We start from the raw sequence: 55,990 nt of genomic DNA on the forward strand, positions 1-55,990 counted from the left end.
TGCTCGCTCCTTGGTCCTGCTGTCCCCTCGTAGTGCTCCTTTGGTTTGGAGACAGCCCTTGGCGCCCTAGGGCGCCTTTTTTACTTAGGTTAAAGGACGTATGAAAATGAGTCGGCCACTACACACAAGCGGCCGTGCTGGCAGGCAGTACTACTGGGCGGGATATTCTGCAACGACCTGATCAGAACCCGTCTTGGTCAAGCCAATGACCTGGTAGGCATGCTGTACGCCATCGACTTCCATGCCGGGGGAGCCCGCCGGCATCCCGGGAACAGCGATGCCCAGCAGATCATCGCGCTTGGTGAGTTCGATGACCTGAGCCGCCGGCACATGACCTTCGACGAACTTGCCGTCAATCACCGCGGTGTGGCAAGACGCTAACCGTGGCGCGACGCCCAGTCTTTGCTTCACTGCTGTCATGTTGCTTTCAACATGGTCGACGACTTTGAAGCCATTCGCTTCGAGGTGTGAAATCCACTTCTTGCAACATCCGCAATTGGCATCACGATGGACATCAATCGTCAGGGCATCAGCTGCTTGAACCGCAGACGTGACGGAGAGAGCGGCCAGTAAGGCCAGATATTTAGCTTTCATGTACGTGCTCTTTGCCATCGGCGTGGGTGTGGGTCTTGGGCGAGGCGTTCGGAGCCTGCTCGGCGTGATGATCACCTCCGTTGGACGACGCCTCATCTCCAGCATGGTGGTCATCGCCACTCATATCCGAATGGTGACCTGCCTTAGGTGCGGAGCCACCCTCGCTATCCGTAGCCGCGGCATCGTGATGACCAGGCTCTCCAGCATCACCTGATCCATGATGGTCATCGCCACCGCCACTATTGTCATGATGGCCAGGCTTGTTGTCGCCGTGCTGTCCTTCATGGTTATGCATCTGCGTTTCCCCACCACCGTGCTGATGGCCGCCACTGGATGCGACGAGTGTTTGGTATTGCTTGGCATCCATCGTCGGCAGTTGGTTGAGGAAGGCAACCATGCCCCAGATGTACTCGTCTCCCATGCTCTTGCCCCACGCAGGCATACCCGTTGCCTTGATGCCATGCTTGATCACCCAGAACGCTGCTGACGGATTGCCATCGACACCGATCTTGGCGAGGTTGGGGGGCGCAGGATAAAGCGATTGGCTTAGCTCGGTCTCCGCCACACCTGGCGCCAAATGACAGCCGATACACATGGAGTTGTAGTTGCCCGCACCGGCGCGAATAAGAGCTTGATCATCCAGGTTGGGAACCTCGATGTCCCGCGAACGGACTTCGATAGAGCGGTCACGGGCCATCGTGAGAAACGCATGCACTGCAGGAAAATGGGGATCGTCGGCCCCCACGTTGACCACGCCAAAGTAGGCGCCGGCCAGGACAGCTGTGCTACCCACCACGCCGGCCGCCACCAAAGTTTTAATTGTTCTTTTCATGTCAGGTTCTCAAAACCACATCCGGATACCGGCGACAAAACGCGCCTCGTCTACATCACCGCCATCGTCGCGCACCATGTCTGCCGTGTTGCCATAGGAGCGGCTCCAGGAAACCCCGATATAGGGGGCAAACTGCCTGACAATCTCGTAACGCAGACGCAAGCCGAGCTCGGTATTTGCCAACCCAGACCCCACACCTCGCTCAGGATCGTTCTTGCCGTAGAAGTTCATTTCGGCAGTTGGCTGGAGAATCAGCCGGTTGGTCAGCAGAATGTCGTACTCGCCCTCCAGTCGGGCAGCAGTTTGGCCATTCTCGCCGACGAAGGCCGTGGCTTCGGCCTCAAAGGCGTAAAGCGCCATGCCCTGGATACCGAAGGCGGCCCAAGTCTGCGGCGACTCCGGTTTGAAGTCCTGGCGAACGCCCGCGACGACATCCCACCAAGGGCCGATCGAGCGGCCGTACAGCAGCTGTAATTCAGCATCCTCGGTCACGCCGTTGGTACGCTCGCCTTCGGAGCGGAACCAGACCCGGTTGATATCACCGCCTACCCAGCCCGACGCATCCCAGGCCAGGGTGCTGCCCTCATCTGCGTCCTGGTATTCGAGCTGATCGAGCAGGAAAAAACTGTTGATGGCGCTGTCGTGAACCTTGTGGCCAGGTAATGGCGGGAAAGCCGCTTGGCGATCAGCATCCGTCAGAACGGGAATCGGCGTACGGCTGGTGGTTCTCGGGGCTTCAGCGGAGCCATGGTTCATCTTTGAATGATCCATGCCCTCCATCTGTCCTTGCATGGCGCCATGCCCCATCTTGCTGTGATCCATAGCCTGGGCCTTCTCTTGGCTCTGGCCGTGGCCCATCTGGCTATGATCCATGCTGCCCGAAGCACCCTGCATGGCGCCGTGATCCATCTTGCTGTGGTCCATGGCTGGAGCCTTTTCTTGGCTCTGGCTCTGGCTGTGGCCCATCTGGCTATGATCCATGCTGCCCGAAGCACCCTGCATGGCACCATGGTCCATCTTGCTGTGATCCATGCCCTCCATCGGCGCTTTGGTAGCGCCGTGGCTCATCTGGCTATGGTCCATCGACATGGTGCCGTGCCCCATTGCCGAATGATCCATTTCTTCCGCAGCCAAAGTAACGCCGCCGCTGAACGCACTCAGCGACACAGCCAGCGCCAAGAGAGATGGACGTGAAAACCTAGTGGTCATGGTTCGAACCTGCTTCGGCTTCGGTGCCGCCATGCTTATCCATCATGTTTTCGTGATTCATGCCGTCATGCTTCATGTCTCCGTGATCCATGGCGCCATGATCCATATGCTGGCCAGCCGCCTTATCCTTCGACTGATCTGCGTGATTGCCACTGGCGGTCTTGGGCACAGCCGATTCGGCAGCATGTTGTTCGTGCTCACTGTGCCCCTCACCTGCCAACGAAACCGGTGCGTGCAGGGCAGCCAATAGGCTGAACATGACTGCGCTGCCAGCCAGGGCATTTCGCTTCATAAAAGTGCTCATCAGAAATCTCCTTTACTCATCCACACGAACTTCACGGAACATGCCCATTTCCATGTGGAGCAACAGGTGGCAGTGATAGGCCCAACGACCCAACGCATCGGCGGTCACCCGATAGCTGCGCTTGGAACCTGGCGGCATGTCGATGGTGTGTTTACGCACCAGGAAATTGCCGTTCGCATCCTCCAGATCACTCCACATGCCATGAAGATGGATCGGGTGAGTCATCATGGTGTCGTTGACCAGCGTGATGCGAACACGCTCGCCGTACTTGAGGCGCAGAGGCTCGGCGTCAGAGAACTTGATTCCATCGAAGGACCAGGAGAATTTCTCCATATGCCCGGTGAGGTGCAGCTCGATGGTGCGACTTGGCTCACGCCCGTCCGGATCAGGGAAGGTGCTGCGCAGGTCAGAGTACGTGAGGACGCGTCGGCCGTTGTCTCGCAAACCAATACCTGGGTCGTCCAACTTATGCGTTGGTGTCATGGTTTGCATATCGACCAGCGGGTTGTTGGTCTCTGAGGCTGGGTGTGCCTGCATGGCACCTGCCATGCCTGCCATGCCTGCCATGCCCGAATGATCCATTCCCGCCATCTGGCTGTGATCCATGCCGGCCATGCCACCCTGCATGCTCCCATGATCTATGCCCGACATACTGCCGTGATCCATCCCGGCCATGCTCCCATGATCCATGCCGCCCATGCTGCCGTGGTCCATGCCCATGTCACCCATGGCAATCAGTGGGCGCGGGTCAGGGCTTGGTACCGGTGCACTCAACCCTTCCTGTACCGCAAGGGTGCCGCGCGCATAGCCAGTGCGGTCCATGGATTGGGCAAACACGGTATAGGCCTGTTCGCTGTCTGGTTCGATGATCACGTCGTAGGTCTCGGCCACGGCGATACGGAACTCGTCGACGCTGACCGGTTTGACGTGCAGACCATCGGCCGCAACCACAGTCATCTTCAGGCCTGGGATGCGCACATCGAAATAGGTCATCGCCGAGGCGTTGATGAAGCGCAGGCGGATCTTTTCGCCCGGTTTGAATATGCCGGTCCAGTTGCCATCAGGTGCCTGGCCATTCATCAGGTAGGTGTAGGTGTAGCCACTGACGTCAGCGAGATCCGTCGGGCTCATCTTCATCTCGGCCCACATCTTGCGATCGGCTACCGCAGCGGACCACCCCATCTCGCTCACGTCATTGATGAAATCACCAACGGTGCGCTTGTGGTAGTTGTAGTAGTCCGACTGCTTTTTGAGCTTGGCCAGTACCCGCGCTGGATTTTCATCGGTCCAGTCGCTCAGCAGCACGACATAATCACGGTCGTAACTGAAGGGCTCGGGTTCCTTGGCGTCGATGACCAGCGCGCCGTATACGCCGACTTGCTCCTGGAGCCCCGAGTGGCTGTGATACCAGTAGGTGCCGTTCTGGTTGACCTTGAACTTGTACTCATACATGCCGTCGGGGGCGATGCCATGGAAGCTCAGGCCCGGAACGCCATCCATGTTCGCCGGCAGGATAATGCCGTGCCAGTGAATGGACGTGTCCTCCTTGAGGCGGTTGCGTACGCGCAACGTCACGGTCTCGCCCTCCCGCCAGCGCAGGATTGGGCCTGGCAGCGAGCCATTGATCGTCATGGCGGTACGCGCTGCGCCGGTGATGTTTACCGGAGTCTCTCCGATAAACAGGTCGAAATCGTTACCGCTCAGCACGTTCGGCTGACCTGGGCTGGTTACCGCCCAGACCGGCGTGCGCCACATGCCCATGCCGCCGAGAATACCGGCGGCGGCGAGGCCTTTGACGAAAGTACGTCTTGTGGTTTTGCTTTGCATGCCGTTATGTCCAATCCGTCAGATGAGCCGGTGATGTGCATCCGGTCTCGGGTTCATTGACTGCTCCAGTATTGGGAGATTTGATCTTCAAGCCTTGCGTGCTGCGCAAGTCCCCCCGACACCAAGCAGTATAAAACTGCCATATCTCAACCATCCGGGTGATTACATTTCTGTAAGGTTGAAGGGGCTCAGCAGTTGGCGTGTTCCGCCTGTTTGGCTTGGCTGCCGGCGACGGGAGCTCCATCCTTCTGCTGCTTGGCCAGCTGATACGCTTCCAGCGAGACCTGACGGGCCTGCTCCATGCGTGCAAACGTGCGATCGGCACCGCCTTCGGCCATCGCCAGAGTGGAAGCACTCAGGGCAGCAACTACAAACAGGGTTTTGATCGATTTCATTTCGTGAATCCTCGTAAGTTTAGAAGCCCCCGTAACTAGTGGGGGCGAGCCTTAAGCTCGCTGTTACGTTAACCACGAAGCCCTGTCAGCAACCTGATCTGAACATTACAGTTCTGTCAGGTTGCTATTTCTTTCTTGTAGGCCCTCCTGAAGGCTCGGTACTGTCTTCTTGCCCGAGAAGCCTTGCGGATTCCATGGGCCTGCTCGGCAGCAATGCCTGAGCTAACTCGCTCATTCGCACCGACGGATCGCGACCATCAAACAATCAAGAGAAATAGCCACTATGTCGAACAAATCCAACGTAGCTACCGGTGCCGCCCTGGCTCTGGTAGCCGCCAGCCTGTTCTCCACCCTGCCCGTCCAGGCGGCCCAGGACACCAAAGCAGCAGAAGTGAAATGCTTCGGGGTCAATGGTTGCAAAGGGCAGAACGACTGCATGACCGCGAAAAACGACTGCAAAGGCCAAGGCGAATGCAAAGGCCAGGGGTTCAAGTTGATGACCCAGGCCAAATGTGACGAAGCCGGTGGCAAAACCAGCGAATAAGGCGGTTCAGGGGAGTGCATGCCACTCCCCTGCTGGAGTCTCGAATGAGTAAGCGCAAAACTCTGGGTTTCGGTCTTGGCCTTCGCAACGAGTATTACCGGCAGATCCTGGAGGAACGGCCTGCGGTCGACTGGTTCGAGATCATTTCCGAGAATTACCTGGTGGAGGGCGGCAAGGCTCTCTACTTCCTTGATGCGATCGGCGAGCACTACCCCCTGGTGATGCACGGAGTATCTCTTTCGATTGGCGGCTCACATGCCTTGGACATAGACTACCTACGACAGCTCAAGCAGCTGGCGGATCGGGTGCAGCCTCAGTGGGTGTCTGATCACCTGTGCTGGAGTCGAGGCAACGCCCATCAACTTCACGATCTGCTACCGCTGCCGTTTACCCAGGAGAGCCTGCTGCATGTCGCGGCCCGGGTGCGCTTGGTGCAGGATGTTTTGGAACGTCCCATCGTGCTGGAGAACGTTTCCTCCTACGTGCAGTGGACAACATCCAGCATGAGCGAGTCTCAGTTCCTCTCGGAGCTCAGTTACCTGACCGGGTGCGAGCTGCTTCTCGACGTGAACAACGTCTACGTCAGTTCGCGCAACCAGGGTTTCGACCCTTGGCAGTTCATCATGGAATTGCCGCACGAGCGGATTCGGCAAATTCACCTGGCCGGGCACAGCGATTACGGGCAGTACCTCATCGACACCCATGACCAGCCCATCGCTGATCCGGTTTGGTCTCTCTACAGCAAGACTTTGAGCTACTTGGGCCCGACATCGACCTTGATCGAGCGGGATGACCAGTTTCCGCCGCTGGAAGAGCTGTTGTCCGAATTAGCACATGCCCGTGCTATCGCCAAATCTGTGATATCGGGGGCCACCCCTTGAGCCTGATCGCCCTACAGACTGCATTTGAAACTTACCTGACAGGTGACAGTGCCCTGCCCTCCAACAAGCTTTTGGAGCAGATCCGAGGTAGCACAGCGCTGAGTGCTCTCGAAGGCCTGCAGATCTACCACAACGCTTACCGTTCGCGCCTGCTTGCGGTCTTGCGAGAAGACTTCCCTGCCCTGCTTCACTGGATCGGCAACGAATCATTCGAGCAGCTCGCACTGGCCTACTTGGCCGCCTGGCCACCACGACATTTCAGCATTCGCTGGCTGGGCGAGAAGCTGCCCGAGTTCATTAGCAGCTACGTCGAAGAACCCCAACTATCGCCGATGCGCGAACTCGCGGAACTGGAATGGGCCTTTACACTGGCCTTCGACGCTCAGGATGTCGAAGCGCTTTCGCTGGAGACCATGAGTGATTTTTCGGCTGAAGACTGGATTTCACTCAGGGTTTCCCTGACTGCATCTGCCCGGTGGTTGCAGCTGCAGTACAACACGCTGGAGTTGTGGAAAGCCGCCAAGTCCGGCAGCTTGCTGCCTGATGTTACCCGCCTGCCAACGAACCTAGCCTGTCTTGTTTGGCGTCATGAACTCGTCTGCCAGTACCGGAGCCTGGAGCCAGCGGAGGCTTCGGCATTGCAGTTTCTCATCGAGGGCGGATCGTTCGCTGAACTCTGCGAGTCGTTGAGCGCCACGCATGGCGAGCAAGCTCCCTTGCAAGCCGCGACCTGGTTGAAGTTGTGGGTCAACGACGGTTTGCTAAAGCGCGGCCAGCTATTACACGAATGACCCGGAACCTTTGGGCTAGCGCTCTCTCTTTGGCCACTCCGAGCGCTTCTATGACTCACCACATCATTCATTTCAAACAGCAAGCCTTGCTTGACCCGGAGACCTATCAGGCAATGCTGGCCGACGGCGTTGGTCACTGGGAGCGGCTTGCAGGAGAAGTCGTCGGCATAGAAGACGAAAAAAGCTACGAGTTCGCTGCATTGAAAAGCCTGTTCAAGCGCAAGCGGTACTCCTATGACACGCTGGAAATGCGCGAGCCAGGCGATCACTCAAACTGGCTTCGCGGCCGAGATGGTTCAGAAGGTATGACCAACGAGGTCACCAGTATCCCAGGGCTAAAAGAGCTCTCAGAACTGGAGATTTAGTGGGATAGCAGGTCAGCGCTCAAGCGCTGACCTGGGCCGAATAGCCAAGCTCCTGGATGAGTTCGCGGATCGATTCGGCACTTTCTGTGCTCTCAACGGTGACCTTGCCGGCCGCTCGATCCACTTCTACTCGTGCATCCTGATCCAGAGCTTGAATGGCCTTCGTGATTTTGCTCACGCAACTGCCACAGCCCATCCCCGCAACACTCAGACTAAACATGTCTTTCACCTCATTTCGTCCGCGGCTCAAGTTACCGCACAGACAGTATCGACCTTGACACGATGGCAAGGTCAAGCCCGTAAGCGCTACAAAAGGATCAGCCGTTTACCACGGGCGTAAGGATGGGGGTTGGTGAACACACCACGACATGCCTTGCGCCCCTCGTCAGTGCGACGTATAGATTCTGGGGGGTCATAAGCTCAGGATGCAGGACAACCGAGACATCCGCCTCCAGCCCCTTGAGAAGTAATGTGCTGCCTACAGAGCGTCTTGCGATCGGTCGGGCAAGGTGTCTATTGCGCTCTCGCGCTTGAATGGCTGCACTCAGAAAGTCGGCAGCACCTCCCACCACCGCTTGCATTGCAGACCGGCAGCAGTACAGAACCTCCGGTCGGTATACACGTGCCCCGTGCTGCTCAGCGAGCGTATCGATCACACGGAGCGCTTGCCCCAATGTTGGCGCTGCTACGAAATCGATCGCCGCAGCCTCGGCCGCGGTCGGAGGCGTTCGGGCCCTTCCTGCACGCAGCGACTCCACGCGCGTTCGCAGGTTTGCTGCACCTACCCCCGTCATTACGCTGGAAGCAAACTCCACAAGTTGTGCCAGAGCATTGGCACCCTGCAAGTCAAAGTTCCTGGCGAAGTTGACGAGATCTCTCAGGTCGACGGCTTCTACGGCCATGGCACCGGGTGTCTGGCTCGTGAGCTGATGGCGACCTTGCACGTTGATGGAGTCCCCGATGATGAGGACGCTACCCTGAGCGTTGGGAGCTTCGGTTCTCGCGGCCACCAGTCGCTGCTGAACTTCGGTTCCGGCGTTTAGCTGCACCCAACGCACTTCTGCTGGAGCCGTGCGCAGATCCACCGGCTGACCAGCTTGAAGTTGTTGCCTTATGGCGAGCAGCCACTGCCCGAGGTTCTCAGCTCCAGCCAGCCGCCAGCGCCACGGTATCCTCAACTCTCCCGCTGCGGGAAACAGGGGTTGCACCTCATTCGCCCAATGCACCAGTCGATTGCCACGGAAGCTGAATATGGCTTGCATCGGGTCACCGAGCACGCAGGTCGGAAGCACCTGGGCCAAACCAGACACGATGGCGTGCTGGACGACGTTGCAGTCTTGGTACTCGTCGACAAGCAACCGTGCATAGGTGGCGCGAAGGGGCTGAGCGAGGTGACCGGCCTGCAACAACTGCATGGCGGCCTCCCGAATTGCCGGGTAGTCAGTATTGGGTTGATGCAGCTGTAGGATCTGCGGGTTATGGCCGCTTCGCGCTGGGAACTTAGCGATCAGGCGCATCGAGAATCCGTCAATGGTGGAGACTCGATATGCGGAGTTAGGAACACCGGCTCGTCTCAGGCGCGCCCGTAAGGCCGCAACGCCGGCGTTCGTATGTGTCAAGACGAGGATGGGTTTGCTCTGCGTATGCGCGATGAGCGTCTCGGCAATCAATTGCGTTTTTCCACAACCTGCGGGGGCCGTTATGGAGCCACGCTCGATAGCGAAAAGATCAATCTCAGGGGGCACTTGTAAACGTCCAGAGCTGATTCGTGACTGCCATGAAGCCCGGTTCGGCGTTCTGTAAAGACGGACCGACGATGTCCCTTGCAACCTCCTGATAGGTTGTCAGCGACTTGAACCAGCCGCTGTTGCGGATACGGGATGCGGTTCCCAGCAGCTCTCGTCTCTCAGGTGAGTACCCATCCACGAGTCGCTTGGCTCGGATATCGTTCAGCGTCACGCGGCCTTGGGACTTCGTCTGAATGTGTGCGTTCATCAGCTCTGCACCCACTATTGTTTCGGCTTTCGCCAGAAGTGCATCGAGTGCTTGCTCACTGAGATGGCGGAAGATCTCGTCCTCCAACGTGAGGCCTGGTCGCCATGTAAGAATTTGCCCGCCGGCGGCCAAGAATGCTTCAGCGAGCCCCGCGGTCGAAGGCTTGTCGGCATCTACAAAAACCATCACGCGGTAACCCAAGTTCAGAAGTGCTGTTCCCCGGATAAGACTGTTATCGGGGCTTCCCCCGCCGGCGTCCACATACGCGCCGCCATGGGCCAGGAATGAGGTAGCGCCAAGACTGACCCACCATTGGTCAAGGCCACGCGCGAAGCCAACCTCGCTGGCCCCCTCGCAAACGATGATGGATTTGGCGAGGAATGCTTCGGGGTCCTTCCGAAGGGTACTTTGTACCTCGTTGGCTTCCCCAGCTGGCATAACACTGTGGCGCTGAGGTGCTGACCGAACAACGAATAACTGGCTGCCGGACAGCTCGCGCAGCGCGACCGGCGAGTGCGTCGTCATGAACACTTGCAACGGAGCGGCAGCGTCCTTTGCACCCAGCGAGTCCAGGAATCGCATGAGCCGATGAGGTTCAAGCCCGTATTCCACCTCATCAACCAGGGCAATTGGCGCGGCGCTGGCCGCAGCCCTTTGAAGCCCTGCCACTAGCAAGCGTGACGAGCCCGTGCCAAGGGAGCGCAGCGGAATACCTGTTTCACTGTGCAGCGCGATCGCCCCCTCGCCAATCGACACAGAATGTGCGTCAAGGAGCGCCTGAGGCATAGCCCCGACCGAAACGCCAAGATGCTGTGCTGTGCGTTGCACGACCTCAAGCGTCTGGGTCAGATGTTCGGCTGCTTGATTGCCAAAGTTCGCTCTTGCTTGCCTAGCGGCGCGCGCCAGTTCAGCACCAAGCTCGGCGCGCTCATCGGTAAGTCGATTGAGCACTGAGCCACGACTCCACGACAAGTTCGAACTCGCAAAGCTGCCGATACGGGCGGGTGCTAGTGCCGCTCGTTCCTTCCAGGGAAGAGTGCGTTCGAGTTGCTGCTGCTCCGCACGCTCAGAAAAAAGTGTCCAGGTAGGTTCCAAATCGGCACCAACTTGCAGGAGCAAGGTGATAACGGTCTCCAGCCCCGCTCGCGGTTCGTCTTCGACTTCTCCCGTTCCTGGATTGAATCCACGCAAGAACTCGCCGTAAACATCGATATCCATCAGCGATACCGGCAAATCGCCAAGCGTCACATTGATGGTGATGGGTGTTTCGACGTTCAGAGCGAAGAAGTCCATGTCGCCGAACGTGCCGCCCCGGCGGGCACCGACGCAAAGGTCAATCGCATCTAGAATGCTGGACTTTCCACTATCGCCAGGACCTATGAGGCAGTTAATTCCTGGGGCCGGCACCCAGTCGAGCGCCTGGATAGATCGGAAGTTGCTGATAATCAGTCTGCGAATGCGGGCCACGGAGAGTCCTCATGGGTTAACGACGACCAGTCTCCTACCCGCAGCGGCAACAGTCCATCGAACGTCACCTCGTCACTATGTGTTGCGACAGATAGGTCGGACCGGAAACTACCGTACGGCATTTTCCGGTCAGATGCGCTTCTGAATAATCACCTGGTCGGTGGTATGGAAGCCTATCCGATGTCCGTTGATTTCAACCTCAGAGCATTGAAGACCACCGACGCCGAGCTGACACTCATCGCCAGCGCAGCAATCAAGGGCGACAGAAGATGCCCCGTCAGCGGGTACAGCAGCCCCGCTGCTAGCGGGATTCCCATCGCGTTGTAGAGGAACGCAAAGGCGAGGTTCTGCCTCATGTTTTTCACGGTTGCCACTGACAGGGTGCGCGCTCGCAGGATGCCCATCAGATCTCCCTTGACCAGCGTCACTTGGGCGCTGTTCATCGCCACATCGGTACCGGTGCCCATGGCGATACCTACGTCAGACCTGGCCAGGGCGGGCGCATCGTTGATGCCGTCACCCGCCATGGCGACACGACGGCCATAGCCCTGCAAATCGGCGACCAGTTTCTCCTTATCCTGCGGTTTGACCTCACCATGCACTTCCTCGATTCCGAGCTGCTTCGCCACGGCTCTTGCTGTGGTGAGGCCATCACCAGTGGCCATGATGACCTTTACGTCTTCGCTTTGAAGCTTGGAGACAGCCTGTTGAGAAGTAGGCTTGATCGGATCGGAAACGGCCAGGAGTCCCGCCAGGCGACCATCAACGGCCAAATAGATGATGCTGATGCCTTCCAGACGCAGTTGCTCGGCGCGATTGCGCAGCGGGGTAATATCGACGCCCGCCTCGTCCATCAGTGCGGTGTTGCCGAGCTGCAGCTGATGGTCATCGACCTGGCCGCGCACACCAATACCCGAGCCAGATTCGAAAGTGTCCGGTTTGACCAGTGCAATGCCCTGACCGCGCGCATGATCGACGATGGCATGAGCCAGCGGGTGCTCACTACCCTGGTCGAGACTAGCAGCCAGGCGCAGCACTTCATTGGAGTCGTAACCGCCTGTCCCTTCCGCACTATGAAATACGGGACGCCCCTCAGTCAGGGTTCCAGTCTTGTCGACGATGAGCGTGTCGATCTTGCATAGATTTTCGATGGCGCTGGCATCGCGGAACAACACACCGCTGCTAGCGGCCTTGCCAGTCGCAACCATGACGGACATCGGGGTTGCCAGACCCAGAGCGCAGGGACACGCAATGATTAGCACCGCCACCGCATTGATCAGGCCAAATACCCAGCCTGATTCCGGCCCTAATAGCCCCCAGCCGAAGAAGGTCAGAATCGCGATCAGGATCACCCCGACCACGAAATACCCTGCCACCGCATCAGCCATACGCTGCATGGGGGCCTTGGAACGTTGGGCTCTGGCCACCATCTGAACGATCTGCGACAGCATGGTCTCGGCACCGACCTTCTGCGCCTCCATCACCAGGCTGCCGTGGGTGTTCAGGGTGGCACCGATAAGGGCATCCCCTACCCGCTTGGTCACGGGTAACGGTTCTCCGGTAAGCATCGACTCGTCGACGGCGCTCTCGCCCTCCAGCACGGTGCCATCCACCGGGACTTTTTCGCCCGGCCGGACACGCAAGTGGTCACCCTGATGGACGTGGGTCAGCGGAATATCTTCTTCCTGGCCGTCAGGCCTGATGCGCCGGGCAGTCTTGGGGGCCAATCCCAGCAGTGACTTAATGGCGGCAGAGGTCTGCGAGCGGGCTTTGAGTTCGAGCATCTGGCCCAACAGCGTGAGCGAGATGATCACCGCGGCGGCCTCGAAGTAGACGCCGATGCGTCCATCCTGAACGAAGGCCGCCGGGAACCACTGCGGCACCAGGGTGGCTGCCACGCTGTAGAGGTAGGCGGCTGCAGTTCCTAATCCGATCAGGGTCCACATGTTGGGGCTGCGGTGGCGGATGGAGTCAATGCCGCGGGTGAAGAATACCCAGCCACCCCATAGCGTCACGGGCGTCGCCAGAGCCAGCTCGACCCAGTTCTGGGTCGTGCCATGAAACAGTTGCAAGGAATGGCCGGCCATCGCCAATACGGTCACGATGACGGTCAACGGTAGGGTCCACCAGAACCGCAGCGAGAAGTCCTTCAGCTCTGGATTTTCCTCCTCTTCCAGCTCCGGGATGACAGGTTCCAGCGTCATCCCGCAGATCGGGCAGTTTCCGGGAGCCGGTTGACGGATTTCTGGATGCATCGGGCAGGTGTATTCAGCACCTACAGGTGTCGATGTGGGTGCTGGAGTCGCGTGCTGGTGATGCTCCCCATGAGACTGATGGCTCATGTACTGATGAGGATCTGCTTGGAATTTCTCTAGGCACTTCGCACTGCAGAAATGATAGGCCTTCCCTTCAAAGCTCTCGCGATAAGGGCCATCAGGTTTGACCTCCATGCCACACACCGGGTCGCGCTGGCTCTCGGAGTGGGCGTGCGAGTTATGTGAATGATCCTGGTCATGATGGCAGGAGGTCTTTTGCATGCGATCTATGTCCTTTCTTCGTCCTTGGAAACAGCGGTGCTGCTGGAGTGGGAGTGCCCGCCGTGATTGTGGCCAAACAGATGCATCAGCGGGCATAGCAGCAGGATGAGGTACGGCAGGGCCTGCGAAAGATGACCGTAATGCTCACGCGCTACATAGAAGATGCCGATTACGGCCAGCATGATCAGCGCAATGCCAATCTTGCTCTTCCAAAAAGGCGGCTCAGTGGTACTGGTGTGATGGGTATGGTCCACGACAATAGCCTCGTTTCAATGGCGGCCGGATCAGTATAGGTGTCTCAGACTGGACGGAGTTGGCGAGTATCAATAAACGTCAGCGTACGGTCACCTTACCGACCATTCCCGACTGATAATGTCCTGGAATATTGCAGGCGAACTCCAGTTCGGTGGCGGCGGAGAAGGTCCAGATCAACTCTTCGCGTGCTCCAGGTTCGACAAGAACACTGTTGGGGTCATCGTGTTCCATACCGACCATCTTCATGCCGCCCATGGCATGGCCCATATTGCTCATGTCATGTGCACCTGTAGGGGACAGCGTGCCGTTCTGAAACATCGCGGCCATCTCTTTCTGGTGCGCGGCATGGGATGCCGCTTTGCCAAGATTGAATTCGTGTAGCAGTGCACCGTCATTTTTCAGGACGAAGCGAACTGTCTCGCCTGCTTTGATCTCCATTGCTTTGGGTTCGAAGAAGATGTCCCCCATCCGGACTTCGATGGTGCGATCTACTGCCTGACCGTCTCCCGGTTGCCCAATACTGTCTTTCTTGTGGCCCGGGCTGGCCAGCGCATTGGCAGCACTGAGCAGCAAGCCAAGGGTGGTGATTATGAAAGCGGGTCTGAGTTTCATGGTGTGCCTCTGAGGTGTTGAGGAGGGATGAGTCCCGATGCTAATGAGGTGCAGCTGGCGGTACGCTGACGTGAAAACTACATCGCAGTAAGGTTCGTCAGATCGGTGCTACCCAGCTCGCGGCCAACGGGTAGCACCGATGCCGGACTAACGCAGAGCAAACTCACCGACCATCCCCGCCTGGTAATGCCCAGGCAATGTACAGGCGAAGCTCAAACTGCCCGCCTTAGGGAAGGTCCACACGAACTCTTTGGTTGTGCCGGGCTCGACGAGAACCGCGTTCGGGTCGTCATGCTTGGCTTTGATGACTTCCGGATAGCCTGGAGGGTTGGAGTCTCCCATGCCATAACGCTCATGCCAGACAATGCGCTCGGCCATGCCGGTCGGGGTCAGTGTGCCGTCCTTGAACAAGGACGCCATCTTGCGCTGGTGCTCCAGCTGGGACGCTGCCTGCCCGATGTTGAACTCGTGCATCAACGCGCCCTCGTTCTTCAGAACGAAGCGCACGGTTTCACCTGGCTTCACATCGATCGTTTTCTGGCTGTAGTTGATGTCGTCCATCTTTACCAAGATGGTACGAGTCGCTGGCGTCGCCTGGGCCTGCTGCCCAATGCCATTGCTACTGCCGCCGACCTCGGCAAATGCCGGAAAGGTGGTGCTGATGAACAGAGTGCTGATCAGCAGTTTAAGGGGTAAGCGTTTCATGGTGAGACCTCGAGATGGGTGCTGGAAATCTCATGCTATTCCCCGCTTGCTGCCAGGCCGCTGACCCCAAAACTACAATTGCGTCAGCTGGGAAAAAGCACGGCGCCATAAAGGCGCCGCTAGGCCAAAGGAGCAATCACGGAAGGCCTGGAAGATGGGAAAATCCTTATCGATGGCACTCTTTGTCGGCCATCATTAGCTTGTGCTCGCGGATCATTTGAGCCAGCACGTCGTCTACCAGCTTGTCATGCTTTTCCATCCAGGCCAGATGCTCTTCGGCAGACATGTTTGGCGCGGGATGTTCGTTGTGCAGCTGGCTCATGATGTCTTCGAGCATGTTCATATGCTCCTTCATGTGCACATGCCGCTCGCCGACCGGGGCCTTCTCCGCCTGGATCAGCACGGCTTCTGCTTTGTCGCGCATCTGCTGGATGCGCTCGAATACACGGTCGCTGCCCCCTTCGGCCCAAGCCATGGAAGACAGCAGTAGCGAACCAACCAGAAGCAAAGGTTTCAGCGATTTCATGGGCAGTCTCCATCAGTGCAAACTATGGCCGGCACCTCTGCTTTTGGTCTGTCGAGGGCCGAGAGCACAACCTAGTACTCATGCTTGCACCCTAGACAAGCCACCCTGTCAGTGAGCTGAAGTCAGAATTACATTTTCGTAAGCTTCTGGTTGGGGCCGCGGTTTGCCTGCAAACTCAGGCCACCCGACTTTTGGAGTCTGCACACATGAAACTACTGGTAGCTGAAGACGAACCCAAAACCGGTACGTACCTCCAGCAAGGTCTCACCGAGGCTGGGTTCAATGTCGACCGGGTTATGACCGGTACAGATGCCCTTCAGCATGCACTTAGCGAAGCCTATGACCTGCTAATTCTGGATGTAATGATGCCTGGGCTGGACGGTTGGGAAGTGCTGCGCATGTTGCGCGCAGCAGGAAAAGACGTCCCCGTACTGTTCTTGACGGCACGCGATGGTGTGGAAGACCGCGTTAAAGGGTTGGAGCTGGGTGCGGACGACTACCTGATCAAGCCATTTGCTTTCTCAGAGCTTCTGGCCAGGGTCAGAACGCTGTTGCGCAGAGGTAATGGTTCGCCGACGCAGACCACCATGAAAATTGCCGATCTGGAAGTCGATCTGATGAAGCGGCGTGCGATCCGTGGCGGGAAAAGAATTGACCTGACCGCGAAGGAGTTTTCACTGCTGGAACTGCTACTGCGCCGGCGCGGCGAGGTGCTCCCGAAGTCGCTGATTGCCTCTCAGGTTTGGGACATGAATTTCGACAGCGACACCAATGTCATTGAGGTTGCGGTACGCCGGCTACGCGCAAAAATCGATGACGATTTCGATCTCAAGCTGATTCATACCGCCCGCGGCATGGGATACATGATGGATGCTCCGGAGTGAATATGAAGCACCTTTCGCTGACCGCACGCATGAGCCTGATGTTCATGTCCGCGGCAATTGCAGTCCTGACGGTAGCAGGGCTGAGTTTCAATATGCTCAGCCAGCACCACTTCAAGATGCTGGATCGGCAGGCCCTGGTGGAGAAACTCGAATCCGCCAAACATATCCTCAACAATGCTCGCGGTGAAGCGAGCCTTTCGGAAGAATCACCGCAGTTGCGGGCCTTGCTGGGAGCCCATCAGGATCTGGCCGCCACTATCCTGGCCAGTGACGGTTCTGTACTGTTTTCCGACCCCAGAGCAGTCGAAGTACCTGAGCGTTTCAGACGTGCAAATGAGCAGAGCATGTGGGAGTGGCAGAACGGCCAACACATGTACCGTGGCATGACGGAGCAAATCTCGGTAGCCGATCAGGCTGAGCCGCTCACTGCGTTGCTGATTCTTGACGTCACCAATCACACACACTTTTTCGACACGCTGCAACGATGGTTTTGGATTGGATTGGTCATCAGCGCCCTGTTCAGTGCCGCACTCGGCTGGGTGGTTGCTCGCAGTGGCCTCAAGCCTCTGCGGCAAGTCACTCGCGTGGCCTCCGGGATGTCCGCCCGATCATTGCAGGAGCGAATTCCTCTCGAACCAGTACCGCAAGAACTTCAGCAGTTAGTTCTGTCCTTCAACGCGATGCTGGCTCGACTTGAAGAGGCCTTCATTCGACTCTCCAACTTCTCGGCGGACATCGCACACGAACTACGAACGCCCGTCAGCAACCTCATGACCCATACTGAGGTGGTCTTGAGCCATAAGCGCGACATCACCGCATACGAGGAGAACCTCTACTCCAACTTGGAAGAATTGAAGCGCATGTCTCGAATGATTGATGACATGCTGTTCTTGGCCAAGGCTGATAATGGCTTAATCATCCCAGAGCAGGCCAGGATCGAACTGGCTGACGTAGTCTACAAGCTGTTTGACTACTACCACCTCCTAGCCGAAGAGCGTGGCATTGAGCTATCGCTCACAGGCACAGGCCAAGCGCAGGGGGATCGGCTGATGCTTGATCGCGCGCTATCCAATTTGCTATCTAATGCGCTGCGCTACACGCCGGCGGGAAAGACAATTTCGGTTCTGATCCGCCAGGCAGCGGACTCAACCACATTCAGCATCGAGAACCCAGGGGACACAATCAGCTCAGAGCATCTAGAGAAGCTCTTCGACCGCTTTTACCGGGTCGACCCCGCTCGGCGGGAGGGAAGCCCGAGCAACGCCGGGCTCGGACTTGCCATCACCCGGTCCATCATTGAGGCTCACAAAGGCCGCATCTGGTGCACCTCAGCCGCTGGCCTCACGGGCTTTCACATCGAATTGCCCCATTCCAGATGATGCCGGTCTGGCGGTAAGTAGGCTACAGCTAACCGCTAGCCCAACTTAAAAGGGTGGGTGCAACTCGACTGAGCGCAGATTGCACTCGCCATCCAGATAGGCAACGAGCGGTGAGATGACACCAGAGCACCCCATTCGCTCTCGGGTAGTAGTTTATGAAGTTTGGAAACGGCATCCCCCACGCTTGCTTCGCCAACCCAATCCAATGCTCGAATGGCGTCTCCCGCTCCAGTAGCGCCTAGAGCCATCAACCATCGAGGCGCATACCGAATCGATACGGTGGTCTTGCCAACCTGAAGCTCCCTAGAACGTCCGTCGGTTAGAAAGACATAGCCAACTGGAACCTGTGTACTCAGCCCTAATTTATTCGCGGCACGAGCCCCGTGGTCGACCAGCACCTCACCCAGCGCATTAGCCAGCGAGTGGACAACCTTCTCGGGTGCCGGCGGGCGCACGCCGAACCGAGTTTCGACTGCGGCAACATAAATGCCCCGAGCAACGCGAAACAGCTTTCCACCTTCGATCAGGCGAGAGAGTCCTCGCTGCACAGCATGGCGAGAACCATCGAGAGTCAGATCCGCTGCCAAGCTCAGAGAACTGACCAGAACAGTGCCAACAAGCAATGCCCCATTGAAAAAACCTTTCACCCGTTTACTCCTTTTGTTTGGGCATCAAACGTAATTGAATCTCAGAGAGTAGCTGGACGAGAGGCGATCCTGTAAGTCACCTTGATGGGAAAGAAACTTGATGTGGCATCAAGAAAAAGCCTAGCTGGGGAAGCTAGGCTTTATATGGAGTAGAAACTTAACTATAGATTGTCAGCAGCGACCTTATACCGCTACGAGATATCAATAGTCGTCAGCCAGCTCTTCCTGGGCTGCGAGACGTGCAGAGGTTTCAGCCTGTGGCTTAGACATCAACTTGTCGCGAATCATACCTTCCAGCTTGTCCATAGTGGGTTTGTTTTCCAACAGCCACTTGATGGTATTGGCCTTACCTTGACCAATCTTGTTGCCTTCGAAGGAGTACCAGGCGCCGGATTTCTCAACGAAGCTATTAGAAACTGCTAGGTCAACAATCTCGCCGGCTTTGCTAATACCTTGTCCGTAGAGGATCTGGAACTCGGCCTGTCTGAATGGAGCAGCAACTTTGTTCTTGACAACTTTCACGCGGGTTTCGCTGCCGACCACCTCTTCGCCTTCCTTGACCGCACCGGTACGGCGGATGTCCAGGCGCACCGAGGCGTAGAACTTCAGGGCATTACCACCGGTGGTGGTTTCCGGACTGCCGAACATTACGCCGATTTTCATACGGATCTGGTTAATGAAGATACACATAGTGTTGGAGTTCTTCAGGTTACCAGTGATTTTCCTCATCGCCTGCGACATCATTCGAGCGGCAAGGCCAACATGGGAGTCCCCGATCTCGCCTTCGATTTCAGCCTTCGGAACAAGAGCAGCTACGGAGTCGACAACTATAACGTTGACCGCCCCCGAACGAGTCAGAATATCTACGATCTCAAGAGCCTGTTCACCAGTATCTGGCTGCGAGCAAAGAAGATCATCGATATTCACGCCAAGTTTGGCGGCATAGATTGGATCAAGGGCGTGCTCAGCATCGACGAATGCACAAGTCAAACCTTGCCGCTGAGCTTCAGCAATTACGGAAAGGGTCAGTGTGGTTTTACCAGAAGACTCAGGGCCGTAGATCTCAACGATACGACCACGTGGCAAACCACCCACGCCCAGAGCGATGTCCAGGCCAAGAGAACCGGTCGAAACAACATCGATGTCCATTGTGCGGTCGGAGCCGAGCCGCATAATGGCACCCTTACCAAACTGTTTCTCGATCTGAGAAAGAGCCATTTCCAACGCTTTGTTTTTTGCCTGATCCATTCTCACCGACCACTCAGATTAGGATTAATCGAATATTGCTGATTAGCTTAGGGCGTACCCCTTGTGAAGAAGGGAGACCTCCTAAGTGAACCAAAACTACGCTGCGATTCCGAATACTGCATCCGCAAGGCCAACATGGGAGTCCCCGATCTCGCCTTCGATTTCAGCCTTCGGAACAAGAGCAGCTACGGAGTCGACAACTATAACGTTGACCGCCCCCGAACGAGTCAGAATATCTACGATCTCAAGAGCCTGTTCACCAGTATCTGGCTGCGAGCAAAGAAGATCATCGATATTCACGCCAAGTTTGGCGGCATAGATTGGATCAAGGGCGTGCTCAGCATCGACGAATGCACAAGTCAAACCTTGCCGCTGAGCTTCAGCAATTACGGAAAGGGTCAGTGTGGTTTTACCAGAAGACTCAGGGCCGTAGATCTCAACGATACGACCACGTGGCAAACCACCCACGCCCAGAGCGATGTCCAGGCCAAGAGAACCGGTCGAAACAACATCGATGTCCATTGTGCGGTCGGAGCCGAGCCGCATAATGGCACCCTTACCAAACTGTTTCTCGATCTGAGAAAGAGCCATTTCCAACGCTTTGTTTTTTGCCTGATCCATTCTCACCGACCACTCAGATTAGGATTAATCGAATATTGCTGATTAGCTTAGGGCGTACCCCTTGTGAAGAAGGGAGACCTCCTAAGTGAACCAAAACTACGCTGCGATTCCGAATACTGCATCCTGCAGACCGACGTGCATGTCACCCATTTCGCCTTCGATTTCCGCCTTGGGCACCAGAGCCGCCACGGAGTCGACGATGATCACGTCAATGGCATTGGAGCGCACCAGCATGTCGGTGATTTCCAACGCCTGCTCACCGGTGTCCGGTTGCGATACCAGCAGGTCATCGACGTTGACGCCAAGCTTGCCGGCATAATCCGGATCCAGCGCATGTTCGGCATCGACGAAGGCACAGGTAGCGCCAAGCTTCTGCGCCTCGGCGATAACCGATAGGGTCAGCGTGGTCTTACCAGAGGATTCCGGGCCGTAGATCTCGACGATACGGCCTTTTGGCAAACCGCCGATGCCCAGGGCGATATCCAGCCCCAGCGAACCGGTGGAGATGGCCGGGATGGCCTGGCGCTCATGGTCGCCCATGCGCATGACCGCACCCTTGCCGAACTGCTTCTCGATCTGACCCAGGGCAGCCGCCAAAGCGCGCTTCTTGTTCTCGTCCATTACCATCCTCACGTATTAACAAGGGCCTCGAGGGCCGCCAACAACTGTATAAGTAGCCAGTATTATTCCACAGGGCAAGTCGCCCGCCTACCCCACAAGCGGATTTTCCTCCGCCAGCAGGCGCAGAAGCCCCGCCAGAGCGGCCTCGACCGTTTGTCGGCGCACCTCATCGCGGTTACCAGCGAACTGCTTGCGCACACTGAAAAGACGCTCACCATCGCCCCAGGCCAACCAGACGGTACCGACCGGTTTCTCCACGGAGCCACCGCCCGGCCCGGCCACCCCACTGACAGCCACTGCATAGCGCGCACCGCTATTGGCCTGAGCGCCACGCACCATCGCCTCCACCACCTCCTGGCTAACGGCGCCCACACTGGCGAAAAAGTCGGCACATACAGCCAGCTGCTTGGTTTTCTGGGCGTTGGAATACGTCACATAGCCAGCCTCGAACCAGGCCGAGCTGCCGGGGATACGAGTGATCGCCTCGGCGATACCGCCGCCTGTACAAGACTCTGCTGTGGTGACCTGGGCAGTTTGCGCCTGCAATGCTGCACCCAGTTGTTCGGCCAGTTGGCTGATTCTGTCCATGTCCACTCCTCACTCATCGAACGGCAAACCCTACACAGCTTGCCTGCCAGTGGAAACGGCAAAGTTCGTCTACTGTTATCACGGGTTAGGGTGCAATAGGAGACACTGCGATGTGGCTTTCACGGAACAGGGAACACAAGGACACGCAGGATCAGGGAGCGGCAGAGCTACAGGCCATTCGCCAATCGATGGCGATGATCGAGTTCACCCCGGACGGCATCATCCTCGACGCCAACCCAGCCTTTCTCGGTGTAGTGAATTACCGCTTGGAAGAGATCGTCGGCAAGCACCATCGTCTGTTCTGCTCCCGCAACCTGAGCGAGAGCCTCGCCTATCAACAGTTCTGGCAGCGCCTGCGCCAAGGCGAGCACTTCAGTGATCGCTTTCCAAGGCTGACGCAAGACGGCAAGGAGGTCTGGCTGGAAGCGACCTACATGCCAATCCGGGATGATCAGGGCTCGGTGACCAAGGTAATGAAGATCGCCACCGACATCACCCGCCAGGTAGCGGCCGAACATATGCACGAGAGCTACATCAAGGCCATCGATCGCTCCATGGCGGTGATCGAGTTCAACCTCGAAGGCGAGGTAGTGAATGCCAACCAGAACTTCCTCGATCTGATGGGCTATCGAAGCGACGAGGTGATCGGCCAGCACCACCGACTCTTTTGCCTGGCAGAGGACAGCCGCAGCGATGGTTACCGTCAGTTCTGGACCCGCTTGAACAAAGGCGAGTTCATGTCCGATCGTTTTCGCCGTGTGACCAAACAAGGCCGCCAGGTCTGGCTGCGAGCCACCTACAATCCGCTGTACGACGCCAACGGCCGTGTCTATGGCGTGGTGAAATTCGCCAGCGACATTACCGCTCAGGTCGAGCGCCGTGACTCGGAGGCTGCCGCTGCCCAGTTGGCTCATGACATCGCCAAGGAGACCGACGTTTCCGCTGATCACGGCACGCGCACAGTGGCACAGACCGTTGCAGTGGTCGCCGATATTGCCAGCGAACTCGCTCATGTGGCCGAACAGATAGAAGGCCTCAACAAACAATCCGAGCAGATCACCAGCATCGTTCAGGTCATCCGCAGTATCGCCGACCAAACCAATCTGCTGGCACTCAATGCGGCCATCGAAGCAGCACGTGCGGGCGAACAGGGCCGAGGCTTCGCCGTGGTGGCCGATGAAGTGCGTCAACTGGCCTCGCGCACCAGCCAGGCGACTCAGGAGATCAACGGCGTGGTTCAGCAGAACCAGAACCTCACGCGCGATGCAGTGGCCAGCATGGCTACCACGCGAGAACGCGCACGCACTGGCGTAGACCTGGCCAACCAGGCCGGTGAAGTGATCCGCGAGATACGCAGCGAGTCGCAACGTGTGGTCGAGGCGGTAGCCCAGTTCTCGGTGACCTTCACCGACTGAAGGGGAATTGCGTCAGATTCGCAGCCCACGTGAGGGACGAAGTATGGGAAAATTCCCGGCTTCGTCACACCCATCGCACGTAAGGCCCGGCATGACCGATCTCTCCGCTCACACCCCGATGATGCAACACCAGCGGTTAAATCGGTCATAAACCTCTGATAATTAAGCCATTATCTGATAATCCGTCTAATTAGAAGCATGCCGGCAAGGCGCCCTAAAGACTGATGATTCGCTGCCCTATTTCGTAGTTCTAGACAGTTTTTTCAGCGATCTCAGAGATGCCATCCAGACTCAGAGCGGCCCTTCATAAAGCGCAGACAGCACCCAGCTATGCATCGCTGGATGCTCTGGCAGTGGAATTGGAAAGGGTTCTGAAGGAGCTTGGGCGTCCTACAGGCAAAGCACTTTCCCACCTGATAGGTGACGGTCAATCTTTGCCGGTTGATAGCCATTGGGTGATAGAGGATCTCGCGATACAACTGCAGTCTTCCCCAGAGGCTGCAACTTCTTACATGGTGATAGCTGAAGCTCTCTGGTACTGACGTCACCGCACCAGCAACAGCTGATCAAGTCGCGTCGTAAAACTCCGACTCATCATCTCCCGCTTCATACCCCACCCAGGCGTCGGTGGCACCAATGCCGGCCGCAGCGTTCCCCTGCCCCACTTCGCATTCACGGCATCCAGCACCGCCATCACCTGGCGGGAGGCCTCGGGCTGGGTCGGGGCGAACAGATCGTCGGTGTACTCCCCGCGCTGGCAGAGATCGAGCAGCAGCACCTCGGCCTTGCTGAAGGCGAAGCCCGGGCGATACACCTGCTCCAGCCCGGCCAGGGCGGCCTGGGTGATCAACCGAGTGTCGTCGCTTGGGTACGGCAACTCGCAGAGCACGCCGCGGGCGAACTTGGGTTCGTCTGGGTTAAACATGCCGGTGCGGATGCTCACGCGCACCCGCTTGCACACTGAGCCTTGCGCGCGCAGTTTCTCGCAGGCCCGGGCGGCGTAGGTGGCCACCGCCTCGCGGATCGGTGGCAGCTCGTGCAGGCGCTTGCCGAACATTCGGCTGCAGCAGATCTCCTGCTTTGGCGGCGCTTCGCCATCCAGCTCCAGGCAGGGTATGCCGCGCAGCTCGCGCGCGGTCTTCTCCAGCACCACGCTGAACTGCTTGCGTAGCGTCCAGGCATCAGCAGCCGCCAAGTCGGCAGCGGTCTTGATGTTCAGTTCACCCAGGCGAGCAGTCAGCCGGCGACCAACGCCCCACACTTCACCGACCGGCGTGGCAGCCAGCAGCTTCGCGCGCCGCTCCGGGTCGCGGATATCGACCACCCCGCCTGTCTGCCGCTGCCAGCGTTTCGCCGCATAGTTGGCCAGCTTCGCCAGCGTCTTGCTGGGGCCAATACCAACGCCGGTCGGGATGCCGGTGCATGCCAGCACCTGGGCGCGTATCTCCCGGCCCAGCGCATCGAGGTCACCGAGCACGCCGGTCAGCTCTGCGAACGCTTCGTCGATGCTGTACACCTCCAGAGCCGGCACCAGGCCTTCGATCACAGTCATGACCCGTTCGCTCATGTCGCCGTACAGCGCATAGTTGGAGCTGAACGCCATGCCGCCGGCCGCTTCGAACGCCTTGCGGATCTGGAACCACGGCTCGCCCATCTTGATGCCCAGCGCCTTGGCCTCGCTGGTGCGGCTGACCACGCAGCCATCGTTGTTCGACAGCACCACGATGGGCACGCGTGCCAGGTCAGGCCGAAACACCCGCTCGCAGCTGCAGTAGAAGGCATTGCAGTCGATCAGCGCGAACACCCGGTCAGCCACAGTGGCGCCCCTGCCGACACAGGCCCACGTAAACGCCCCACACCTGAAACTCCTCAGCCTCGAGCACGTAGCGCGGCGCGTACTTGGGATTTGCCGAGAGCAAGATGACCTGGTGCTGGTCACCGCCCATGATCTTGAGCAGCGGCTCGCCGTTGACGCAGGCGATCACCACGTCGCCTCGCTTGGCCTTGGCGGCTTTGTCGATCAGCACCAGGTCACCATCGAGGATGCCCACCCCCTGCAGGCTGTCACCACCCACGCGGGCCAGGTAGATCTGCGGGCGATGCAGGCCGAACAGTTCGTCGAGGGAGATGCGTTGCTCGATGTGATCCTGGGCCGGACTAGGGAAGCCAGCCGGCACGCTGGGGAGGTAGTAGGGAATTTCGGCGCCGCCGGACGCGACAAGGCCGAGGATGCTGACGCTGGCCAAGGGTATTACCTAAACTAATACTGTACAGATAAACAGTATTTGCATTGACACGCACGGCGTCAATGCCATGCTGATGGCGAGCGACAGGAGGACGAGAGAATGTGCGGAAGGTTTGCCCAGTATCGAAGCATGCGCGATTACCTGCGCGAGCTCGACAGCGAGCAGGACGCCATGAGCGGCTGGGAGGGCGAGCCAATACAGCGCTACAACGTCGCGCCCAGCACCCAGGTGCAGGTGCTGCACAGCACGGGGGGCCACCTGGTGGTGGCCGAGGTGAGATGGGGATGGGCGCCCAACTGGGCGCGAGGGAAGATGCCACCGCCGATCAACGCCAGACTAGAGAAGGTGGCCACCGGCAACTTCTTCAGGCAGATCTGGCAGCACCGCGCACTGGTCGCGGCTGATGGCTGGTTTGAATGGGTGCAGGACGAAGATAACCCGAAGATCAAGCAGCCCTATTACATCCGACTGCGCAGTGGGGACCCGCTTTTCTTCGCTGCCATTGGCCAGTTCCCGCCGGCCGGCGGGGAGTCAGAGGAAACAGACGGCTTCGTGATCATCACCGCCGACGCTGAGGGCGGGATGATCGATGTGCACGACCGCCGCCCGGTCGTGCTCAGCCCCGAGCTAGCCCGCGAATGGATCGACCCGGACACCACCCCGCACCGCGCCGAGCAGATCCTCCTGCACCAGGGCACGCCCAGCTGGGAGTTCGAATGGTTCCCTGTCGACCGGGCTGTGGGGAATGTGCGGAACCAGGGGCCGGAGCTGATCAAGCCGAAGTAGCCAGGCGAGAAATACGGCGCTCGGAGATCGCCAGATCACTCAACCACTACATCTAGTGGTGTTCCTTTTCGTCCAGCCAAACTTGGGTCACATGCGACGAACGGTCATCAACAGTAAAGGCCAGAAATATCAATGGCTACGCTGTTTACACCCACAAGCCACCCATAACTTATCCACAGGAAGTTCTTTTTCGGCTGCCTTTCACAAATCAAAGAGCGCATTACAATGCGCAGAAGCAGGAAAGTAAGGTGATGCAGAAAAGAAAAAGCCGAGAGGGGTGCCACCCTCTCGGCTCCGACTAGACTGCAGCGGCAATGGTGAACCTGGACATACCAGACCCGCATGCGTTTGCGATGCTAGCGTATATACAGCAGTAAAACCTTAGCACGAGCCGACAGCATCACCAATATCCAGCCATCGACTGAGGGCTACCTATGTCATCCCCCGTCATCGTGCTGGTGATCGAAACACTTCGATTGCTACAGCTGCTCGTTAAGTTGCTTCTCACAAGCTGAAAGATTAGGGCGCCGAAAGGCGCCCTTTCTTGCATCTAGCCGTGCTCAACACCCCAGGCCGCTGCCGCGGCCTCGAAGCCCACCCACTTCCCCTCTCGATCAAGCCCTCGGCTGGCCATCAACTGGGCCGCTATGGCCTGGGCGTCCACTTCGCCTTTGGCCATTGCCTTGAGCAATTCGGTCGGCAGGGGCTGCAGATGCTCGCTCAGGTTCATGCTGTCTCTCCGGTCCAATTCGCGTTGGCACCAGTAACGCTCTGGTGCCCAGGCATAGCAAGCAGTTCAGAGTCCATCGAACAGCCCACCCAACGCGGCCGGCTCCCAGTTCATGATCACCAGCTCGCCTGTAGTCTCAGCCGAGCCGCTGCGCTGGTTGGTGCAGCTGTAGCGAATATCGAGCCGCTCCATATGAAAGCCATCAAACGCCCGACGGATATCGGGATGGTCGTTGATGCTGACCATCACCCGCCCCTTGCAGCGCTTCATGAAGTCGGCCATGGCCAGGTACTGCTCGAAGGGGAAAGCAACGCCGTAGCCCTCGGTCTGCCAGTACGGCGGGTCCATGTAGTGGAAGGTGTGCGCCCGGTCGTAGCGCTCAACGCAATCGAGCCAGGACAGGTTCTCGACATAGACGCCCGCCAACCGTTGCCAGGCAGCGGATAGGTTCTCCTCAATGCGCAGGATGTTCGGCGCCGGCCCAGTGGTAGCAGTGCCGAACGTCTGCCCTGCAACCTTGCCGCCGAAGGCATGGTGCTGCAGGTAGAAGAAGCGCGCAGCGCGCTGGATATCGGTCAGGGTTTCCGGGCGGGTGATCTTCTGCCACTCGAAAATCTGCCGAGAGCTAAGCGCCCATTTGAACTGCCGCACGAACTCCTCAAGGTGGTTCTGGATGACGCGATACAGCGACACCAGGTCGCCGTTCACATCGTTCAGCACCTCGACCGGCGCAGGCTGTGGGCGCAAGAAGAACAGTGCGGCGCCACCGGCGAAGGCCTCGACGTAGCACTCATGCGGCGGGAACAGTGGAATAAGACGGTCGGCCAGACGGCGCTTGCCGCCCAGCCATGGGATTACAGGGTTGGTCATATGCAAGCCTTTACTGTATGGATAAACAGGTGTTAGCCTGCCGCCGCTTCGTGCACGAGGCGGGGGCCATGGCCGGGCTTGCAGGGCTAGTCTGCGGTCTGGCGTCCGCCCTGGGTGTTAGCGCACCCCGGGCGGTCGCCCTCTTCTTTTGATTCAGCTGAGGAATGGCACCATTGCCTTGGTGAAGGGAGTACCCCCGCCGGCGGCATTGGCTTACAAGCAAGCAGCTATCAGCACTGCACCGTTCGGCTAAGCTGATGCTCAGACGCAAGAGGAGCGCGATATGTCTGCCAAGGAAGAGCAGCAGCTAAAGCAGTTGCTGGGATTGATGGCCCGCAGCATGACTCACATGACCGCATCCGTAACGGCGATGGCCTTCGAGCAACTCCAGAGCCAGGACGCCACGGTGCAGCGGTCAGCACGACGCATGATCGAGCGCATGCAAGCCATCAGCGAAGAGCTTGATCAGCAGTGGGAACTGGTCGGGCTGCTCACTGGCCAACGGGACCAGGAGGTGCTGGTAGAGGATCTACAGTACCCCGTACCCGAACAGCTTAGGGAGGCGGCGAACTGAGCGGCGCTGCCTTCACTCCCCCATAGGTTCGCTCGCAGGTGAGACCTTTAATCCTGCGTCCGTCAGCCTCTGCCGCCAGCCAGCGACCTTCTGATTCCATCTCTCCAAGCAGCTCGGCGAGCACGCTGGCGGCGCGCTCCCTTGCCGCGCGCTCGCCGGCAGTTCCGGCATTACAGGTAGCGAGCTGGGTGGCCAGGCCGCTGGCCTGCTTGCGCAGCCCGTCAGCAGCAGCCCCAGCATCAGCAGCACGACGCTGCAGCTCTTCAAGTTGGTCATGACCCTTTTGCCCCTCTGCGTCTGCGACGCCCTGTTGTTGCCGCTCGACAACGCGAACGATGGTGACGGCCTCGACCTGGCCCTGGGCGATCCCCTCGCCAAGCCGCCAGCCATTGACCTTCCAGCCGGCCAGGAAGCCCAGCCCCGCGACGATGCCCAGCAGCATCGCCCGGTCTGCCAGCGCGGCGATCACGCCACCACCCCACCGCAAACCGTGAACATCGCCAGCAGATCCTGCTCGTCGCACGGCTCGGCGGCTCGTTCGTCTGCATAGATCTCCAGCAGGTTTGCCAGGGCGTGCTCGCGCTGGCCGTAGCCAGCACCGGGCAGGCTTGCCCAGATCGGCGCCGCCAGGGCGATGGCATCCGCAATCCGGCCGGCCTTGATCGCCGGCATCGCCTTGCACTCGGTCAGCAATTTCACGGCTGCCAGATCCTGGGCTTCAGGAATAAAGCGCCCCTTGAAGCCGTAGACCCGAACGATTGCCAGCCAGGTGCGGTGCAGAAACTGGTAGCGGCCGGCAGCGGTCGAGGCGATGCCGTAGCGCGGCAGCCGGATCAGGCGGTTAGGGTGCGCCGAGTAGTCGTCGAATGTGATCAACCGGCCCGGCAGCGAGCCAACGATGACGTTATAGCCGTCGTCGGAATGCGCCAGGATCTTCTCGCCCAGCTCAGACCAGGCCAGCATATCTAGGAACGCGAGCACATTCGGGCCGCCCACCTGGGCAGCAGAGATTCGAGCCATTGGTTTTCTCCAGGCAATAAAAAACCCGCCGAAGCGGGTTTTCAAAAATCGTTATGATTCAGCTGTCGTGGTAACCACGCTTCACTTCATCGACATACTCATCTTCTACATGCTCAAGCAGCAGGCCTAACGGTGCCCTGGCCTCTCGTGCGTTCTCGCCAAGCAACGACCAGAACACATCGGCAGAGGTAAATCCGACCATTCTGGCGGTATAGCCCCACACAAAGCCGCAGGCGTATTCGTCACCACGAGTGAATAACGTGTAAGCGTCTAGTTCGGCCCCTTGCTCTCGCCCATCGCGCTCGCCTTCCTCAAACATATCGACCATCACAACCTCCACTCACCAATCGAGAACGCCGAGGCTATTAAAGATTCGAGACGAGCGCCACTATTAAGCCACCTAAACATCCACATCAAAATGCGGCAGATCCGGCGCCGGGCCGCTGATCGTGCCGTCGGCAATGTAGGCCTTGCTGTTCACCGGCACGTCGACACCGCGAACGGTGACGCGTGTACCGGTGCGCAGCTCTACCTCACTCAGGCCCGCCGAGGTGTTGATGCTGCGGACGATGGCAACCGTGCGCACACCGCCAGGTAGCAGGCCGATGAAGCGTTTCCAGGGATTGATCGTTGCCATCAGTGGTGCCGCTCCAGTCTGATCTGTTGCCGTACGCGTACCGCTCCGGTGCCCTCGGCGCTGATGTCCACGCCCAGGCACAGGCCAACCCACGGGCCGGATTCCTCGGGCACGCGGTACAGGTTCGCCGGCAGGATCAGCCCCACCCCATGGTCATCAGCAAACGGGAACAGCGGGATCGTCACGCTGACAATCTCAATGTTGCCGCCCTTGCTCAGTTCGTGGGTGCCGCGCGCTTGATTGGCCGGCTGGTCGGTCAGCCAGTCCTCGAACACGTCGGGCGTTGGGTTGTCACCAGCCGTGCCGGCACGGCGCACGAGCATCGAGCAGCCGACCGAGGTGCCGCTGGTGTAGCAGGCATTCCAAGCAGGTTGCGGGGTCCACTCCCCGCCCAGATCCGTCATCATGGCGGGCGGAATCACGCGCGTGATCGGCGCGTCGACGTCATTCCACTGCCAGGGTGGCAGCGGGTAACGCGGCACGATGTCGAGGTGATCACTATCGCGGGCCGGCAGCACCACGCCGCCAACCGTTTCGGCCAGCCTGGCGATAACCTGCATCGCCGTCTGGCTCTGATAGCTCAGCGCGCCGGCCGGAAAGGTCCAGTCCGTTGCCGCCCAACTCAGTGTAAAGCCAGTGTTCAGCAGCTCGGCTTCGGCCGCCTGGGCGGCGTTGATCTGCGCCGCGTTCAACCCGCTGCGCAACGGCGCGTAGGGCGCGGCCAGCAACTGGCCACGGGTCGCGCCCGCGATGGTGTAGGCCTCGGCCGGGAACTGGCGCTTGCGGCTGTAGCGCTCAACCAGCACCACCCACTTCCAGCCGTTCACATCCAGCTCCAGCTCGCCAGCGCCCTCGGCATCCGGCTGCACCAGCTCCAGCGCCGCGCGGGTGAAGATGTCTGCGCTAAACGTCCAGCTGAAGCTGTCCGCATCCAGCCCGACCTTGATGTTCTTCGCCTCGATAGGCGTGCGGCTCGGCAGCGCCACGAGGTTGACGGTGTTCGCAATCATGTAGGTATCCAGAATGGTTGGATCTGGCGGCGGCTCCGGCAGCGGTTTGACCGGGCCGGGGTAGTCGACGTAGGGCAGATCGGTCAGCACGCCGTCGACCTGGCGGGCCTTGCCCCAAGGCAGCGTGCGTCCCAGGTTCAGCCGGCGCGCTGACTGCCAGCGCACGCGGGTGCGGCGCATGTCGGTCGGCTGAATCGCAGGCGTCGCCGGCACATAGCGGAAGTCAAAGAACACCTCTGGCGACGTGCTGGGGAAGTACGGCCGGCCGCCGAACTCGAACACCAGCCAGTTCGGGCCGGGCACGTAGAGGCTGTCCTGCAGGGCTGTTTCGGCATTGAAGCGCGGGCCGAACTCATTGACCCGCCGATGCCCCGCCGCGATGGCGAGATCCTTGCGCGCTGGCTTGGGGTTGTAGATCAGTCGCAGGCGCAGGTCACGCGGCTTGATGGTGTGATCCCAGCCGCTGGCCACCGCCAAGTCTCTCGCCGGCACCCAGCCCCAGGGCTGGGCGCTGGCTTGTGCATCGAGCCGGCCGGCACCCCCCCAACGAGCGGCCTGCTGTAGATCCCGCGTTGGCACCCGCGCCCAAGGCACAGCTGTTACACGGCGATCCGCAACGCCCGCAATACGCCAACGCGCAGCAGCGCGGCGGTCCACCTGGCGCAGAGCATTCCACGGAATTGCAGACGCAGCGCGGTCGGCCGAGGCCGCACGGCCCCAACCTCCACTGATTGAAACGCTGATCATCAGACTACCTCGACCGGCCCCGGCCCCAGTGCAATCGGCTGAAAGTAGCGACGCGCAACAGCACGCGCAGTGCCCAGGGGCTGCGATGGGTTCTCGCCCACCGCCGCCCACCAGGCGGGCTCAACGGACGGCAGCTGGCCGGCCTCAGTGATCTCATACACCCAGCCGGTGTACTGCGTCGGGCGAATGCGCTGGCCAACCTGCACCGCAAGGTCAGCGACGAACTGCACGCCGTAGTCATCGACCGCCAGCGCATAGACATCGCCCCCGACCACACGCAGATCGATCTCACCAGCACCACCCGGCGTTGGCCCGTAGCCGGCGATTCGCCACTCACCGTCAATGGGCCGCTCCAGCAGCACGACCTCACGGCTGGTCGGCATGCGCTCAACACGCACACGCGCCTCAACCTGAGCCGGTTCGCCGGCTTGGCCACCGTCGCCGCTGGTGATGTTGAACGTGTAAGTGCCGGACTCAGCCAGTGCAAGGTAGGTGGCTCGGGTACGGCGTGGCGGCGTGTTGTCCAACCCGGCAACCAGCCAATCGCCCTGCGCGAGCAGCGTTGCCAGGTCAAAGCGCTGAATGGCCGTGAACTCACCATCCTCAGCTTGAAACACCGCATCAAGCTGACCTACACCCAACCAACCGCGATACACACGAATGCGCTTCAGCCCCGGTGTCACTTCGCCATCCCTGAGCAGCCGAAACCGAATCTCTACGCGTGGCCCCTCACCGTAGGCAGGCACCACGACCCGATGAGGCAGCAGCGCAACAGTCATGGCCAGAACTCCGGGTTGTCCGTCAGCAGCATCGTGACGGCGTTGTAGCCGAAGGCGCGACCAACTAGGTAGGAATGCCCATCACCGAGAGAGAGTACGGTGTTCAAGTTTCGAGTTGTCAGAGCGGGGCCGCCCAGCGCTTGCGAGGCCAAGCTGTTGAAGGCGTAAAGCATGCGAGGATCGAAGGCCAACCCCCGAAGCGTCCTAACCACGCCATTCGCAACCCAGACAGGGGCCGACAACCTCACATCAGGGAACACTACCCCGGCAGGGAAAGCCGAGAAGAGGGCCACGTTGCCAAACGCGCAACCAGGCATCGAAACCGAGATTGCGGCCGCATCAACCAGTAACCCGGTATCCGGGTATTTCAGGGCAGTAAAGCCATCCGAATTGAAGTAACTGGTCGCCGAAGAGACGCTGGCAGTCGCCAGGTTAAGCCCACCGATGCAGACGAAGTCTCCCGCCGAGTCCTCCCCACAATAGAGCAGATTGTTCCCCTCGTAAGACTGGCCCTGATTACCAATCAACTCTCCAGTCGTAGAAGAGGAAGAGGGGCTGGGTGAGAAGCAAAACGACTTACTGTCGGCAACCAACGACCACGTAGAACTTGCCGAATAGGACACAAACCCGCGAACACTGATTCGCTGTGGCACGGCGCTATTGGCTGCGGTACCGCTGCGCACCCCGTCCCCCATGATCTTTCCGTCCGCATCTACACCGGTGAAGGTTGCTGCCAGCCAGACGGTAATTGCCGTCAGCCCTGAGCTGTCGCGCTGAAAGCACACGTACCCGCTGTGCGACCCATTGCGCAGCACGAGGGAGTTGGCCGCGTCATGCACCAACTCCCACCCCGCCGCCGGAATCGCACCGTAGCCACTGACCAGGCACGCCTTTAGCACTGTGCGAAACGCATCGAAATGCGCCTGCGCTGTGTTGGTTGGGAAATACGTCAAGGTAGGCGCCCCGGCCTGATCACGGTGATAAACCCTGGCCATCAGTCAGCATCCCCCCGAACCTGCAGTTCGAACTTGTCATCATCGACGGTGCCCTGACCACTGATGACGGTACGGATGCACCACATCGGGCCTAGCGCCGAGTCCGTGTTGAAGCGCACCGCATTGCCAGCCGCCCAGCCGGAGCCCCAGCCCTCACGACGGATCGTGAAGAACGGTTGCCCGGTCAGCGTGTTGATCGGCGCGCAATCCGTGCTGGTGTTGCCGGTGGCGATCACGCCCAGGCGCTCCTCCACCACGTTGAACGCGGTGGAGCTGGTGAACACCAGCGCCCACTTGCCAGCGATGCCGCCCGCGTTGGTGATGATTGGCGGATAGCTCAGCTGGTTGTATTGCGCTGTGGTCGTGTTGCCGATTGGCTCATCGGTCCAGTTCGGCGCGCCTTGGCTCCACGTCTGCTGCGTGAACCAGGTGTGAATCCGCGACTGCAGGTCACCCCACGCCACCGCGCTCGACACCATGGCCTCGCCGGCTGGCAAGTCCCATGGCAGCGGCGCGCTAAACCCCAGCTGGCCGGTAATCTGCACCTCGGTGCACATGGTCATGTGCTCCACGCGGTCACGCACGATCAGCGGCAGGCCGAGTGGGTTGCCCTCCTCATCCTGTAGCACCAGCGGGTTCGCCCAGGTCACGGTGCCCAGCTCGCGATCAGCCGTGAACGAGTCAGCACGCAGCACCGTGCCGGCACCGGCCACCACTTCGATCTCGGCCTGTTGCGCTCGGTCGAGCTGCAGCGTGCTGCCGGCAGTGGGCGAGGCCACCACCGTTTCGGCGGTGTGGTGGATCACCAGCACGTCGCCGTCGCGGTACACCGGCACGCGGCCATCGGCCGGCAGGCGCACCGGGTCAAGACCCAGCAAGCCAGCATCGAGCGGCAGGCGCGTTTGCACCACAGCGTTGTAGCGCAGCAGCAGCGGAATCACGGCGATGTCGCTCGCCCCGGTGTCGTCGTTCGGGTCGGTCGTGAACGTCAGCCGGGTGATGCCGGTAGTGGCATCGACGGTGCCGCGAACAATGCCGGTATTGAACTCACCGTTGAGGTCGCTCGCAGCGGTGATCACCTCGGCGGTATCCGCCCGCACCGCCGTCACCTGCATGCTGCCCGCGCGCAGGGGCGCACCTGGGGTGCGGTACGTTGCAGCGGTCACGCTGAAACCCACCGCTGCCGTCAGACAGGCCAGCACGCTCACCGCGCCCGAGGCGTTGCCGCCGTAGCTGCTGAGCGTGGCGGTACGGTCGGCATAGTTCACCGTCCCCACCGCTACCCCGCCATTGGTGTTACTGGCTACGTCGCGGTACAGGATGCCGGAGCGGTCGCAGTAAAGCCCGCCGTTCCAGCTGAACAGCAGCGAGCCGGGCACGATGGGTTCAGCCACGCCGGGCAGCAGCTCGACAGTGATACCGGGCTGGGCCTGGCTGGCGGTTTGCGGGTCCGTGCTCACGCTGTCGGCCTGGGCCGAGTGCTCGACGGTGCCGCCGAACGATTCGCGCAACTGCACGTTGGTGGTCACCAGCACCGGCTCAGTGGCGCGCGGGAACAGCGGCGAACTCTTACTACGGTTGCTGTAGGTGTATTCCACGTAGTCATACAGCGCCGCCACCTGCAACGTGACCTGGCCGGTGGTGTAGTTGATGCTGCCAGCGCGCCCGGCCTGCCAGCCGCCATTGCCGTTGTCGTTGGCGACGTTGGCAATATCACGGTAGCCGTCGTAGATCGGCAGCACGTTGCCGGCCTCGATCACGCTCCAGTTGACGGCCGGGGCGGCCTGGCGGCGCGTGGTCATCCAGTTGACGCGCACGGACCCCGGCTTGAACGGCGCACCGGGAATGGTGAACGTCGCCATGCCACTGCCATCGCTGGTCACACTGAGCGCACCGCTGTCGACAGAGCCACGCTCCCAGGCGTAGGCAATGCCGCCGCTCGGCGTGGCACTCAGCACCATCACCACTTCGCCCGAGGCATACGCGATGGTGCCGGTGCCGCCCGTGCCAGTCAGGTTGCCCTGGCCGTCGTCGGTGATCTCGCGCACGGTACCGGCCGTGAAGGTGGCCGAGAACGAGCCCGGAAGCACCCCGCCCTCGGGCAGGGTGTAGCGCACCTCCAGCTTGGGCACGACGCTGCCGCCCGAGCGCTCAGTGATGGCGTTGTCGGCCGAGCTGACGTAGCTGTACACCAGCGAGCTGCCGACATCCGGCAGCGCGTTGAGGGTCAGCGATACCGAGCCAGTACCAAACGCAATGGTGCCGGCGCCCTCGCCAGTCAGCAGGCCGTCGCCTTGGTCGCGCAGCTCGTACCATTTGCCCAGGGCCATGAAACTGACGCTGAGCGTGCCAGCACGCGGCACGGCGCCGGAGAGGTTCAGGGTGTAGACATAGCCACGGTTACCCAGGGTGATTTCCAGCTCACCGGTAATGGTGTCGCCGGTTGCCACCGCACCCGGGCGGTACGCGCCCGTGGCCGAGCCGGTGAAGCTGGTGCCGGTGCGGATCAGCGTCACTTCGCCGGTCTGATAATCCACCCGGCCGGAACTGAGCCAGTTGCTGCCACTCACGTAGCGCAGGCCGCCCTTGCTGTCGTCGGCATAGGTGCCGCTGTTAACGGTGATGGTCAGCGTGCCAGGCGCGCAGCCGGTGCCGAGGAAGGTGCGGGACTCACCCGCCACAGCGCCGGCAGCAACGGTCAGCGTGACAGCGCGCGACGGCCCGGCCGGCACGTAGATCTGCCGCTGATAGCCGCCCAGCACGTCAACCAGTGCCGATTCTTTCGTGGTGCTCGGCACAAGCTGGCTGTAGACCGACTGCACCTTCAGGTTCAGCGCGCCGGCTGCAACCGCTTCGGCCAGCGGGCTGATGCTGTAATAGCGCGCAGCGTCCGCCACCTGAGTGGACAGCACACGCGCCTTGGCGGCGCCGCTCAACGCCGTGCCCGAGGTGCCGGCAGGCGTGACCTGGCCGCCAGGGAACTCACTCAGCAGCGGCGCGCTGATCTGCAGGTCGAGCCGGCGCCGGGTGAAGTTGACGAAGTTGCCGTTGCCGTAGTCGAAGGTGAACTGCTCCAGCGCGCTATCCACGCCGGTCAGGCGCACGTACTGCGAGGCACTGGCGGTGACGAGCTGGAACACTTCGCCAATCTCAGGCACGCGCTGCTCCTCGCGTTGCACGCAGGCGATGGCGCGTTGGCCAGCCAGCTGAGTGCCCAGCAGCTCGAACTGCGCGGTGGTCGCGGCCGCCACGTAGCTCTCGATGGCGTTCTGCGCATCGCGGCGCTCGTCGATCTGGCTGCCGGTGTTGAACAGCAGCACGCTCACGCGCGGGTCAGCCGGCGACTTGGTGACGATGGCGTGAGCGCCCAGGTAGGCGTCAGCGTTCTGCGTCATCGGCCCGCCGAACAGCTTGCGCAGGTTGATGCGGCCGGTGGTGCGGTCGAGCCGGCTGATGTCGGGGAACACATTGTTGACCTCACCGTCCACCACGGCATTGCCGGTGGCGCGGCCGCCGCCGTCGTTCTCGTCGGTCAGGCGCTGGCTTTTCAGCAGCTTTACGTCAGTTGCGGCAATGGTCATGCCATCAATCTCCAGGCAACAAAAAGCCCGCACGGGGCGGGCTGTCAGGGTTCGGGGTCAGGTTCCGGCTCGGGGTCGGGAGGCGGTGGCGCTACGGTGATCAGGCGTAGGGTGAGCTGGTAGAGCCAGTCAGGACCAGGCGCGACAGTGCGGTGCACCGGCACGGCTTGCACGACTGGCCCCGCGACGCGGTTCCACGTCACATAGTGCTGCTCACCACTCGGCAGCGTGAGCAGGTGCGCAGCACCGCGCACGCTGGCCATGGCCTCCAGAGCACGCACGGTGGCCAGCGGGAACCAGGCACCGCCATTGCTCGCCAGGGTGATCGGGCGCCCGTACAGCTTGACGCCCTCCTGCACGATCAGCGCCCCGGTGAGCGAGCGTTCCTGATCCTGCTCGATGGCGTTCCAGTCCCATTCGTCCACCCATTCCATTTGCTCGCCGCCCAGCGCCGGATCGGCAGCCAGGTCGAGGCCGTCAAGGGTCAGTTGCATTACAGGCTCCTCAAGCCGGCTTGTTCGAGAATGCTCAGCAGGTTGGTTTCGGCGGCGTCACCGCTCACCGACACATCGACTGCAGGGCGCCCCGGTATCTCCAGGCGGATGATCTTGCTCGGCGATTGCGCTGCCTGCTGTGCAGCCGGCTGGGTGGCCTGCTGCGCTTCCATGCGCTTCTTCTGTTCCTCGGCCTGCCTGGCCTGGGCGCTCTCGGCCTCGATCTGCCGCAGCAAACCCAGGGCACGGTTGGCGTTGGCCACAGCCTGGGCGTCACCGCCTGCCTGCGCCTCGGCGGCCTGGGCCTGCAGCTCGCGCTGGCGAGCTGCGAACCGGCGACGCTCGATGTCGTCTTGCCGGCCCTGCAGCCCGTCCAGCTCGTCCTGCAGGCTCTCCAGCGTCGAGCGGGTGGATTGCCCCATCTGCTGCATACGCTGGTTGGCGGCATCGATAGCCGACTCCAGCCCGCTCAGGTCAGAGCCATCGAGCAGGCTCAGCGCCTGCTTCATGCTGTTGGCCCGGTTCACGAACTGCTGCGTGGTGATCGAGCCGCGCTCATAGTCACGCATCAGATCCTGCAGACTGGCCTTCTGCGACAGAAAAGCCTGTTGCGTCTGCAGGCTGGCCTGCTGAGTTTCCGCCATCCAGCGGGCCAGGCTGCTCTGCATCGGCAACGCTAGCGCCGCGCGCACGTCACCCAACGCCTTGGATACCGACTCCAGGCTGGTGCGTGTGGACTCCAGGCTGCTGGTGTCGATGCTCGGCGCCGCAGTGGTGAGGCCGCGCATACGGTCGTACAGCTCCAGCGCGGCCCGGCTCAGCGCCGCCACCGGCTCGCGCGCACGGCTCATGACACCGCTGAAGAAGCCCTCCATGTCGGCCATGTCGCGCTGCGCGTCGCTGGACTCTTTCCGGCGCCGCTGCATTGCTTCATCGCCGGCCTTGCGCTCGGCTTCCATCCGCTTGCCGCTCTCGCGGCGCAGCTGCTCGCTGGTGACGATGGCCTGCTGGTCCGACTTGTTCTTATCGTCTTGGGCTTTCTTGCTGCCCTGCAGGGCCTGGGTCAGTTCCTTTTGGCGTGCGTTGAGTTTGGATAGCTCGGCGTTGTACTGAGCCGCCGTCACCTGCCCGGTGTTGTAGAGACCCTGCAATGCCGTGCGGATGGCGGCGATATCCCGATCCGTCTTGGCATCGCTGATCGCGCGCTGAACGTCAGTCAGGGACTTCAGCTCCCTCCCCACAGCCTTGATGGTGCCCGTCGCCTTTGCGCTCTCGCTTTCCAGCTTGCGGATGGCTTCAGCCGCCGCGTTGTGGCCGTCTTGCCACTGCTGCAGCGTGATGGTGCCGGCATCGTATTCCGCCTTTAGCCGAGCCTGTTCCTTGCGCAACTGCTCCAGCTCGGTGGTGGTGCGCTTGGCATCGTCGGCGACAGTAACGAAACCGCGTTTCTGCCCTAGCGCTTCCATCGCCGCGCCGAGTTCCTCGGTGGTCAGCTTGGAGTCAGCCAGCGCCTTTTCGATCTCGGCAAGATCGGCGGCGGTTTCGGAAAAGCTGATCGCCGCCAGCGCCTGCTCGAGCGTGGTGATGTTCGAGCGAAAGAACGAGGCGATATCCTCGCCCGTCTTCTGCATCGACTTGCGGGTGTCCTCGGCCGCCTTCGCTGCAGCTCGGGCCTGGCGGTCGGCACTACCCTCTGCCGCTTCGGCCACGCTGTTCCAGGTGGCAGCGATATCGCGGCCATCCTGGGCGACCTGACCGGCTAGCAGCTGCATCATGCTGAGCGCCGTATCACGCGCGCTTTCCAGCCCCGCAACGATCTTTTGCCCACCAAAGGCATCGGGAATCGCGCGGGCAACCAATGCCATGCCAGAGAGCGAGGCCGTGATAAGACCCGTGAAGGCCACGCCGATGGCCGAAATACCACCCGTGACCACGTTCACCAGCACCCGGAATGGCGCGGTGATCATGGTGATCCAGCGGCCGGCAGTGTCGAGCTTCTCGCCGAAGTCATCGAGCCAGCGGCTAGCGTCGCTGGTCAGCGTGCTGAAATCGATGTCTAGCAACTTCTTGGCGAACTCTTCGGCCCGCTCAGCCGCATCAATGAATGCCGTGCTGAGCGCCTCTGCCAGCCGGTCAAGCCGCCCATCGTTGGCCATTTCATCGAGAGTGTCAGCCACTTCGAGCAGCTTGCGCTGCATAAAGTCGAATGCACCCGAGTTCGCGACGCGGCTGGCGAAATCGCCTATACGATCGGTCAGCCCCTTCCACAGGCCTGCCGCCGTGTTCATTCGCGCCGCCGCTGCCGAGCCGCCATAGGCCTCGGTCAGCATGTCCATGATGATGGCCTGGGCCTCGGCTGTTCTGCCCGTCGCCTCCAGCTGTTTCAGCAAGCGCTTCTGATCATCCTCCAGCTTGAAGCCTTGCCGGCCCAACGCCGCCATCGCCTGAGATGGCGATTGCAGGGCACGCCCGACGATCTCGGCAGACTGCTCAACGCTGATACCGAGGCGCTGCTGCTGGTCGATGATGATCTGCAGCGCGCGCGGGAACTCTTTCGCGGCAACATCCGTGTAGGACAGCAGGCGAGCCTGCGCCGACTGCACTTGCTCGGCGGTGAGCATCGAGCTGGCCTCGAAGGCATCTGCCATATCCAGCAGTTGCTTCGAGGTGAACTCAGCCTGGCGCCCGGTGGACGCCAGCGTGGCTTCGAGCTGGGCCAGCGCCTGCTGTTTGTCGGAGCCATCCAAGGCTACCGCACGAATACCACGCGCAAGCAGGCGCATGCCGCCCTGCACCAGGCCAATGGCAGCATTGACCGAGAGGTATGCCGCTACGAAGGCGCCGGCTTTCTTCGCACCGCTGGACAGCATATCGCCCAGGTTTTCCTGGCTTGAGGCATGCTCGGCTGCAGTGCGTGCGGCCTTGGCCTGCTCCCGCTGTGCCTCCTTCAGCTTGGCGTTGTTCTCATCCAGCGCCTTGCGGGCCTTGTCCACCTCGCCGGCCAGGCGCTGTTGTTCATCGCTCAGACCATCGGTATTCACCCCCGCTGCCTTCGCCGCCTTCTCGGCATCGGCCAGTTGCTGGGTCAGCGCGTTCAGCTGCCGCCGGCTGCGGCTAGCTTCGCGCTCGGCATCCTTCAGGGACTGCTGCAGGCCCGCCGCTTCAGGGGTTTTGCTCAATGCGTCGCGCAGGTCAGTCACCTGCTTCTCGGCGTCGCCAAGGTTGCGCTTGGCCACCTCGACGGCTCGCTGGGTTTGCTCCAACGCTTTGGCCAGCCCCTGGGCTTCCTTGGCGTTATCCAGCGCCTGGCCGAGCTGCTCGCTGGCTTCCTTCAGGCTGTTCAGCGCCTCCTCGGACTTTTTCGCCTCGGGCGAAAGCTCATCCTTGCCGCGCAGTACAAACTGAATCAGGCGCTCTTTCAGGCTGGCCATACTTTTCTCCAGGCAACAAAAAACCCGCCGAAGCGGGTTTCTCAGTTGATTCGTTACTAGAACTCTTGGATCTCGCCCCCTTTAAACAGGGCCTTCTTGGGGCGAAAGTCGACAGATAGCCGCCCCTGTTCCATATCGTTGAACCTTACGTGGTCAGCCATAAACTTGTTGTAGCGGACAGTGAAACCCCGATTTATTTCCCCTCCCACAGGAAAGTAACCATCCACAACCACCGATGCCCTGAAAACCTCATTGCCAAGCACGTCAGTGAATACCGCAGTGCCGTCGAAGGCGTTCACCTCACGCCCGGTGTTGTTTCTGAAAGCGAGACCGAAAGCCATCTGATCTTGATCGTGTCCGTCAGCCCTGGATAAGAAACCTTTATCCCTGATGGTCGCCGAGATCGGTCTAATCACAGGTACAGCTGCCGGCTGCTCAGTCACCCGGTTATCGGCTGGAGGCAGCGAACTACTGACAAGTGGGTTAGCGGTACCGCCAAGAAGGCCAAGGGTTATGCCCCATACCACAGCACAAATGGCAGCAACGATGATGAACGCGGGGATGGACGCAAAAACCCACTTGACCATGAAAACGACCATGGACCAGAAGCGCATTTGAATATCCACCACCACGACAGGCTGTGCGGCAACAGGTGCGGTATGCCCCTTGATCTGGCGCGCCTGCTTAACAACGTCAGCAGCCGGAGCGACTTCCAACGCAGCAGCTGCCTTCTGTTTAGCTGCCAGCGCTTTCGCATAGAAGGCACCACATGACGGGCATTTCAACGGGTCGCCAAACTCGGCCTGCGGCGCTTCATGGTTACATGCTGGGCATTGCATTTTGGGTTCCCTCCCTCAGGGTCTGAGTGACGAATCTACCATCTCAATGCCAGCGCTGAAACTTGGTTAAGGCCATCCCTGGCCCTGCTACATCAAGCTGCCTTGTTGACCACCGCCATCTCGCAGAACTTGGAAATACCCGGCTCGGTCACCAGCGGATCAGCCAGCAGTTCCGCGCTGGCTTCGAGCCGGAGGTATTCCTGCCCCAGAGCAGCCAGCTCCGAGATAACTCCCATTTTCACGCGACGGGCGCGCAGGCTGTAGGGTTCTCCGGTTTGCGCGTCGTTGAGGCCGGCGATGTAGATCTCAAGTTCGACCTGGCTGCCCGCCAGCATGTGGATGACGCCAGCCTTGAGACTGGTGTAGCCGGCCGTGGCACCCGCCGGGGTGATGGTGCTGCCCGCTGGAATGATGATGCCGTGCGGGGTGAGCTGGTAGTCGACGCCCTGCTCTGCCGCTGCACCTGCCCCCTGGGCGACGGTGATGGTGAACGCATCGTCCGCCGCAAAGGCCGTGCTGCCGGCTGTCAGGGTGAAGGCAAGGCCGCCGCCGGTGAACGCCGCGCCGACCTCGCCAGTGCCAACTGCCGTACTGCCCGGCCCGGTGACGGCAAACTCGGTCGCCGAGGTCAGCTCCACATTGTAGACCCCCACGCCTGCCGTGGTGACACTGAGGCTGTTCAGGGTGCCGTTACCGACGTTGCCCAGGGCAGCCTCCGAGCTGGCGGTCAACGCACCGGCGCGGGTGATGGTGACGGGCTGGCTGGTGTCCGGCAGCTTGGCGAATGGCACCAGTTCACCGGCAACACCGCCGACATGCAGCACTTCACCGACCACGCTGGCGGCGGCCACCTGGGCGATGCTGGAGCGGGTGACGCGGGCGATGTTGTCCAGGGTGAGGTCGTACATGCCGATGGTGGCGGTCACGTCGGTGATGCGCTCGCGCACGTTGCGGTTACCGCCGCCGCCGCGAAAGTTGGGCAGGGTCTGGCGGTCGGAGGTAAAGCCGATGTTGAAGGTGTCGCAGTTGCCGATATCGATCAGCGGGTCATTGGTCTGGTAGCGGCGGGCATAGACGATGCCCTCGCCGATGAAGCTGCGGTCTTGCTGAGCCATGATGGCCTCCGGTCATTTGAGGGGCTGGATGTAGGTGACTTGCAGGGGCATGACGTGGCATGCCCAGCGCCGCCCTTCTCCGGGCGGCATGGGGGTTTCCGTGAGGTAGCCGGCCAGTTGCACTCCCTGGACGGCCAGGCCGGCCTTGCTGCCGCCCGTGGCAGCCTTGATGCCCAGGCGAGCACCGCGCAGGACGGGGGCAAATCCTCGTTGCTTGGTGACGGCAGTGATGTTCAGTGTGACGCGCTCGCGCACGCTGCCCGTTCCCACCCGCTCGACTTCCTCGGTGGAGCCGGGCTGGATGACGATGAAGTCGTCCGGCAGGCTGGCGTCGGCTTCGTCGAGCACGCGCAGCACGCCGTCCTCGAACACCAGGCCGCCGAATGACTCCACGGCACCCAGGCAGGCGATCAGCTCCGCGACGATGGCGGATTGCATGTCGATAGGCATGGTCATGTCTTCACGTAGAGAGTGATCAGGTGTCCGTCGTCGTCGGCGATGCCGTCGATGTGCCAGGTCTTGCCATCCATGGCGAAGGCGCCTTGGCGGTCGAAGGGCTGCAGCAGGTGCTTCTGCACACAGTGCGTGCGCACCCGGCCAACACCACCCGATAGGGCATCGACGCGCTCGACATCGACATCGACGATCACCGGCACATCGACCGCCAGCACCTGGCCGGTGCGGCTCAGGTAGGTGGCGGTGCCGTCGCTGAGGCTGTCCATCACTGCATCGTCGAGCGCGGCGATGCAGTCACCGAAGCTGGCCATGGTCAGATGGTCAGCTCGCGCACGGACGCCGGGCGGGTGCACAGGTGCAACGGGTTGGACTGGGCCTCGCCTTCAACGCCCTTGCCGAACTTCATCGGCTCCAGCTTGGAGTAGTACGGCATGCCCTCGGTGTTGACCGTTTCCATGTAGTCGGCCGGCGCGAAGGCGCTGATGAACAATTCCGGCACCCCCATGGGCACGACATGCGCGCGGTCATCGGCAACGAAGGGCGTGCTACCGATCTTGCCGCGATAGCGCTCCCAGGTGATACCACCGAACTCGAAGGGCACCCGGCGATCACCCATGAGTGCCGCTGCGGCCTGCCAGCCCAGGTACGCCTCGCGGACGTTCTTGTGCGCGATCAGCTTGGCCCAGAAGGTTTTGCCACAGTAGGCATGGGCGCCAGTGCTGGTGACGTTGCCGAGAACATCTTCTTGGGCATCGAGCACCTCGACGCACTTGGCCGCTACGTCGGTGTCGGCATTGTTCAACTCCAGGCTAAAGGTAGCCGGACGCTTGATGCCGAAGCGCTGGAAGATGTCGAACAACACGCTCGAGCCATCGGCATCGATCACCTTGCCCTTGATGGCGCCGATGCGCTGGTACTCGTGCGTCAGGTCGAGCTGGCGGCGGGCTTTCTCGATGCGCTTGTTCACATAGGCCTGCACCTGCATCATTTCGGTGAGGCTACCAACTGCGCGGATGCCCTGAATCTCGTCCGCCAGGATCTGGAACACCTCCGGCAGGTGCACGGTGTTGAACGGGATCAGGTCGCGCTTGTTGCCGGTGACCACCTGGCCGGCGCTGCCGCGCGGGGCGGCTTTGACCAGTTGCAGGGTCATACCGTCTTTTTCGATCTGTACGACGGTGCCAGACACGCCCTGTTCTTCGAACAGGCCAGCGGCAGCGATCTGCCCGGGCAGTACGTGTTCTTCGTTGATAACGGTGAGCAGCGCGTCAACGCTGAACGCCTCGTCCTGAAAAATCGTGATCTCAGCCATTGTGGGCTCCTAGAAATGCGAAGCCCCGCTGGTGCGGGGCTTGGGGTGTTGGGGTTGCTACGGTTGGCGGTCAGGGGCGAATGACGATGCCCTTGGCCAGCAGGTCGGCACGGCCGTTGGCATCCAGCCCGGTGAGCAGGCGCTCGATCACCTCGGCGTCACGCATCACGCCAACTGCGCGCACGTCGTTGAGGGTGGCGTCCACCGAGGCGAACAGGATGCCGCTGGCAGCACGCCGGCCATCGTCGGTGCCGTCATCGTCGTAGGCGGTGTATTCGCCCAGGTTGGCGAGCACGGTGAGGGTGAAGCTGTCATCCACTGCAAAGTCGGTGGAGCCGTCACTCAGGGTGAAGGTCAGGCCGCCGCCGGTGAAGGCCTGTCCGACGGTGCCTTCACCTACCAGCGCACCGGTCGGGTCGACCAGTTCGAACTTGCCGCCGTTGGCTGCTGCTTCGGTGATGGTGAGGATGTAGGCACCGCTGATGGCCGCGCTGGTGACGGTCACGGAACCGATGGTGCCGTTGCCGGTGTTGCCGGCATCGGCGGCTGGGGTGAGTGCGTTGGCGGCGGTGATCAGGGCGATCAGCGTGCCGGCCTTGAGGATGCCGGAGCCGGCGGCGATGACCACCTCCTCGCGGCTGCGGGTGCCGTTGGCCTCCGAGAGGAGGAACTCGCCGGCGTACACGCCTTCGGTTTTGATGGTCATGCTTGTTTTCCTCCTTTCGAGGCTTGGTTGCGGCGGCGAGCGTAGACCTCATTCGCCGTCGGGGGCTGGTGGGCGCTGGCCTGCGGGCCATCGTCCACCGGGGGTAGGTTGCTGATTTCCACCTGGCCGCTGTTGGCGGCCAGCTTCTCGAACAGCTTCGCCTTGGCCTGTTCGCCGGTCAGCCCGGCTTCGATCAGTGCCTGGGCGTCATCCGGGCGCTTGGCTACCATGCAGGCGGCGCGAACTTCCTTGGCGCGGTTGAAGTGCGCCTGCACCGCTTCGGCACTGGCCAAGGCGCTTGCCTTGATCAGGTAGCTGACGCAGTTGCTCAGGCCGGCCGCGGCACAGTCCGTGGCGAGCTTGGCGGCCAGTTCGGCGGCTTCCGGGGTGGTCGTTACCGGATCAGGTTCGGGCTCCGTTGCGGGGTCAGGCTCATCCGCCGGCGGTTGTTCGACCTCACCAACCAGGCGCAGCGCTGCCTCCGGCACGTTGCGGTAGCGGTTGAGGATCTTGCCCAGCGCCGCGTTGTTCACCAGCGGCGCGACCTCGCCGAACACCTCGTCGACGAAGCCATGGGTCATGGCCTCGCTGGCGGTGAGCCAGGTGGTGTCGTTGATCATGCGGCGCAGCTCGGCGTCGTCGATGTTCAGCGCGCGGTGCTGGTAGCTGGCGACAATGCCTTCGAAGGCCTTGTCCATCATGTCGGCCATCTGGCGCAGCTCGTTGCTGTCGCCGGCCATGAACGTCCAGGGGTTGTGGATCATGAACATGGCATTGTCGGCCATGCGTACCTTGTGGGCACCGCACACGGCCACGCTGCCGGCGCTGAAACACGCACCGTCGATCTGCCCGGTGCAGCGCTCGCCCAAGGCGCGCAGCGTGTTGTGGATGGCAATGCCGTCGAAGAGATCGCCACCGACGGTATCGAAGTGCACCAGCACCTCCGACACGCCATCGTCGATCTCTTTCAGGTCGCGGATGAAGTCACCCGAGGTCACACCCCAGAAGCCGATCTCGCCGTAGATGTAGACCTCGATGGGCTTGCCGCCCTCCTCGCCGGCGGCCTGGATGCTGTACCAGTGTTCGGCGTTGAGGTCTGGCGCGCCTTCAAGGTTGAGCATGCGCGGCTGGGCGAAGGCGTCGATGCCCAGGCCGCCCAGCATGACCGCCAGCGCCAGGCGGTTGGTCATCTTCTTCATGGGGTTTCCTCTTTGTCACCAGCCGTGAGGGCCGTGTCGGTGGTGTAGTCGAGCCCGAGCTCTTTGGCCCGGGCGTTGTCGTCGGCGTTTTCCTGGTCGATCACTTCGGCGTCGTAACCGTTGCGAAGCGCGTGCTCGCTGCGGCTGGCCAGTCCGCCTTTGATCTCCAGCAGCTTGCCCTGCACGTCCTGCACGGGGTGCATGTAGGCCCAGCCTTGTGGCACCCAGCGCGTGCGCAAGTAGTCGCGTCGACGCTCGAAGTACTGCGGCAGCTCAATGGCCCCGGAGAGCCAAGCAGCGTCGAGCCAGGCCGCGCGAACTGGCCGGCAGAGCTGGAACACGTAAACGCCGAACTGCAGTTGCTCGATGCGACGGCGGAACTCGTTGAGTAGCACGCGCAGCACGCGGTCGCTGATGTCAGCCATATCGCCGGTCAGCAGTTCGTAAGGCAGTTCGATACCAGCCGCCGCAGCCATCAGTTGCTGCCGCATGAAGTCCACGTAGGTGTCGCCGGCCGAAGGCGGGGCGGAGAACACTACCTCCTCGCCCTCGAGCAGCTCCTGCATGGTGCCCGGCTCCATGGCCACCATGGGGGTGCCATCTTCGTCGCTCTTGACCGGCTGCCCCGTCAACGTATCGAGGACGGGCGGGCCATCTGGCCGGGGCTTGGTGATGAAGCCGGCAAAGAGGTTGGCCACCTCCTGCCGGAACAGCACCGCGTCGTCATAGTTGTCCAGCGACTTGAGTCGCAGCAGCACCGGCGCCAGGCGCGGGATGCCGCGCAGTTGCCCACCTTCGAGCGGTTCGAAGATGTGCAGCACCTCGCTGGCCGGGATGCGGTTCAGCGTGTTGTAGCTGGTGCCCAGCGCCCGGGCATCGCCGGGGTGGTTCTTCCACATCCAGTACGCCACCCGCCGACCGACCTGGTCGAACTCGATGCCGGCTCGCACCACGTTGCCGCGACGGGTGACGAAGTTGCGATCCAGCGGCACGAACTCAGGCGGCAGAATCTGCAGCTGCAGCGGCACCGCCAGGCCATCCTCCGGGCGGCGGTAGCGCAGCCGCACGAAGCATTCGCCGGACTCCTCAACCATCCGGGCGATCAGCGCCTGCTGGCCGTAGAAGTCAGTGAGGTTGTCGGCGTCGGATTCGTCCGTCCAGTCGCTCCAGAGCTGGTTGATGGCACTACGCAGCGCGGCATCCTTGATCTGCGCACGCGGTGTGATGCCAGTACCGATCAGGCTGCTGACGCGCTTGCCGATACCGCTGGCGGCCCAGGGGTTGTTGCGCACTGCCGCCTTGGAGCGCTTGCGCAGCGCCGGCAAGGCCGGAATAGCGATGGTGTTCAGCGCGGCGTCCGGGGCGTCCCAACTCTGGGCGCGTCGGCCCTGGCCGGCGCCTTCGTAGCTGTTCACCACCTGCAGCCGAACCGGCTTGGCTCTTACTCGATAGCCCATCACGCCCCCTTGCCACGGCTGTACAGCCGGATTTGCCGTGGCTGGCCGGCGCGGGATTCGCGGGCGGCATCTGCGGCGTATTGGTCTTCAAGCATGCGCAAGCTGGCGAGCGATGCTCGGTCTAGCCTGCGACCATCCTTGGTGATGCTCTGCCCAAGCCGGAGGATGTCGCTGATAGCCGCCCGGACGTCATCCAGGCGCTGTTGTGCGCTTGCCATGGGGCGCCCTCTTGTCATCGTTTCAGGTAGGTGCTGCGTGATACGCGGCGTCCCGTTGGTTGAGGTGCTGGCTTCGCTGGCGGCGGGTTGGCTGCCTTCTCGGCATCCTCCTGCAGGGCGGTCACTTTGCTGCTCGCAGTTGGCTGCGCGAACAAGCTCCCCTGGCTCACCGCGGCGCGCAGCTTGCTCCATTCGCCCTGGTGGTATCGGTGAAGCCCCAGGAACTGAGCAGCGGCCTGGTTGTAAACCAGCAGGTCGAGTACTTCGTTGCGCTCGGCTTTGCCCTTGACCCAGACAGTGCGCTTGTAGCCCTTCACGTAGACGGTGATTTTTCGCTCTGCCACCGCCTGGTCGTAGAACTCGTCCGGCAGGTCTGTCGAGAAGTGCAGTGCGCCAGGGCCGTCGGCGAACGGGTAACGGTTGTAGATCCAGTCCTTCGCCGTGTCGGTACCGATGATCCAGAGCTCGGCGCCCTGCTTCTCGGTTTGGCCGTTGTATGTCACATCGACTTTCGACGGTCGCTGAGCCAGCACAGGTCGGCCGGGCTTACTTGCCCCCTTAACCGCGAACACTTTCCGCCAGCGCCGCAGCCGTGTGAACTGGTAGACCTCATCGGTATGGTGACCGCCGGAGTCGACCGCCGTGGCGCAGATGGCCAGCTCGACGCCAGAGGCGTGGCGGTACCGGCGCTTCAGTTGCTCGTCCAGATCAAGCCAGGTGCGTTGCAGTGCCGGGTCACCCGGCACCACCACGTAGTCGACCACCCAGCGCTCAAGGCCTTCGCCCCAGCCGATCACCAGCATTTCCAGACGGTTGTGCTGCACGTCGACGGCGGCGGTGAGGATCAGCGCACCGGCCGGCACCGTACCCAGGCGGTAATCCTCGGCGCGGGCCTTTAGTTCGCTGGCCTTTGTCATCTCCTGCGCGGCGTCCCACACCAACGCCAGGCGGGTGTTGTAGAACACCTGCATGGGTTCGTTGTCGCCCCGGTCAGCTGCGACCTTGGCCTTGTCGTACTGCTTGGCCAGGCTCTGCCAGGACAGCCAGCCCAACGGCGAATAGAGCGCGTTGAGGTGAAAGCCCACGGTCTCGCCGTCGCCCTTCGCCGTGGCGCGCCACTCGCCAGCCAGCAGCATGGCCGTCTTGTGATGTTCCTCGATCAGCGCGCCGCACTCGGCGTTGCTGCAGAGGTAGTCGACGCGCTTGTAGTCGTCGGTCCACTTGAGGTTGGCCCAGTCCAGCACCTGGTGCTGCCCACAGTGTGGGCATGGCACGAAGTAGCGGCGCTTGTCGCTCTGCTCGTACAGATCATCGATGCGCGAGGCGCCTTTGATCGTCGGCGAGCTGGAGAAGTAGAACTTGGCCTTGCGGCCGAACGTGGTGCCGCGCGCCTCTGCCAGCTCGATGGGGTCGCCTTCGCTGTCTACGTCGACGTCCCAACGGTCGATCTCATCGCCGTAGATGTAGCGCGCTGCCAGCTCTGCCAGGTTGGCGGCCGAGCCGGCGGTGGTGCAGTACAACGTGCCGCCTTCGAATTCCTTGGTGTCGAGGGTGTTGCGGGCATCGCGTGAGCGCGGCTTGGCCACGCGCGTGCTGAGTTCCGGTACCGCCTTGATCGTCTTGTCGATCCGGCTGGAGACCCGGCGGGCCAGCTTTTCGCTGGGCAGCAGCGCCAGGATATTGGCTGGCGCCATGTGGATGTTGCCGCCGATCCAGTTGAGCGCGATCTGCGTCTTCATCATCTGCGAGGCGACCATGGTCACCACGCGCTTGCAGGGGTGCAGCGGTGACAGGCAGCGCATCGGCTCGCGAGCGAAAGGCGTGCGGTCGGTGTGATATTTGCCGGGCTCCGCGGCGCCGGTGTCCTTCGGGATACGCTGGAACTCGTCAGCCCACTGATCGATCCACAGTTCGGGGTCGAGCTCCAGGCCTCGGTGGTATGCCGCCCGGTACGTGGCAGCACCGTCGGCATACGCATGTTGCATGGCTAGTTCGGCTCCTTCGCCCCCTGTTCAATCTCGGTATCCAGCTGCACCAGGCTGGCGGCATCCTCGAGGACGCCTCGCAGCAGCTCAGTGAGCTTTCGTTCCATTTCCCAGGTGTCGGTGATAGCGATCAGCTCGCCAGCGATCTTGGGCGGCAGACCGAGGATCAAGTCGCGCAGCGTGCGCGCGGTGTTGAATGCGGCGGTGTCGACGGCCTTGCGTTCGACCAGCTCACCGCGGCCTTTGAGGAACTCGTCCTCGGCCAGCAGCGCCAGGTAAGTCTCGCGATGCGCCCTGGCCTTCTGGTAGTTGTCGCCACCGCCTGTGGACAGCGGAGCAGAAGTCGGGGCTTGGGGTGAAATAAGCGCATGCACGCCTTTCTCAACCCTATCCTGATGATGCCGCTCCGCGACACCGGCCTTGCTGGGGTCGGCAGTCTCGCTCAGCAGAGCAAGCGTTTCCTCGACGAGTACCTGCTTACCGTCTTCGGTCAGTACCAGCCGCCCTTGGGCTGCCAGCTTCGACACATAAGGCCGAGACCAACCCTGGCTATCCGCGAACTCTGACTTCTTCATGACCGTCATGAATTCACCTATTAACCAGAATTACCCCGGGGATTAACCGAATTAACCCCAATTAACTAACCTCCAACCCCACCCACTAGCGCGAGAACGGGGCTCGAATTACCCTTGCCACCCTCGCCGGCCCAGGGGCCCCCGGCCAGTCATGTGGCACGCCACTGGCTTCAGCGCCGCCGCCGGCCTGGCAGGCTGGGCAGCCGACCGGCCAAGGCATCAACGATGGCCTTGTCGATGTTCGCTTCGAGCTGCGCGTCGTTCTCTGCGACCCGCCGCACCACGTCATGGAACTTGAAGCGCTCGCGGTACTGCGGTTGGCGCACGAAGGCGAGCACCATCGCCACGTTCTTGCCACGCCGCTCGGCAATGCCGATAGGCGTCTTGCCGCGCTTCATCACGAAGAACGCCAGCGCGTGCCCCTTGCGCAGGGAACGCCGGCTATCGGTCGCAGCGTTGTCCGAGCCCGATAGCTTCATCGCCTTCAGGCCCGACAGGATCTGCGTCATGTGCCCCTTCTGGATATTCCCGTAGGCATCCAGCCGAGCACCGGCGGCCGGCACGACGAAGCGGCCAGCCGGCAGAATCCCCGACTCGCGCAGGTACTTCTCCGACCGCCGCGTGATCCGCTCACCACCCTCGACTTGCGGCAGCAGGTAATCCTCGGCACTGAATGGATTCTTGCCCGTACCCTGATCCTGTACCCACACCGCTGCTTCAGGGTCAGCCGATGGTTTGGCGTGAATGATGCGGATCGAGTTCAGCACCCACGGCGTTGGCCTCGGGTTGAACACATCTTCCATCTCAGCCCGCAGCGCGATGCGCGCCTGGTTGGCCGTATGGTTGAGTGCATCCGCCAGCGCCCGAGGTGCGAGCCCGCCGCCCAGCTTCTGCAGCGCGGCCAGCGCATCGTCCAAGTCGCGGGCGTTGATGCTGCCCTTCACCGCCCACCCCGCCGCCGCTCACCACCAGACCACGCTGGCTCTTCAGGTCGCAGCACCCCGGCGAGATTGCCGCCAGCTCGCCAGATGGCCCAGGCGAACACCGCCACCAGCACCACCAACGGCCAGGCTGCAGGCTGCACCACCAGATCGCCGCGCAGGATATGGATCACCGCAACCCCGGCGCAGACCATCACCAGCCAGGCGCCACACGACTTCAGCCGGCTGAAGCGCAACGCGCCCCGCCGGAACGTGAACAGCCGAACGAAGATGGCGCCGCACAACACCAGCAGCGCATGGGTCAGGATCACACTAGCCATCGATTCCCCCAGGGGCCGACGGCGCCACACGCTTCCTGATCGCGGCCATGGTGAGGCCAACGACCAGCGCAGCGGCGGCGAACGCAGCAGGCCCGGAATAGGTGAATGGTCGGATGCCCCATAGCTCAAGCTCGCCGAGAGCTGGGCTGAACTGGTAGCCCATGACCAGGCTGATCATGAACAACAGGATGCGAGGGATGACCTTCAGGTCGGGCCGCGCGAGCACAAACACAGTCGCCCCGCACAATGCACCGGTCGCCGCACTCCCATCCACGCCAGCCATGAAGCCGGAGATACAAATGCCAACGCCTGCTGCGCAAACCGCCAGCCCGGTCAATGGCTCGCTCATAAACCCTCCCAGGCGGCCAAGGGCCAGAATAAAAAACCCGCGTGCCGCGGGAACGGCTGCCGCCCCTGCCACGGTAGCGTCAGCCAGAAAAGACAAAGCCCCGCAAGGCGGGGCTCTGAATCCGAGTCGGGTCTCGGGTTGTGCGACACAGCACGTGGCGCTCTGTTGCTCGGTAGGCGTACCTATCGAATCGTGGTGACTTTTTACCCCCCGAGTGACAAACCGAAAAGTCCCGATTATGGGTTATTCCAGCCGGCGCCCTTCGGAGCCTTGCCGGCGCCTTATGGAGCCGAGTCGCCCGACGAGCGGTCAACCTTCAACTCAAGGCCACGCCCGCGGTGGGCCGCATCCGCCTGCTTCAACGATGCCCGGCGCACACGGTCGCCATCCCGGCGCGACTCCCGCCGCATCACCGCCAGCTTGCCCTGGCGTTCCAGCAGCCCGGCATGCAGGCGCTCATGCAACACGCCCACCTGCCGGTAGTACGCCCGCCGCCCGGCATCGCCGCGCCCCAGCTCCAGCGCATCCACCTGCTCGGCGATGGTCAGCCGGGGTTCGTTGCGGTACCGCGCATAGGCCAACCGCACCAGCGCGCTTCCGCCCTCCAGCCGCTCGATGCCGTACAGCACCTGGTTCACCTCAGCCGCTGCATAATCCGGCCCGGCGCCGGCAACCAGCAGCTTCGCGCCATACACCCCGCCACGCGGCGCACAGCCGGCGAACTCGACGATAGTGCCCATGGTGCTGGGCAAACCGCCCCCATGGCCGTTCTGGGCCAGCTGCTCGCCCCAATGCCTCAACAGCGTCTCGATAGCCTCGATCATTGCCCGTCCCTCGCGCCAAAACCGCAACCCAACACAAAAACCGCCAACCCTACACACACCCAACACACAAAAAACTCAATAAAAACAATGGCTTTAGAGCATCTGTGTAAGGTGTGTAAGGTGTGTAAGGTTTTCAGAGCCTCGCGTAAGGAAATTTTCGAAGGGTTCAGGGCAGCCAGACAGGTGATACAGCGTGCAATTTTTTTTCGCACACGCGCGCGCACGCGCTTAAACCTTACACACCTTACACACTCGTCTAGAACCCGCGTCGTTACTGGGCTGAAAGTGTGTAAGGTTGCAAAATCAAGCCTACACAGTGCCAACACACCCAACACACTTTTAGGCGTACTCATGCTGCAGCCGCCTTGACGTGATCCCACGCCTCCACGTTCCAGCCGCACAGCTTCGCCTTCGCGCGCCACGCCTGCACATGCGCGCCCAGCGCGGCCGCCTGCATGGATGGTGGCAGGAAGGCTGACTCATCCCTCGGTATCAAAAACGCCGCAAACCGTCGCGTGCTGCCCTCCGTCCAGGGGATCGCCCGCGTCTTGTCCACCCCCAGCGTCTCGATGAACAGGCTGAATTTCGTCTGGCTCATCCGGTGCTCACCGTTGCGCTGGCACCACTCCACGAACATCGCGTACAGATCAGAGCTCAGGCACCCGCCCCACAACCCATCGCCCAGCTCGCCCAGGCGCCACAGGTTGGCGAACGTCTGCCACGGCGCCCGGCTCAACGCCACCAAGCGTTCACGCGCAGGCGTCACCGGCGGCTTGGTCTGCTGATCGAAGTCGCCCAGGTCATACGCCAACAGCCACGCATACAGCGCCTCCACGCCACCGTTGGCCAGCTCCTGCTTGATCGCCATCTGTCGAGCAGCAGGCAGCTTCTCCTCCGGCCACATCACCAGAAAGCGGCGGTCGCTGTCGCTGATCGGCCACGGCACGATCTCGTTCGAGAGAAACACCGCATTCATGTGGCTGGCTTCCTCCCAACCGTTCACGAACTTGCTCTCGATGCGCACCGTCTGCCCGGTGATCAACTGCTTGATCTTGCCCACCTGGTTGTACTTCTGATCGCGGCTCACCACCTCCTCGAACACCGCCCACAGCTTGCCGCTCTGCCAGGCGTTGAACGAACCTTCCAGCTGCGTCTGCCCGACCGTCGCCGAGTACTGGCCGTAGAGCATCCCCATCACCACCGAAAACAGCAGGCTCTTGCCCGAGCCCTCAGTGGTCGAGTGCATCAGCACCGCCGTATCCATTTTTGCCCCGCTGTGCTGCAACGGATACGCCAGCCAGCGGCATAGCCAGTCCGTCGCATCCTCAGCGTGGTTACACAGAAAGCTGATCAGCCAGATCAGGTTCGCGCACTTCGTATCATCCCGCTCAGGCGTCAGCGGCAGGCCTTCGTAGGTGTTGATGTACACCTCGGGGTCATGGCTCATCGTCGGGTCAAACACAATGTGGTTCATGTCCACCACCCGCCGATCCGGGCTGTTCAGCCACAGGCTGTAGGCATCGCCCAGTGCCATCTTCACCGCGCCCTCGGCCACACGGCGCTTCTTCGCGTAGTCCCACACATCCTTGGTGCCATCGATGTACACATAGCGCGTCAGCATCGGCATTTTCAGATCGCCAACCGCCTTACCCGCCAGTGCCTGGGCACGCTCGATTTCCTTAACCCAGTCCTCGCTGACAGTCTTCTTGCGCTTCGGGTCGGTCTCGGCATCCCACTGCTTGAACAGATCCTTACCGATCAGCGCCTGAAACGCGGCCTTCTTGATCCGCTTGCCGTTATCCACGTCCCAGGCCTGCGTGGTGCCGACGATCAACGCGAAGCGTCGGAGCAGCCCCTGGATATGGAAGCCACCCCCCGCCCCCCCGGTGGTGCTGCTGCCGGCCGGCGCGCCGCAATCCGAATCGGTAGGGGGCGGGGGAAGGTCGCCCGACTCATCGGCCGGGCTGGCGGCGTCATCAGCAGCCGCAGGCTTGCCACCCACCTCGCCCTTCGCCGCTGGCGGCGTGCCGCCTGATACCTTCTTGCGCTGGCTCGCATGATCGATGCCCAGCGCCTTGGCGGCTGCCTTGGTCGCCGCCTTCTGATCGCCGTCATGCTCGAGCAGGCAGAACACATCGAACGCATCGTTCATATGCCCGTTCGCCAGCGGGTCGGCGCCGTGGTGCGAATACACCTTGCCGTCGACCACCGTCACACCCGCCAGGCCCGTGGTGCTGCCCGGGTAAAGCCACTTATTGCCGCGCCGCTTGTACCCGTGCGTCGCCAGCAGCTGCTCGACGTCGTGCGCGTCGTTGTAGGCGCCCACCACATCCGTGCTACCGCTTGCGCCAGTAGTCGTCGGCCGGCTCGGCTTAGCCTTGGGTGCCGGGCGCTCTTTCGGTGTCGGCGCCCACTCGCAGGCACCCTGCCCCAGCGGTTTGAAGATTTCCCAGTTGTTCCAGATGCTCAGCAGCTCGCGCGGCAACTCCGGCAGGCCATCCGCCGAGGGCGGCGTACGCCAGAAATACGGCTGGCCCGTGTCCGGGTGGATC

Annotated in this window: 56 protein-coding genes and 2 pseudogenes (1 of these 58 cut by a window edge); 9 read left to right on the forward strand and 49 right to left on the reverse strand. The window is 61.3% G+C overall.

Annotated elements, in window-relative coordinates; all coding sequences use genetic code 11:
• Window positions 1-150: 150 nt before the first annotated feature.
• The 6 genes from H3221_RS21970 to H3221_RS21995 form a co-directional block, all read right to left on the reverse strand.
• Window positions 151-594: a DUF411 domain-containing protein gene (locus H3221_RS21970; RefSeq protein WP_003246746.1), complete on the reverse strand. Its 444-nt coding sequence runs from the start codon at window positions 592-594 to the stop codon at window positions 151-153.
• Complete coding sequence (locus H3221_RS21975) at window positions 584-1,426, reverse strand: c-type cytochrome (RefSeq protein WP_003139525.1); 843 nt, start codon at window positions 1,424-1,426, stop codon at window positions 584-586. Before H3221_RS21975 ends, H3221_RS21970 begins: the two co-directional genes overlap by 11 nt.
• A 9-nt stretch (window positions 1,427-1,435) precedes the next feature.
• On the reverse strand, window positions 1,436-2,635 hold the full coding sequence (locus tag H3221_RS21980; protein WP_196475888.1) for a copper resistance protein B: 1,200 nt from the start codon (window positions 2,633-2,635) through the stop codon (window positions 1,436-1,438).
• Window positions 2,625-2,939, reverse strand: coding sequence for a hypothetical protein (locus H3221_RS21985; protein ID WP_009686150.1), 315 nt, complete (start codon window positions 2,937-2,939; stop codon window positions 2,625-2,627). The genes H3221_RS21980 and H3221_RS21985 overlap by 11 nt, the downstream gene beginning before the upstream one ends.
• A gap of 12 nt (window positions 2,940-2,951) precedes the next feature.
• The gene (locus tag H3221_RS21990) at window positions 2,952-4,766 is read right to left on the reverse strand and encodes a copper resistance system multicopper oxidase (RefSeq protein ID WP_196475889.1); all 1,815 of its coding nucleotides are present in this window, start codon (window positions 4,764-4,766) and stop codon (window positions 2,952-2,954) included.
• A 188-nt stretch (window positions 4,767-4,954) separates the two neighbouring features.
• Complete coding sequence (locus H3221_RS21995; protein ID WP_003246751.1) at window positions 4,955-5,161, reverse strand: co-regulatory protein PtrA N-terminal domain-containing protein; 207 nt, start codon at window positions 5,159-5,161, stop codon at window positions 4,955-4,957.
• Window positions 5,162-5,444: 283 nt separating this feature from the next.
• Between H3221_RS21995 and bufA2 the strand changes: the two genes are divergently transcribed.
• From bufA2 to H3221_RS22015, 4 genes are read left to right on the forward strand one after another with little or no spacing between them, the layout of a single operon-like run.
• Window positions 5,445-5,705 (forward strand): BufA2 family periplasmic bufferin-type metallophore, encoded by a 261-nt coding sequence (bufA2, locus tag H3221_RS22000; RefSeq protein WP_003246752.1) that lies wholly within the window; start codon window positions 5,445-5,447, stop codon window positions 5,703-5,705.
• Between the two features lie 44 nt (window positions 5,706-5,749).
• Window positions 5,750-6,586, forward strand: a complete 837-nt coding sequence (gene bufB, locus H3221_RS22005) for an MNIO family bufferin maturase (protein WP_004374664.1) — start codon at window positions 5,750-5,752, stop codon at window positions 6,584-6,586.
• Window positions 6,583-7,377, forward strand: a complete 795-nt coding sequence (locus tag H3221_RS22010; RefSeq protein ID WP_161867430.1) for an HvfC/BufC N-terminal domain-containing protein — start codon at window positions 6,583-6,585, stop codon at window positions 7,375-7,377. The genes bufB and H3221_RS22010 overlap by 4 nt, the downstream gene beginning before the upstream one ends.
• A 50-nt stretch (window positions 7,378-7,427) precedes the next feature.
• Window positions 7,428-7,742 (forward strand): hypothetical protein, encoded by a 315-nt coding sequence (locus H3221_RS22015; RefSeq protein ID WP_161867429.1) that lies wholly within the window; start codon window positions 7,428-7,430, stop codon window positions 7,740-7,742.
• A gap of 19 nt (window positions 7,743-7,761) precedes the next feature.
• On the opposite strand, the gene H3221_RS22020 is transcribed toward H3221_RS22015, so the two are convergent.
• The 8 genes from H3221_RS22020 to H3221_RS22055 all read right to left on the reverse strand — a co-directional run bounded on the left by H3221_RS22020 (window position 7,762) and on the right by H3221_RS22055 (window position 15,839).
• Window positions 7,762-7,962, reverse strand: coding sequence for a heavy-metal-associated domain-containing protein (locus tag H3221_RS22020; protein WP_003246756.1), 201 nt, complete (start codon window positions 7,960-7,962; stop codon window positions 7,762-7,764).
• A 97-nt stretch (window positions 7,963-8,059) separates the two neighbouring features.
• A complete protein-coding gene (locus H3221_RS22025) occupies window positions 8,060-9,487 on the reverse strand; it encodes a UvrD-helicase domain-containing protein (RefSeq protein WP_033725463.1) in 1,428 nt (475 codons plus the stop codon).
• Window positions 9,477-11,204, reverse strand: a complete 1,728-nt coding sequence (locus H3221_RS22030; RefSeq protein WP_192985578.1) for an ATP-dependent nuclease — start codon at window positions 11,202-11,204, stop codon at window positions 9,477-9,479. The genes H3221_RS22025 and H3221_RS22030 overlap by 11 nt, the downstream gene beginning before the upstream one ends.
• A 173-nt stretch (window positions 11,205-11,377) precedes the next feature.
• Entirely contained in the window at window positions 11,378-13,741 is a 2,364-nt protein-coding gene (locus tag H3221_RS22035; RefSeq protein ID WP_196475890.1) for a heavy metal translocating P-type ATPase, read from the reverse strand.
• Window positions 13,742-13,746: 5 nt separating this feature from the next.
• The gene (locus H3221_RS22040) at window positions 13,747-13,995 is read right to left on the reverse strand and encodes a DUF2933 domain-containing protein (protein WP_003246761.1); all 249 of its coding nucleotides are present in this window, start codon (window positions 13,993-13,995) and stop codon (window positions 13,747-13,749) included.
• Window positions 13,996-14,074: 79 nt separating this feature from the next.
• On the reverse strand, window positions 14,075-14,608 hold the full coding sequence (locus H3221_RS22045; RefSeq protein WP_003246762.1) for a cupredoxin domain-containing protein: 534 nt from the start codon (window positions 14,606-14,608) through the stop codon (window positions 14,075-14,077).
• Window positions 14,609-14,755: 147 nt separating this feature from the next.
• The gene (locus H3221_RS22050) at window positions 14,756-15,313 is read right to left on the reverse strand and encodes a cupredoxin domain-containing protein (protein WP_003139550.1); all 558 of its coding nucleotides are present in this window, start codon (window positions 15,311-15,313) and stop codon (window positions 14,756-14,758) included.
• 166 nt (window positions 15,314-15,479) lie between these two features.
• The gene (locus tag H3221_RS22055; protein ID WP_003246763.1) at window positions 15,480-15,839 is read right to left on the reverse strand and encodes a co-regulatory protein PtrA N-terminal domain-containing protein; all 360 of its coding nucleotides are present in this window, start codon (window positions 15,837-15,839) and stop codon (window positions 15,480-15,482) included.
• Between the two features lie 206 nt (window positions 15,840-16,045).
• On the opposite strand from H3221_RS22055, the gene H3221_RS22060 reads away from it, so the two are divergent.
• Entirely contained in the window at window positions 16,046-16,723 is a 678-nt protein-coding gene (locus tag H3221_RS22060; RefSeq protein ID WP_004374688.1) for a heavy metal response regulator transcription factor, read from the forward strand.
• A gap of 2 nt (window positions 16,724-16,725) precedes the next feature.
• Window positions 16,726-18,102 (forward strand): heavy metal sensor histidine kinase, encoded by a 1,377-nt coding sequence (locus tag H3221_RS22065; protein WP_177434078.1) that lies wholly within the window; start codon window positions 16,726-16,728, stop codon window positions 18,100-18,102.
• Window positions 18,103-18,137: 35 nt separating this feature from the next.
• On the opposite strand, the gene H3221_RS22070 is transcribed toward H3221_RS22065, so the two are convergent.
• The 5 genes and pseudogenes from H3221_RS22070 to H3221_RS22090 all read right to left on the reverse strand — a co-directional run bounded on the left by H3221_RS22070 (window position 18,138) and on the right by H3221_RS22090 (window position 21,827).
• Window positions 18,138-18,749, reverse strand: coding sequence for a DUF6088 family protein (locus tag H3221_RS22070; RefSeq protein WP_224490739.1), 612 nt, complete (start codon window positions 18,747-18,749; stop codon window positions 18,138-18,140).
• A gap of 201 nt (window positions 18,750-18,950) precedes the next feature.
• Window positions 18,951-19,997, reverse strand: coding sequence for a recombinase RecA (gene recA, locus H3221_RS22075; RefSeq protein WP_033990946.1), 1,047 nt, complete (start codon window positions 19,995-19,997; stop codon window positions 18,951-18,953).
• 126 nt (window positions 19,998-20,123) lie between these two features.
• Window positions 20,124-20,618: pseudogene (locus H3221_RS22080) on the reverse strand (ATPase domain-containing protein); the annotation flags it as partial.
• Window positions 20,619-20,741: 123 nt separating this feature from the next.
• Window positions 20,742-21,239, reverse strand: a pseudogene (locus tag H3221_RS22085) (ATPase domain-containing protein); the annotation flags it as partial.
• An 87-nt stretch (window positions 21,240-21,326) separates the two neighbouring features.
• The gene (locus H3221_RS22090) at window positions 21,327-21,827 is read right to left on the reverse strand and encodes a CinA family protein (protein ID WP_196475891.1); all 501 of its coding nucleotides are present in this window, start codon (window positions 21,825-21,827) and stop codon (window positions 21,327-21,329) included.
• Between the two features lie 110 nt (window positions 21,828-21,937).
• Here H3221_RS22090 and H3221_RS25705 point away from each other — a divergent pair, with 110 nt between their 5' ends.
• The gene (locus tag H3221_RS25705; RefSeq protein WP_196475892.1) at window positions 21,938-23,242 is read left to right on the forward strand and encodes a methyl-accepting chemotaxis protein; all 1,305 of its coding nucleotides are present in this window, start codon (window positions 21,938-21,940) and stop codon (window positions 23,240-23,242) included.
• A gap of 544 nt (window positions 23,243-23,786) precedes the next feature.
• Here H3221_RS25705 and umuC read toward each other — a convergent pair.
• Window positions 23,787-25,058: a translesion error-prone DNA polymerase V subunit UmuC gene (gene umuC / locus H3221_RS22105; protein WP_318011467.1), complete on the reverse strand. Its 1,272-nt coding sequence runs from the start codon at window positions 25,056-25,058 to the stop codon at window positions 23,787-23,789.
• Window positions 25,051-25,488, reverse strand: coding sequence for a LexA family protein (locus H3221_RS22110; protein WP_196475893.1), 438 nt, complete (start codon window positions 25,486-25,488; stop codon window positions 25,051-25,053). The genes umuC and H3221_RS22110 overlap by 8 nt, the downstream gene beginning before the upstream one ends.
• Before the next feature lie 99 nt (window positions 25,489-25,587).
• Here H3221_RS22110 and H3221_RS22115 point away from each other — a divergent pair, with 99 nt between their 5' ends.
• Window positions 25,588-26,274, forward strand: a complete 687-nt coding sequence (locus H3221_RS22115) for an SOS response-associated peptidase family protein (RefSeq protein WP_196475894.1) — start codon at window positions 25,588-25,590, stop codon at window positions 26,272-26,274.
• 550 nt (window positions 26,275-26,824) lie between these two features.
• Here the strand turns inward: H3221_RS22115 and H3221_RS22120 are convergent.
• Together H3221_RS22120 and H3221_RS22125 are read right to left on the reverse strand one after the other, a co-directional pair.
• The gene (locus H3221_RS22120; protein WP_196475895.1) at window positions 26,825-27,004 is read right to left on the reverse strand and encodes a hypothetical protein; all 180 of its coding nucleotides are present in this window, start codon (window positions 27,002-27,004) and stop codon (window positions 26,825-26,827) included.
• Window positions 27,005-27,070: 66 nt separating this feature from the next.
• On the reverse strand, window positions 27,071-27,874 hold the full coding sequence (locus tag H3221_RS22125) for a DNA adenine methylase (RefSeq protein WP_196475896.1): 804 nt from the start codon (window positions 27,872-27,874) through the stop codon (window positions 27,071-27,073).
• Between the two features lie 283 nt (window positions 27,875-28,157).
• Here H3221_RS22125 and H3221_RS22130 point away from each other — a divergent pair, with 283 nt between their 5' ends.
• Window positions 28,158-28,448 (forward strand): hypothetical protein, encoded by a 291-nt coding sequence (locus H3221_RS22130; RefSeq protein WP_196475897.1) that lies wholly within the window; start codon window positions 28,158-28,160, stop codon window positions 28,446-28,448.
• On the opposite strand, the gene H3221_RS22135 is transcribed toward H3221_RS22130, so the two are convergent.
• The 26 genes from H3221_RS22135 to H3221_RS22260 form a co-directional block, all read right to left on the reverse strand.
• Entirely contained in the window at window positions 28,429-28,917 is a 489-nt protein-coding gene (locus tag H3221_RS22135) for a DUF2514 family protein (RefSeq protein ID WP_196475898.1), read from the reverse strand. The genes H3221_RS22130 and H3221_RS22135 overlap by 20 nt on opposite strands.
• Window positions 28,914-29,468, reverse strand: a complete 555-nt coding sequence (locus H3221_RS22140; RefSeq protein ID WP_196475988.1) for a glycoside hydrolase family 24 protein — start codon at window positions 29,466-29,468, stop codon at window positions 28,914-28,916. Before H3221_RS22140 ends, H3221_RS22135 begins: the two co-directional genes overlap by 4 nt.
• Before the next feature lie 58 nt (window positions 29,469-29,526).
• Entirely contained in the window at window positions 29,527-29,796 is a 270-nt protein-coding gene (locus H3221_RS22145) for a hypothetical protein (RefSeq protein WP_196475899.1), read from the reverse strand.
• Between the two features lie 72 nt (window positions 29,797-29,868).
• Window positions 29,869-30,105, reverse strand: coding sequence for a hypothetical protein (locus H3221_RS22150; protein ID WP_196475900.1), 237 nt, complete (start codon window positions 30,103-30,105; stop codon window positions 29,869-29,871).
• On the reverse strand, window positions 30,105-31,862 hold the full coding sequence (locus H3221_RS22155; protein ID WP_224490743.1) for a hypothetical protein: 1,758 nt from the start codon (window positions 31,860-31,862) through the stop codon (window positions 30,105-30,107). Before H3221_RS22155 ends, H3221_RS22150 begins: the two co-directional genes overlap by 1 nt.
• The gene (locus tag H3221_RS22160; RefSeq protein WP_196475901.1) at window positions 31,862-32,641 is read right to left on the reverse strand and encodes a hypothetical protein; all 780 of its coding nucleotides are present in this window, start codon (window positions 32,639-32,641) and stop codon (window positions 31,862-31,864) included. The genes H3221_RS22155 and H3221_RS22160 overlap by 1 nt, the downstream gene beginning before the upstream one ends.
• Complete coding sequence (locus tag H3221_RS22165; RefSeq protein WP_196475902.1) at window positions 32,638-33,636, reverse strand: hypothetical protein; 999 nt, start codon at window positions 33,634-33,636, stop codon at window positions 32,638-32,640. Before H3221_RS22165 ends, H3221_RS22160 begins: the two co-directional genes overlap by 4 nt.
• Window positions 33,636-37,217, reverse strand: a complete 3,582-nt coding sequence (locus tag H3221_RS22170; protein WP_196475903.1) for a hypothetical protein — start codon at window positions 37,215-37,217, stop codon at window positions 33,636-33,638. Before H3221_RS22170 ends, H3221_RS22165 begins: the two co-directional genes overlap by 1 nt.
• Before the next feature lie 44 nt (window positions 37,218-37,261).
• Window positions 37,262-37,711 (reverse strand): hypothetical protein, encoded by a 450-nt coding sequence (locus H3221_RS22175; RefSeq protein WP_263482869.1) that lies wholly within the window; start codon window positions 37,709-37,711, stop codon window positions 37,262-37,264.
• Window positions 37,711-41,142 (reverse strand): phage tail length tape measure family protein, encoded by a 3,432-nt coding sequence (locus H3221_RS22180; RefSeq protein ID WP_196475904.1) that lies wholly within the window; start codon window positions 41,140-41,142, stop codon window positions 37,711-37,713. The genes H3221_RS22175 and H3221_RS22180 overlap by 1 nt, the downstream gene beginning before the upstream one ends.
• Window positions 41,143-41,198: 56 nt before the next feature.
• Window positions 41,199-41,981, reverse strand: coding sequence for a hypothetical protein (locus H3221_RS22185; protein WP_196475905.1), 783 nt, complete (start codon window positions 41,979-41,981; stop codon window positions 41,199-41,201).
• Between the two features lie 92 nt (window positions 41,982-42,073).
• Window positions 42,074-43,096 carry a hypothetical protein gene (locus H3221_RS22190; protein WP_196475906.1) on the reverse strand — a complete coding sequence of 341 codons (1,023 nt, stop codon included), beginning with the start codon at window positions 43,094-43,096 and terminating at the stop codon, window positions 42,074-42,076.
• Between the two features lie 12 nt (window positions 43,097-43,108).
• Window positions 43,109-43,552 carry a hypothetical protein gene (locus H3221_RS22195; RefSeq protein ID WP_224490744.1) on the reverse strand — a complete coding sequence of 148 codons (444 nt, stop codon included), beginning with the start codon at window positions 43,550-43,552 and terminating at the stop codon, window positions 43,109-43,111.
• Window positions 43,549-43,863, reverse strand: a complete 315-nt coding sequence (locus H3221_RS22200) for a hypothetical protein (RefSeq protein ID WP_196475907.1) — start codon at window positions 43,861-43,863, stop codon at window positions 43,549-43,551. The genes H3221_RS22195 and H3221_RS22200 overlap by 4 nt, the downstream gene beginning before the upstream one ends.
• Window positions 43,864-43,865: 2 nt before the next feature.
• Window positions 43,866-44,864: a major capsid protein gene (locus H3221_RS22205; protein ID WP_196475908.1), complete on the reverse strand. Its 999-nt coding sequence runs from the start codon at window positions 44,862-44,864 to the stop codon at window positions 43,866-43,868.
• A 70-nt stretch (window positions 44,865-44,934) separates the two neighbouring features.
• Window positions 44,935-45,570 carry a head decoration protein gene (locus tag H3221_RS22210; RefSeq protein ID WP_196475909.1) on the reverse strand — a complete coding sequence of 212 codons (636 nt, stop codon included), beginning with the start codon at window positions 45,568-45,570 and terminating at the stop codon, window positions 44,935-44,937.
• Entirely contained in the window at window positions 45,567-46,769 is a 1,203-nt protein-coding gene (locus tag H3221_RS22215) for a head maturation protease, ClpP-related (RefSeq protein WP_196475910.1), read from the reverse strand. The genes H3221_RS22210 and H3221_RS22215 overlap by 4 nt, the downstream gene beginning before the upstream one ends.
• On the reverse strand, window positions 46,766-48,226 hold the full coding sequence (locus H3221_RS22220) for a phage portal protein (protein ID WP_196475911.1): 1,461 nt from the start codon (window positions 48,224-48,226) through the stop codon (window positions 46,766-46,768). The genes H3221_RS22215 and H3221_RS22220 overlap by 4 nt, the downstream gene beginning before the upstream one ends.
• A complete protein-coding gene (locus H3221_RS22225) occupies window positions 48,226-48,444 on the reverse strand; it encodes a hypothetical protein (RefSeq protein WP_196475912.1) in 219 nt (72 codons plus the stop codon). Before H3221_RS22225 ends, H3221_RS22220 begins: the two co-directional genes overlap by 1 nt.
• Window positions 48,445-48,458: 14 nt before the next feature.
• Window positions 48,459-50,429, reverse strand: coding sequence for a phage terminase large subunit family protein (locus H3221_RS22230; protein WP_196475913.1), 1,971 nt, complete (start codon window positions 50,427-50,429; stop codon window positions 48,459-48,461).
• A gap of 2 nt (window positions 50,430-50,431) precedes the next feature.
• The gene (locus tag H3221_RS22235) at window positions 50,432-51,013 is read right to left on the reverse strand and encodes a terminase small subunit (RefSeq protein ID WP_196475914.1); all 582 of its coding nucleotides are present in this window, start codon (window positions 51,011-51,013) and stop codon (window positions 50,432-50,434) included.
• Window positions 51,014-51,174: 161 nt separating this feature from the next.
• Window positions 51,175-51,948 carry a hypothetical protein gene (locus H3221_RS22240; protein WP_196475915.1) on the reverse strand — a complete coding sequence of 258 codons (774 nt, stop codon included), beginning with the start codon at window positions 51,946-51,948 and terminating at the stop codon, window positions 51,175-51,177.
• Window positions 51,945-52,265 (reverse strand): phage holin family protein, encoded by a 321-nt coding sequence (locus tag H3221_RS22245; protein WP_179527442.1) that lies wholly within the window; start codon window positions 52,263-52,265, stop codon window positions 51,945-51,947. Before H3221_RS22245 ends, H3221_RS22240 begins: the two co-directional genes overlap by 4 nt.
• Window positions 52,258-52,614, reverse strand: a complete 357-nt coding sequence (locus tag H3221_RS22250; protein ID WP_183894420.1) for a putative holin — start codon at window positions 52,612-52,614, stop codon at window positions 52,258-52,260. The genes H3221_RS22245 and H3221_RS22250 overlap by 8 nt, the downstream gene beginning before the upstream one ends.
• Window positions 52,615-52,895: 281 nt before the next feature.
• The gene (locus H3221_RS22255; RefSeq protein ID WP_196475916.1) at window positions 52,896-53,438 is read right to left on the reverse strand and encodes a hypothetical protein; all 543 of its coding nucleotides are present in this window, start codon (window positions 53,436-53,438) and stop codon (window positions 52,896-52,898) included.
• A 349-nt stretch (window positions 53,439-53,787) separates the two neighbouring features.
• Window positions 53,788-55,990, reverse strand: partial view of a bifunctional DNA primase/polymerase gene (locus H3221_RS22260; protein ID WP_196475917.1) — the 3' portion only. It continues 578 nt past the right edge of the window; only the last 2,203 of its 2,781 coding nucleotides appear in the window; its start codon lies off the right edge, out of view; the stop codon is at window positions 53,788-53,790.

Origin of the sequence: Pseudomonas chaetocerotis, assembly GCF_015712105.2 — a bacterium.
Classification (GTDB): Bacteria; Pseudomonadota; Gammaproteobacteria; order Pseudomonadales; family Pseudomonadaceae; genus Aquipseudomonas; species Aquipseudomonas chaetocerotis.

What these genes read in the sequence shown, in the direction of transcription:
- H3221_RS21970 (WP_003246746.1), bottom strand. Translation starts at nt 594, where the DNA reads ATGAAAGCTAAATATCTGGCCTTACTGGCCGCTCTCTCCGTCACGTCT.
- H3221_RS21975 (WP_003139525.1), bottom strand. Translation starts at nt 1,426, where the DNA reads ATGAAAAGAACAATTAAAACTTTGGTGGCGGCCGGCGTGGTGGGTAGC.
- H3221_RS21980 (WP_196475888.1), bottom strand. Translation starts at nt 2,635, where the DNA reads ATGACCACTAGGTTTTCACGTCCATCTCTCTTGGCGCTGGCTGTGTCG.
- H3221_RS21985 (WP_009686150.1), bottom strand. Translation starts at nt 2,939, where the DNA reads ATGAGCACTTTTATGAAGCGAAATGCCCTGGCTGGCAGCGCAGTCATG.
- H3221_RS21990 (WP_196475889.1), bottom strand. Translation starts at nt 4,766, where the DNA reads ATGCAAAGCAAAACCACAAGACGTACTTTCGTCAAAGGCCTCGCCGCC.
- H3221_RS21995 (WP_003246751.1), bottom strand. Translation starts at nt 5,161, where the DNA reads ATGAAATCGATCAAAACCCTGTTTGTAGTTGCTGCCCTGAGTGCTTCC.
- bufA2 (WP_003246752.1), top strand. Translation starts at nt 5,445, where the DNA reads ATGTCGAACAAATCCAACGTAGCTACCGGTGCCGCCCTGGCTCTGGTA.
- bufB (WP_004374664.1), top strand. Translation starts at nt 5,750, where the DNA reads ATGAGTAAGCGCAAAACTCTGGGTTTCGGTCTTGGCCTTCGCAACGAG.
- H3221_RS22015 (WP_161867429.1), top strand. Translation starts at nt 7,428, where the DNA reads ATGACTCACCACATCATTCATTTCAAACAGCAAGCCTTGCTTGACCCG.
- H3221_RS22020 (WP_003246756.1), bottom strand. Translation starts at nt 7,962, where the DNA reads ATGTTTAGTCTGAGTGTTGCGGGGATGGGCTGTGGCAGTTGCGTGAGC.
- H3221_RS22035 (WP_196475890.1), bottom strand. Translation starts at nt 13,741, where the DNA reads ATGCAAAAGACCTCCTGCCATCATGACCAGGATCATTCACATAACTCG.
- H3221_RS22045 (WP_003246762.1), bottom strand. Translation starts at nt 14,608, where the DNA reads ATGAAACTCAGACCCGCTTTCATAATCACCACCCTTGGCTTGCTGCTC.
- H3221_RS22050 (WP_003139550.1), bottom strand. Translation starts at nt 15,313, where the DNA reads ATGAAACGCTTACCCCTTAAACTGCTGATCAGCACTCTGTTCATCAGC.
- H3221_RS22055 (WP_003246763.1), bottom strand. Translation starts at nt 15,839, where the DNA reads ATGAAATCGCTGAAACCTTTGCTTCTGGTTGGTTCGCTACTGCTGTCT.
- H3221_RS22060 (WP_004374688.1), top strand. Translation starts at nt 16,046, where the DNA reads ATGAAACTACTGGTAGCTGAAGACGAACCCAAAACCGGTACGTACCTC.
- H3221_RS22065 (WP_177434078.1), top strand. Translation starts at nt 16,726, where the DNA reads ATGAAGCACCTTTCGCTGACCGCACGCATGAGCCTGATGTTCATGTCC.
- recA (WP_033990946.1), bottom strand. Translation starts at nt 19,997, where the DNA reads ATGGATCAGGCAAAAAACAAAGCGTTGGAAATGGCTCTTTCTCAGATC.
- H3221_RS22090 (WP_196475891.1), bottom strand. Translation starts at nt 21,827, where the DNA reads ATGGACAGAATCAGCCAACTGGCCGAACAACTGGGTGCAGCATTGCAG.
- H3221_RS25705 (WP_196475892.1), top strand. Translation starts at nt 21,938, where the DNA reads ATGTGGCTTTCACGGAACAGGGAACACAAGGACACGCAGGATCAGGGA.
- H3221_RS22115 (WP_196475894.1), top strand. Translation starts at nt 25,588, where the DNA reads ATGTGCGGAAGGTTTGCCCAGTATCGAAGCATGCGCGATTACCTGCGC.
- H3221_RS22120 (WP_196475895.1), bottom strand. Translation starts at nt 27,004, where the DNA reads ATGAACCTGAGCGAGCATCTGCAGCCCCTGCCGACCGAATTGCTCAAG.
- H3221_RS22125 (WP_196475896.1), bottom strand. Translation starts at nt 27,874, where the DNA reads ATGACCAACCCTGTAATCCCATGGCTGGGCGGCAAGCGCCGTCTGGCC.
- H3221_RS22130 (WP_196475897.1), top strand. Translation starts at nt 28,158, where the DNA reads ATGTCTGCCAAGGAAGAGCAGCAGCTAAAGCAGTTGCTGGGATTGATG.
- H3221_RS22140 (WP_196475988.1), bottom strand. Translation starts at nt 29,468, where the DNA reads ATGGCTCGAATCTCTGCTGCCCAGGTGGGCGGCCCGAATGTGCTCGCG.
- H3221_RS22145 (WP_196475899.1), bottom strand. Translation starts at nt 29,796, where the DNA reads ATGGTCGATATGTTTGAGGAAGGCGAGCGCGATGGGCGAGAGCAAGGG.
- H3221_RS22150 (WP_196475900.1), bottom strand. Translation starts at nt 30,105, where the DNA reads ATGGCAACGATCAATCCCTGGAAACGCTTCATCGGCCTGCTACCTGGC.
- H3221_RS22155 (WP_224490743.1), bottom strand. Translation starts at nt 31,862, where the DNA reads ATGATCAGCGTTTCAATCAGTGGAGGTTGGGGCCGTGCGGCCTCGGCC.
- H3221_RS22160 (WP_196475901.1), bottom strand. Translation starts at nt 32,641, where the DNA reads ATGACTGTTGCGCTGCTGCCTCATCGGGTCGTGGTGCCTGCCTACGGT.
- H3221_RS22165 (WP_196475902.1), bottom strand. Translation starts at nt 33,636, where the DNA reads ATGGCCAGGGTTTATCACCGTGATCAGGCCGGGGCGCCTACCTTGACG.
- H3221_RS22170 (WP_196475903.1), bottom strand. Translation starts at nt 37,217, where the DNA reads ATGACCATTGCCGCAACTGACGTAAAGCTGCTGAAAAGCCAGCGCCTG.
- H3221_RS22175 (WP_263482869.1), bottom strand. Translation starts at nt 37,711, where the DNA reads ATGCAACTGACCCTTGACGGCCTCGACCTGGCTGCCGATCCGGCGCTG.
- H3221_RS22180 (WP_196475904.1), bottom strand. Translation starts at nt 41,142, where the DNA reads ATGGCCAGCCTGAAAGAGCGCCTGATTCAGTTTGTACTGCGCGGCAAG.
- H3221_RS22185 (WP_196475905.1), bottom strand. Translation starts at nt 41,981, where the DNA reads ATGCAATGCCCAGCATGTAACCATGAAGCGCCGCAGGCCGAGTTTGGC.
- H3221_RS22190 (WP_196475906.1), bottom strand. Translation starts at nt 43,096, where the DNA reads ATGGCTCAGCAAGACCGCAGCTTCATCGGCGAGGGCATCGTCTATGCC.
- H3221_RS22195 (WP_224490744.1), bottom strand. Translation starts at nt 43,552, where the DNA reads ATGACCATGCCTATCGACATGCAATCCGCCATCGTCGCGGAGCTGATC.
- H3221_RS22200 (WP_196475907.1), bottom strand. Translation starts at nt 43,863, where the DNA reads ATGGCCAGCTTCGGTGACTGCATCGCCGCGCTCGACGATGCAGTGATG.
- H3221_RS22205 (WP_196475908.1), bottom strand. Translation starts at nt 44,864, where the DNA reads ATGGCTGAGATCACGATTTTTCAGGACGAGGCGTTCAGCGTTGACGCG.
- H3221_RS22210 (WP_196475909.1), bottom strand. Translation starts at nt 45,570, where the DNA reads ATGACCATCAAAACCGAAGGCGTGTACGCCGGCGAGTTCCTCCTCTCG.
- H3221_RS22215 (WP_196475910.1), bottom strand. Translation starts at nt 46,769, where the DNA reads ATGAAGAAGATGACCAACCGCCTGGCGCTGGCGGTCATGCTGGGCGGC.
- H3221_RS22220 (WP_196475911.1), bottom strand. Translation starts at nt 48,226, where the DNA reads ATGGGCTATCGAGTAAGAGCCAAGCCGGTTCGGCTGCAGGTGGTGAAC.
- H3221_RS22225 (WP_196475912.1), bottom strand. Translation starts at nt 48,444, where the DNA reads ATGGCAAGCGCACAACAGCGCCTGGATGACGTCCGGGCGGCTATCAGC.
- H3221_RS22230 (WP_196475913.1), bottom strand. Translation starts at nt 50,429, where the DNA reads ATGCAACATGCGTATGCCGACGGTGCTGCCACGTACCGGGCGGCATAC.
- H3221_RS22235 (WP_196475914.1), bottom strand. Translation starts at nt 51,013, where the DNA reads ATGACGGTCATGAAGAAGTCAGAGTTCGCGGATAGCCAGGGTTGGTCT.
- H3221_RS22245 (WP_179527442.1), bottom strand. Translation starts at nt 52,265, where the DNA reads ATGGCTAGTGTGATCCTGACCCATGCGCTGCTGGTGTTGTGCGGCGCC.
- H3221_RS22250 (WP_183894420.1), bottom strand. Translation starts at nt 52,614, where the DNA reads ATGAGCGAGCCATTGACCGGGCTGGCGGTTTGCGCAGCAGGCGTTGGC.
- H3221_RS22255 (WP_196475916.1), bottom strand. Translation starts at nt 53,438, where the DNA reads ATGATCGAGGCTATCGAGACGCTGTTGAGGCATTGGGGCGAGCAGCTG.